The sequence below is a fragment of the Prevotella rectalis genome (assembly GCF_900607215.1).
GTDB classification, from domain to species: domain Bacteria; phylum Bacteroidota; class Bacteroidia; order Bacteroidales; family Bacteroidaceae; genus Prevotella; species Prevotella brunnea.
The window spans coordinates 140620-198290 of sequence record NZ_LR027821.1 but is presented as its reverse complement, the minus strand read 5'-3'; the positions used below and the strand labels follow the sequence as shown (position 1 = coordinate 198290).

At 50.4% G+C, this 57671-nt stretch carries 48 protein-coding genes and 2 tRNA genes (1 of these 50 running past the window's edge); 30 read left to right on the top strand and 20 right to left on the bottom strand.

What is annotated here, in order from left to right; all coding sequences use genetic code 11:
* On the bottom strand, positions 1–2018 hold the 5' portion of the coding sequence (gene pflB / locus E0E16_RS08045) for a formate C-acetyltransferase (protein ID WP_130829892.1). The gene continues 229 nt to the left of window position 1, outside the view; only the first 2018 of its 2247 coding nucleotides appear in the window; its start codon is at positions 2016–2018; its stop codon lies off the left edge, out of view.
* 346 nt (positions 2019–2364) lie between these two features.
* Between pflB and E0E16_RS08040 the strand changes: the two genes are divergently transcribed.
* The 3 genes from E0E16_RS08040 (at position 2365) to E0E16_RS08030 (ending at position 3878) form a co-directional block, all read left to right on the top strand.
* Entirely contained in the window at positions 2365–2652 is a 288-nt protein-coding gene (locus E0E16_RS08040) for a hypothetical protein (protein WP_130829891.1), read from the top strand.
* A 122-nt stretch (positions 2653–2774) separates the two neighbouring features.
* Complete coding sequence (locus E0E16_RS08035; RefSeq protein ID WP_130829890.1) at positions 2775–2972, top strand: hypothetical protein; 198 nt, start codon at positions 2775–2777, stop codon at positions 2970–2972.
* Between the two features lie 93 nt (positions 2973–3065).
* Positions 3066–3878, top strand: a complete 813-nt coding sequence (locus tag E0E16_RS08030; protein ID WP_130829889.1) for an AraC family transcriptional regulator — start codon at positions 3066–3068, stop codon at positions 3876–3878.
* 1260 nt (positions 3879–5138) lie between these two features.
* On the opposite strand, the gene E0E16_RS08025 is transcribed toward E0E16_RS08030, so the two are convergent.
* Positions 5139–5888, bottom strand: a complete 750-nt coding sequence (locus tag E0E16_RS08025; protein ID WP_130829960.1) for a porin family protein — start codon at positions 5886–5888, stop codon at positions 5139–5141.
* A gap of 147 nt (positions 5889–6035) precedes the next feature.
* Positions 6036–7160, bottom strand: a complete 1125-nt coding sequence (locus E0E16_RS08020; protein ID WP_130829888.1) for a PCMD domain-containing protein — start codon at positions 7158–7160, stop codon at positions 6036–6038.
* Between the two features lie 326 nt (positions 7161–7486).
* On the opposite strand from E0E16_RS08020, the gene rplU reads away from it, so the two are divergent.
* From rplU to E0E16_RS13570, 4 genes are all read left to right on the top strand, one after another.
* Positions 7487–7804 (top strand): 50S ribosomal protein L21, encoded by a 318-nt coding sequence (rplU, locus tag E0E16_RS08015; protein ID WP_130829887.1) that lies wholly within the window; start codon positions 7487–7489, stop codon positions 7802–7804.
* Between the two features lie 18 nt (positions 7805–7822).
* Positions 7823–8110 (top strand): 50S ribosomal protein L27, encoded by a 288-nt coding sequence (rpmA, locus tag E0E16_RS08010; protein ID WP_130829886.1) that lies wholly within the window; start codon positions 7823–7825, stop codon positions 8108–8110.
* A 71-nt stretch (positions 8111–8181) separates the two neighbouring features.
* Positions 8182–8355 (top strand): hypothetical protein, encoded by a 174-nt coding sequence (locus E0E16_RS13575; protein WP_223177187.1) that lies wholly within the window; start codon positions 8182–8184, stop codon positions 8353–8355.
* Entirely contained in the window at positions 8355–8513 is a 159-nt protein-coding gene (locus E0E16_RS13570) for a hypothetical protein (protein ID WP_158635992.1), read from the top strand. The genes E0E16_RS13575 and E0E16_RS13570 overlap by 1 nt, the downstream gene beginning before the upstream one ends.
* Before the next feature lie 43 nt (positions 8514–8556).
* Here E0E16_RS13570 and E0E16_RS08005 read toward each other — a convergent pair whose 3' ends face one another.
* The 3 genes from E0E16_RS08005 to E0E16_RS07995 form a co-directional block, all read right to left on the bottom strand.
* Complete coding sequence (locus tag E0E16_RS08005; RefSeq protein WP_130829885.1) at positions 8557–9042, bottom strand: ferritin; 486 nt, start codon at positions 9040–9042, stop codon at positions 8557–8559.
* 259 nt (positions 9043–9301) lie between these two features.
* Positions 9302–11380, bottom strand: coding sequence for a M3 family metallopeptidase (locus E0E16_RS08000; protein WP_130829884.1), 2079 nt, complete (start codon positions 11378–11380; stop codon positions 9302–9304).
* Complete coding sequence (locus E0E16_RS07995; RefSeq protein WP_130829883.1) at positions 11377–11685, bottom strand: hypothetical protein; 309 nt, start codon at positions 11683–11685, stop codon at positions 11377–11379. Before E0E16_RS07995 ends, E0E16_RS08000 begins: the two co-directional genes overlap by 4 nt.
* 845 nt (positions 11686–12530) lie before the next feature.
* Here E0E16_RS07995 and E0E16_RS07990 point away from each other — a divergent pair.
* From E0E16_RS07990 to E0E16_RS13950, 11 genes are all read left to right on the top strand, one after another.
* A complete protein-coding gene (locus E0E16_RS07990) occupies positions 12531–13130 on the top strand; it encodes a nitroreductase family protein (protein ID WP_130829882.1) in 600 nt (199 codons plus the stop codon).
* A gap of 66 nt (positions 13131–13196) precedes the next feature.
* Positions 13197–18341: a translocation/assembly module TamB domain-containing protein gene (locus tag E0E16_RS07985; RefSeq protein ID WP_130829881.1), complete on the top strand. Its 5145-nt coding sequence runs from the start codon at positions 13197–13199 to the stop codon at positions 18339–18341.
* Positions 18304–20751, top strand: coding sequence for a translocation and assembly module lipoprotein TamL (gene tamL / locus E0E16_RS07980; RefSeq protein ID WP_130829880.1), 2448 nt, complete (start codon positions 18304–18306; stop codon positions 20749–20751). Before E0E16_RS07985 ends, tamL begins: the two co-directional genes overlap by 38 nt.
* A 189-nt stretch (positions 20752–20940) precedes the next feature.
* Entirely contained in the window at positions 20941–22407 is a 1467-nt protein-coding gene (locus tag E0E16_RS07975; RefSeq protein ID WP_130829879.1) for an alkaline phosphatase family protein, read from the top strand.
* Positions 22408–22414: 7 nt separating this feature from the next.
* Positions 22415–23029 carry a deoxynucleoside kinase gene (locus E0E16_RS07970; protein ID WP_130829878.1) on the top strand — a complete coding sequence of 205 codons (615 nt, stop codon included), beginning with the start codon at positions 22415–22417 and terminating at the stop codon, positions 23027–23029.
* Between the two features lie 39 nt (positions 23030–23068).
* Complete coding sequence (locus E0E16_RS07965; protein ID WP_130829877.1) at positions 23069–23689, top strand: deoxynucleoside kinase; 621 nt, start codon at positions 23069–23071, stop codon at positions 23687–23689.
* A gap of 12 nt (positions 23690–23701) precedes the next feature.
* Positions 23702–24643: a thioredoxin-disulfide reductase gene (gene trxB / locus E0E16_RS07960; protein ID WP_130829876.1), complete on the top strand. Its 942-nt coding sequence runs from the start codon at positions 23702–23704 to the stop codon at positions 24641–24643.
* 397 nt (positions 24644–25040) lie between these two features.
* Positions 25041–25847 (top strand): N-acetylmuramic acid 6-phosphate etherase, encoded by an 807-nt coding sequence (locus E0E16_RS07955; protein ID WP_130829959.1) that lies wholly within the window; start codon positions 25041–25043, stop codon positions 25845–25847.
* A 343-nt stretch (positions 25848–26190) separates the two neighbouring features.
* Positions 26191–27150, top strand: a complete 960-nt coding sequence (locus E0E16_RS07950; RefSeq protein WP_130829875.1) for a 2-hydroxyacid dehydrogenase — start codon at positions 26191–26193, stop codon at positions 27148–27150.
* A complete protein-coding gene (locus tag E0E16_RS07945) occupies positions 27147–27848 on the top strand; it encodes an HAD family hydrolase (protein WP_255418149.1) in 702 nt (233 codons plus the stop codon). Before E0E16_RS07950 ends, E0E16_RS07945 begins: the two co-directional genes overlap by 4 nt.
* Before the next feature lie 96 nt (positions 27849–27944).
* Entirely contained in the window at positions 27945–28205 is a 261-nt protein-coding gene (locus tag E0E16_RS13950; RefSeq protein WP_130829874.1) for a hypothetical protein, read from the top strand.
* A 336-nt stretch (positions 28206–28541) separates the two neighbouring features.
* Here the strand turns inward: E0E16_RS13950 and buk are convergent, their stop codons facing one another.
* Together buk and E0E16_RS07930 are read right to left on the bottom strand one after the other, a co-directional pair.
* Positions 28542–29612, bottom strand: a complete 1071-nt coding sequence (gene buk, locus E0E16_RS07935) for a butyrate kinase (RefSeq protein WP_130829873.1) — start codon at positions 29610–29612, stop codon at positions 28542–28544.
* Complete coding sequence (locus E0E16_RS07930) at positions 29596–30519, bottom strand: phosphate acyltransferase (protein ID WP_130829872.1); 924 nt, start codon at positions 30517–30519, stop codon at positions 29596–29598. The genes buk and E0E16_RS07930 overlap by 17 nt, the downstream gene beginning before the upstream one ends.
* Before the next feature lie 39 nt (positions 30520–30558).
* On the opposite strand from E0E16_RS07930, the gene E0E16_RS07925 reads away from it, so the two are divergent.
* Positions 30559–30879, top strand: coding sequence for a hypothetical protein (locus tag E0E16_RS07925; RefSeq protein WP_130829871.1), 321 nt, complete (start codon positions 30559–30561; stop codon positions 30877–30879).
* A gap of 387 nt (positions 30880–31266) precedes the next feature.
* On the opposite strand, the gene E0E16_RS07920 is transcribed toward E0E16_RS07925, so the two are convergent.
* Entirely contained in the window at positions 31267–32475 is a 1209-nt protein-coding gene (locus E0E16_RS07920) for an L-serine ammonia-lyase (RefSeq protein WP_130829870.1), read from the bottom strand.
* A gap of 461 nt (positions 32476–32936) precedes the next feature.
* Between E0E16_RS07920 and E0E16_RS07915 the strand changes: the two genes are divergently transcribed.
* From E0E16_RS07915 to E0E16_RS07905, 3 genes are all read left to right on the top strand, one after another.
* On the top strand, positions 32937–33425 hold the full coding sequence (locus E0E16_RS07915) for a hypothetical protein (RefSeq protein WP_181951338.1): 489 nt from the start codon (positions 32937–32939) through the stop codon (positions 33423–33425).
* 273 nt (positions 33426–33698) lie between these two features.
* Positions 33699–33771: transfer RNA gene (locus tag E0E16_RS07910), tRNA-Thr, on the top strand.
* Between the two features lie 74 nt (positions 33772–33845).
* Positions 33846–33916, top strand: a tRNA-Gly gene (locus E0E16_RS07905).
* A gap of 143 nt (positions 33917–34059) precedes the next feature.
* Here the strand turns inward: E0E16_RS07905 and E0E16_RS07900 are convergent.
* Positions 34060–36699, bottom strand: coding sequence for an endonuclease MutS2 (locus E0E16_RS07900; RefSeq protein WP_130829869.1), 2640 nt, complete (start codon positions 36697–36699; stop codon positions 34060–34062).
* 109 nt (positions 36700–36808) lie between these two features.
* On the opposite strand from E0E16_RS07900, the gene crcB reads away from it, so the two are divergent.
* Positions 36809–37348, top strand: coding sequence for a fluoride efflux transporter CrcB (gene crcB, locus E0E16_RS07895; RefSeq protein WP_321166769.1), 540 nt, complete (start codon positions 36809–36811; stop codon positions 37346–37348).
* A gap of 3 nt (positions 37349–37351) precedes the next feature.
* On the opposite strand, the gene E0E16_RS07890 is transcribed toward crcB, so the two are convergent.
* Positions 37352–38872 (bottom strand): DUF4301 family protein, encoded by a 1521-nt coding sequence (locus tag E0E16_RS07890; RefSeq protein WP_130829868.1) that lies wholly within the window; start codon positions 38870–38872, stop codon positions 37352–37354.
* 114 nt (positions 38873–38986) lie between these two features.
* Here E0E16_RS07890 and E0E16_RS07885 point away from each other — a divergent pair, with 114 nt between their 5' ends.
* From E0E16_RS07885 to E0E16_RS07860, 6 genes are all read left to right on the top strand, one after another.
* Positions 38987–41197, top strand: a complete 2211-nt coding sequence (locus E0E16_RS07885; RefSeq protein WP_130829867.1) for a RelA/SpoT family protein — start codon at positions 38987–38989, stop codon at positions 41195–41197.
* A gap of 12 nt (positions 41198–41209) precedes the next feature.
* Complete coding sequence (locus E0E16_RS07880; RefSeq protein WP_130829956.1) at positions 41210–41902, top strand: four helix bundle suffix domain-containing protein; 693 nt, start codon at positions 41210–41212, stop codon at positions 41900–41902.
* Positions 41903–42117: 215 nt separating this feature from the next.
* The gene (locus E0E16_RS07875; RefSeq protein WP_130829866.1) at positions 42118–44217 is read left to right on the top strand and encodes a M3 family metallopeptidase; all 2100 of its coding nucleotides are present in this window, start codon (positions 42118–42120) and stop codon (positions 44215–44217) included.
* Between the two features lie 83 nt (positions 44218–44300).
* On the top strand, positions 44301–44750 hold the full coding sequence (locus E0E16_RS07870) for a deoxycytidylate deaminase (RefSeq protein ID WP_130829865.1): 450 nt from the start codon (positions 44301–44303) through the stop codon (positions 44748–44750).
* Positions 44731–46383 (top strand): S41 family peptidase, encoded by a 1653-nt coding sequence (locus tag E0E16_RS07865; protein WP_130829864.1) that lies wholly within the window; start codon positions 44731–44733, stop codon positions 46381–46383. Before E0E16_RS07870 ends, E0E16_RS07865 begins: the two co-directional genes overlap by 20 nt.
* A complete protein-coding gene (locus tag E0E16_RS07860; RefSeq protein ID WP_130829863.1) occupies positions 46380–46913 on the top strand; it encodes a 5-formyltetrahydrofolate cyclo-ligase in 534 nt (177 codons plus the stop codon). Before E0E16_RS07865 ends, E0E16_RS07860 begins: the two co-directional genes overlap by 4 nt.
* 5 nt (positions 46914–46918) lie before the next feature.
* Here E0E16_RS07860 and E0E16_RS07855 read toward each other — a convergent pair whose 3' ends face one another.
* Both E0E16_RS07855 and yihA read right to left on the bottom strand, forming a co-directional pair.
* Positions 46919–48697: an ABC-F family ATP-binding cassette domain-containing protein gene (locus tag E0E16_RS07855; RefSeq protein ID WP_130829862.1), complete on the bottom strand. Its 1779-nt coding sequence runs from the start codon at positions 48695–48697 to the stop codon at positions 46919–46921.
* A 5-nt stretch (positions 48698–48702) separates the two neighbouring features.
* Positions 48703–49320 carry a ribosome biogenesis GTP-binding protein YihA/YsxC gene (gene yihA / locus E0E16_RS07850; RefSeq protein ID WP_130829861.1) on the bottom strand — a complete coding sequence of 206 codons (618 nt, stop codon included), beginning with the start codon at positions 49318–49320 and terminating at the stop codon, positions 48703–48705.
* A 429-nt stretch (positions 49321–49749) separates the two neighbouring features.
* Between yihA and E0E16_RS07845 the strand changes: the two genes are divergently transcribed.
* Positions 49750–50493, top strand: coding sequence for a hypothetical protein (locus E0E16_RS07845; RefSeq protein WP_130829860.1), 744 nt, complete (start codon positions 49750–49752; stop codon positions 50491–50493).
* A gap of 254 nt (positions 50494–50747) precedes the next feature.
* Here E0E16_RS07845 and eno read toward each other — a convergent pair whose 3' ends face one another.
* From eno to E0E16_RS07815, 7 genes are all read right to left on the bottom strand, one after another.
* Positions 50748–52055, bottom strand: coding sequence for a phosphopyruvate hydratase (eno, locus tag E0E16_RS07840; RefSeq protein ID WP_130829859.1), 1308 nt, complete (start codon positions 52053–52055; stop codon positions 50748–50750).
* Between the two features lie 227 nt (positions 52056–52282).
* Positions 52283–53248: an SPFH domain-containing protein gene (locus tag E0E16_RS07835; RefSeq protein ID WP_130829955.1), complete on the bottom strand. Its 966-nt coding sequence runs from the start codon at positions 53246–53248 to the stop codon at positions 52283–52285.
* 362 nt (positions 53249–53610) lie between these two features.
* On the bottom strand, positions 53611–53862 hold the full coding sequence (locus E0E16_RS07830) for a hypothetical protein (protein ID WP_130829858.1): 252 nt from the start codon (positions 53860–53862) through the stop codon (positions 53611–53613).
* A 71-nt stretch (positions 53863–53933) separates the two neighbouring features.
* The gene (locus E0E16_RS13565) at positions 53934–54026 is read right to left on the bottom strand and encodes a smalltalk protein (protein ID WP_158635985.1); all 93 of its coding nucleotides are present in this window, start codon (positions 54024–54026) and stop codon (positions 53934–53936) included.
* A gap of 163 nt (positions 54027–54189) precedes the next feature.
* Positions 54190–54678, bottom strand: coding sequence for an HU family DNA-binding protein (locus E0E16_RS07825; protein ID WP_130829857.1), 489 nt, complete (start codon positions 54676–54678; stop codon positions 54190–54192).
* Between the two features lie 178 nt (positions 54679–54856).
* Complete coding sequence (locus E0E16_RS07820) at positions 54857–55285, bottom strand: D-Ala-D-Ala carboxypeptidase family metallohydrolase (RefSeq protein WP_130829856.1); 429 nt, start codon at positions 55283–55285, stop codon at positions 54857–54859.
* An 871-nt stretch (positions 55286–56156) separates the two neighbouring features.
* Entirely contained in the window at positions 56157–57554 is a 1398-nt protein-coding gene (locus E0E16_RS07815; protein WP_130829655.1) for an IS5 family transposase, read from the bottom strand.
* Positions 57555–57671: the final 117 nt, after the last annotated feature.

The following is a 57671-nucleotide window of genomic DNA, read 5'->3' as shown; positions in this document are numbered from 1 at the left end:
CGTTCCTCATCGGTGTGTCCGAGTGTTCCGGGCGCGATGGTCTGCGTATTGGAGATGCCGTCGAGCGCATATTCGTAGGGCAGTTTTGCCACCGAGTTGAGCGAAGCCAAGAGTCCGTTCTTCTCAGCTCCATACGATGGGTTTGCGCCCGGTGCGAGTGGTGCTCCTGCCGGTCTGCCATCGGGCATGTTGCCCGTATATTTTCCATACACCACGTTCGATGTGATGGTGAGAATACTTGTTGTTGGTTCGGAGTTGCGATAGGTGTGATGTTTCTTCACCATGCCCACGAAAGTTTTGAGCAGCCACACGGCAATCTTGTCGGCACGGTCGTCGTCGTTACCATAACGTGGGAAGTCGCCTTCGGTCTTGAACTCGATTGGAAATCCCGTTTCGTCGCGCACGATGTTCACTTTGGCATACTTGATGGCGGAGATGGAGTCCACCACATGACTGAAGCCGGCTATTCCGGTAGCGAAGGTGCGTCGCACGTCGGTGTCGATGAGTGCCAGTTCGGCAGCTTCGTAGAAGTATTTATCGTGCATGTAATGGATGAGGTTCAGCGTGTTCACGTAGATGTCCGCGAGCCACTCCATCATGTCCATGAATTTCGGTATGAATTCCTCGTAGGTCAGCACGTCGCCCTCGATGGGTCGCAGTGCCGGTCCGCACTGTTCGCGCGTCTTGTGGTCGATTCCTCCGCTGATGGCGTAAGTCAGGCACTTGGCAAGGTTGGCACGCGCTCCGAAGAACTGCATTTCCTTTCCCGTCTGTGTGGCTGACACGCAGCAGCAGATGGAATAATCATCGCCCCATACGGGTCGCATCACTTCATCGTTCTCATATTGTATGGAGCTTGTCTTGACCGAGATTTTCGCGGCATACTTCTTGAATCCATCGGGGAGTGCGGGCGAATAGAGCACGGTGAGGTTAGGTTCCGGCGATGGTCCCATGTTTTCCAAGGTGTGGAGGAAGCGGAAATCGTTCTTTGTTACCATGGAGCGTCCGTCCATGCCCATGCCTGCCATTTCCAACGTTGCCCAAACGGGGTCGCCCGAGAAGAGTTGGTTATAGGAAGGGATGCGTGCGAACTTCACCATACGGAACTTCATCACCAAGTGGTCGATCAGTTCTTGTGCTTCGCTCTCGTTGAGCGTTCCTTCCTGCAAGTCGCGCGTGATGTAGATATCGAGGAATGTGGAGATTCTGCCCACCGACATCGCTGCGCCGTTTTGTGTTTTGATGGCAGCCAGATAGCCGAAATAGAGCCACTGCACCGCTTCTCGTGCGTTGTTGGCCGGTCGTGCGATGTCGAAGCCATAGATTTTCGCCATTGCCTTCATTTCGTTCAATGCCTTTATCTGCATGGAGAGTTCCTCGCGCTTACGGATGATGTCATCGGTCATCACGCCACAGCCGCAATTCTTAAAGTCTTTCTTCTTCTCTTCCATGAGGAAGTCGATTCCGTAGAGTGCCACGCGTCGATAATCGCCCACGATGCGTCCGCGTCCGTAGGTGTCGGGCAGACCGGTGAGTATGTGGTTGTGGCGTGCTCGCTTCATTTCATCGGTGTAAGCGTCGAAAACGCCGTCGTTATGTGTCTTGCAATATTTCGTGAATATCTCGTGAAGTTTTTCAGAAGGTTGATAGCCGTAGGTGGTGCAGGCTTGTTCTGCCATCTTGATGCCACCGTAGGGCATGAAAGCGCGTTTGAGTGGTTTGTCGGTTTGTAAGCCCACGACTTTCTCGAGGTTCTTCAGGTTCTCGTCGATGTAGGCTGCTCCGTAAGCCGTCATGCTCGAAACCACTTCGGTTTCCATATCGAGCACGCCTCCTTTGGCACGCTCTTCTTTTTGCAGTTCCTTTAGTTTTCCCCAGAGTTTATCTGTGGCCTCGGTCGCATTGGCAAGGAAGCTCTCATCGCCGTCATAGCCCGTATAGTTTTTTTGGATAAACTCTCGCATGTTCACTTCATCCGACCATTTTCCGTCGTTGAAGCCTCTCCATTCGTTTCTCATTGTTGTTTTGGTTTAGTTAAATTCCTGTCGCTCGGTCAGTTTGCGTTGTCCGGCGGATTTGTTTCAAATTTCGATGCAAAAGTAAGTGGTTTGCGGAATTGGTACAATACTTAAAGATTGGTATTTTTATGCTGCACACCTATGGCATGGTGTGCAGAAAAGATGAGTTTTAACACTCCTCATACCTACTTTTAGGTATTCGTTGCACAAAAAGCCCCGATAAATGCAATCTACAGTTTGCAATAATGAGGTATTTTTCTTGCTATATGCCCATTTTTAGGTATTTGTGCAGTATTGATACATAAGCGAAATAAAATGGAGATATGGTTGGAAACGTGCGAAAGTTATGGGTCATGGTGCTTATTCCGTTCCTCCATGGGGCAAACCCGGTGTTTGTCAGCCCATGGGAACGGGAGCGGAAGGCACGCGGATGCCCGGCATTGCCCTACCCCAACATCTTGCTTTGCCTCCAAAAAAGAAAGAAGAGAAATTCAACGGAGGAGAACAAACGGGAAAAACTAAAATGTTTCATATCTGTTTTATTTTTTTATCTGTCGTCATACATGAACTTCGCATCGACCATCGCGACACGTCAAAGCGGAGGGTCGAATGGCGTTGCCTTTTTAACATGTGAGTGTTCGTCATTAAAATGTACATGGCTTTCTTGGTCTTTTGGTTTTTACTTTGCCACTATTAATCTTCAACACCTGTTCTTGTTTACCGGCTTCGGCGGGTCAAGATGCTTTCCGTCTTAACATGGGCAAAGTTATTGAAGGCATGTTTATTACCGGTGAACGAACGATGAACATTCGCCTACAATCTTGTTTCAATTCTGTTGTCGTGGAAATGACACAACGCCACGACGAGCCGCGGCAAACCGGAATTGGAGGAGCGGGGAAGCATGAAATCAAAGCTTGCCGCCCGCGTAAAGAAAAATCAAAATTATTCTGCTGATTGTTTGTCGGAACAAGGAAGATTGTGTATCTTTGCGAATGTGGGCAACGAAAGAAAGGCTTACCCGGCAACGGAATCAAAAATCTATGAACCATGACAGAATACAACGATGATTGGATTATAAAAACCACCCATCTGCAACCTCCTCCACAAATGCGAAATCAGGATATGCTGCTCAATGCCTATTGCGTGGCGGGCAGCTGTGAACTACAACTCAACGGCACTGTCAGGCAACTGCAAGCGGGATGCCTGTTGCTGGCTCTGTCCTGCCAATCGCTAAAACTCATCTGCGCTTCGCCCGACTTCGCCGTGGAAGGATTGTTCATCGACCCGGTGTTCTTCCGCCAAGTCATACATCCCTCCGGTCATACCGTCAGGTATGCCCTGCATCTTCACGACAATCCCATCGTCCCACTACTCTCCGATGAGGGGAAACTTTGGCGGCGCGACTACGAGAACCTCTTTCTCCGCATCAACCGCAGGGAAAGTCCTTTTCGCGGCGAAATGATTATTGCCGCAACTTGGCAGCTGACGCTCAACTGCTTCGACTTCACCGCACGACTCTACGGCAGGGAACGGATGTCGGTGCAGAAGGCATCGCTTGCCACGGGCTTCTTCCGCATGCTCGAGGCAGGCGATTATCGCGCTCACCGCAACATCTCACACTATTCGGATAAGCTCTTCGTAACGCCCAAACACTTGTCGGAGGTGATAAAGAAGGTGAGCGGACACAGCGCAAACTATTGGATTACGCGGTACACCGTTGCCGAGTTGCGACATCTGCTGCTGAACACCAAAAAGACAATGACCGAACTCGCAGCGGATTTTAACTTCTCCTCTGTTTGCTATCTCACCCATTACCTGCGCGCCCATCTCGGTGTAAGTCCGTCGCGATTGAGGGAATGAAAGTTCCGAACAGATTGTGGAAACCTCATTCCTCATCCGGGAAACAGATGGCAGAGGGTGTGGACAACTCATCCCGATGACAGTTGCCCTGCATGATGCGTGGAAACACGGGGGCAGTCCGCCACAGTCATGATGATGGGAATATGTTTTTCCGAAAAAACTTCTTCATAAAAAAATGCAGAACATCACTGCCCCGCATTCCGAATCAAATATCCTGAAAGGATGTATAAGAATTAAAATTATAAGTGGAGATGATTGCCTCACGACAAAATCCCCCACAACATTTTAATTAGTTTACTTACCTTTATCAGTATATTACTTTTTTATGAAAAATTAATACATACCTATATAAGGTATTTGGACAATCTCCATTGCCCACATCAAATTTGTTAATTTAAAATTAACGTTCTTACTATTTACAAATATACAATATTGTTCATGGAAATGCAAGATTTTGAACTATAATTTTATCAACTCATTCAATTTCTTGATTTAAATCAATTAAAGAATGTAAAAAAGAAGCTGCGAACCATGATTATTCGCGGCATTGCAGACCAAAAACAATTGTCATGCGAGGGGGAGAAAAACCTTCAACCCACCATTCTGCCGATACGGTCTTCGCACCCCGTAATGTCCTGTTTTTTTCATTCCATCCATCCAAAGCTAAGCTTTTGCAATTTAAAAGGTAAGCTTTTGCACTGCAAAAGGTCATGAATCGGAGTGCAAAAGCTAAGCTTTTAAATCCCGATTATTATTCCTCTGATTATCAACAGATTACGAAGTGCATCGCGAACACTGTTTTTGTCATGTTATTTCGTGGCGATGGCAAGGTTAAATGCCCAGCAGCAAGCATCTGTTTTCCTGCATCAAGTCTCCCGCGCCTGCTCCTTCAAAGTGGTGCGGGCGGAATGTGTCATAACCTTAAATTCTTGTCCTGCGGTAGATGATAATTACCTTATTGCCAAACCTGTTGTCGTATTCGTAGCAAAAACGCTTCATGGATGTCCATGTTGTCAGTGGGTGTATCCGAAACCTCTGAAAGCACATTCTGCTTCTTGTCGGCGCAGCGTGCGACACGAAACGATATTTTTATACGGATATTACTGCAAATATATAAAAAAATTGGCAGATAAATTTATCTTTTGTTATTAAATTAACACTTTTTAAATATAATTCATTCTCTGCTTTCCCCCCGTCGCACTCTGACAGGAATGCGATGAGGGAAAGCGGATGTGCGGCTGACTCGGTGATTGCGGGCAATCAGAACGTATAGCCGAAGCCGAGATTGAGATAAACCGGATAGAGGTTGAACGTTATCGTCTTGAAGTCTTTCTCAAAGATGTCGGTAAACGCCCATGTGAGGTCGGCATTCACCGTGAAATGGCGGTAAGCGTGCCATGTTCCCCCTATCTGTGTTCCCCAATGGAAGTGGTTGAGATTGGGGCTGAAGTCGTAGGTGGCAGACTTCCCGTCGGTGAACGTCAGTTTCTCGCCCGTGGGATAGGTGTCGCGCAGATAGCCGTCGCTGACGTGTCCGGTGAATTCGCCGTCGAGTCGCAACGAGGCAAAGAACCCGGCGCGCACCTTCCACGCCTTGTTGATGCGATAGTTTGCCATCACGGGCAGTGTGAGCAGCGTGCTGTTGTATTTCGTCTTCACGTAGCCCGTCCAGAAACCTGCCACGCGACTTCCCTCATAGATGATTTCCATTCCGTAGTTTTTCACCGTTGCTCCGGTTATCATGCCTTTCTCCTCAACGCGCAGTCCGCCTGAAACGCCCCATTGGGCTTCTCGCCCGAACCATTTTGTGGCTGTTCCCTCTATCGAGCCGTTGAATTTCGGACTGTAGCTTTCGATGCTTCTTATCTCTTTGGGAATGGGCAGCGGTGTGGCTCCACCGATGTTCACACCGGTTTTCACTTCAAACTCCCATCCGTTGCAATCAGCGAGTTGCGCTCCTCCTGCCGGATTGGTCTGGGCTTGGAGTTGGGCAAGCGTGGCACAGATCATGAGTGCCACTGCACAAAATCTTTTCCCGACAGAGCCTTTGGCACAAAACTGCTGTCGTATGTTGTTGTATCCGTTCATTTTCTTTTTTTCGTGTATGTTTTTTGTTATGCCGTATTCGCGGAGAGATGACCGCGCAGGTTGTGTGTCTTACTCGTAGAACAACTCCATCTCGTCCACGTAGAGCGTACTGCCCACCGCCCCCATGAAGGAAGCTCCGTCTCTGCTCGATGACATGACGATGGCGAGGTTGTATTTTCCCTCCTTGAGTTTGACGGGGTCGATGGTTTTGCCGTTCACCGGTTCAAACTCCATGGTGAAAGGTGTCCACCGGTCGGTTTCCTTTCGTTCCCGAAGCTGCGCCTTGAGTACCAAGTTTTCGTGGGTGAGCACGTTTGTGCCATCGAGATAGGGCACGTCAGGCGTTACTTCGTAGAGCACCGCGTAGATGTCGAAGTCGTCGCGTTTTCCTTTCACCTCGTTGCTGTTTCCGTCGGTATAGATGTCGCCTGCCTTGTATTTGTAATAGCCCTTCACGGCCTTGGGTATCTTGCGGAAAGGCAGTCCGAACCTTGTGGATTTCGCCATTTGCTTGAGGTTGATTTCAAATTTCCCCATGAAGAGGTTGCCTGCCGCGAGTGGTGCGCCGAAAGCTTTTCCGGCTGCTCCCGTACTGACGGTCATGAGTTTGGCGCATTTCCCTTTCACGCCCCCATCTGCCTGACTGGTGGGATATTCCTCGGCAGGATCGGCGGCGTTGGTAAACATGAAGCCCACGTTTCCGCTGCCCCACTCCATTTCCGTTCCATCGAGAGTGGTATCATAGAAGATGTGGAAGAACTTGTGGGGCGGCGTGTCCTTGTCGAAAACCGAACCGTGCTCGTACCATTTCATGTTCTCGAAGTGATAGACCGTTGCCACGTCGTCGGATATGAACGACACCTTGTAGGTCTTCTTCCATTGGCGGTCTTGCGAGGTTACGGTGTAGGTCTGCGGTGTGGTGAAATCGCGCACGGTGCCGCTTTCCGGTTCGATGGTGGCGCCCTCGGTAAGTTGGAAAGTGGGAGCAAGTTTCGTCACATCGTCCCAGCCGTTCACGTAGAGCCGCACTTCGTTGTTGGTAATCACGGGTTGGCGAATGAGCAAGTCGCCCTCCACTTCGCATCCCACGATGTCTGCCTCGGCATTGGGAGCTTCGTCCCTGATGCAGGAACTGAACATCACCACCATAAGCAGTGTGGAAAGAATGATTTTCAAAGAATTTCTACTGTCCATAAATCTATCTTTTTTGTATCGTATATGCCTTGTTCACGAGCGAAGAGCTGCGAGCGACAGATTCGCCTTTTCGGTGTGCAAATGTACGAATAATAGTTGGGATAAAAACCATTTGTCCCATAATCTTCACAATTCGGCACAAGAACAAGGAATGATATTGTTATATATTGTTAATTCTTTCTAATATCATCCGCTTCACAACAGATAACAAATGCAAAGAGAAGAAAATTTCGTAACTTTGCAAAGTTTTTATGCCGCACAGGCTCGTATAAGTACCGGAAAGATGCTCGGTCGCCTGCCGGTAAAACCGTTTATAATATATAATAATGTACGCAATCGTAGAAATTAACGGTCAGCAGTTCAAGGCAGAAGAGGGCAAAAAGCTCTTTGTTAATCGCCTGAAAGATGCCGAGGAAGGCAAGACTGTTGAGTTTGACAAGGTTTTGCTCGTTGATAACGACGGAACGGTCACAGTGGGCGCACCAACTGTAAGTGGCGCGAAAGTAGTAGCTGAGGTCATCAATCCGCTTGTAAAGGGCGAAAAGGTGGTTGTCTTCAAGATGAAACGTCGCAAGGACTATCGCAAAAAGAATGGTCATCGTTCACAGTACACTCAGTTAGAGATTAAAACAATTAACGCTTAAAATTTAGGAGGACAAGAAATGGCTCATAAAAAAGGTGTCGGCAGTTCTAAGAACGGTCGCGAATCACATTCAAAGCGTTTAGGTGTTAAGATTGGTGGTGGTCAGAAGATCATCGCGGGCAACATCATCGTTCGCCAGCGCGGCAACCGCCACTATCCGGGTGAAAACGTAGGTCAAGGCAAGGACGACACGCTCTATGCACTCGCTGACGGCGTGGTTTACTTCCACAAGGGAAAGTTCAACAAGAGCACAGTCTCCGTACTTTCCGAAGAGGCATACGCAACCAAGATAACACCTGAAGCGTAAGCAAATAAAACAAACAAACTTATTCCAAACAAACAGCATAATCCCAAATCTCCACGCGAGATTTGGGATTTATGTTTTCAAACAGCTCGCAATGCCTATCCCGCATGATGGCAGCAAATGGCACAACAATGCGCAACGCACATCTTCATGTCCACAACCATCATACCAACAGCGTGCAAATGCCTATCCCGCATGGTGAAAACAAAGAGCACAACAATGCGCAACGCACATCCAACGATGGGTAATGATGGGCAATGATGAACATGATTTGGCAACGCACATCCAACGATTGGGAAATTATATCCACCTCGGAAACAAATCGAAAGACGAGAAAGCATTGCACCCACGTTCATCGCTTGGCAAAGTGATGGAGAAAAAACATCCCCGAGATTTCGTACTCTGAATCTCGGGGATGATATTTCTACTTCGCGATGATTTCGCGTGGGTTATTTCTGAGTCTCCAATCTCTTTTCGATGAACGAAATGGCATGATCGGGGAGCTGACGGAAGAGGTCGAGTATTTCGGATACGCTGCTTTCCTCCTCTACCTGCTCATCAATGTATTTGGCAATGAAGTTCTGCGATGCACGGTCTTTCTCCTCATCGGCAACATCTGCGAGTTTGTTGATGAGTGAGGTAACTTCCTGTTCGTGCTTAAAGGTTGCCTCGAAGATATCCTCCGGACCTTTCCAGTCGGCCGGCACGTTCTCGATGGCTGTCATTTTCACCTCACCGCCACGACTGAGCACATAGCTTGCCATATCGAGTGCATGACCTCTTTCCTCTTGCGACTGCCTGTACATCCAGTCGGAGAAGCCTCTCCACCCATGTTGGCGCAGCCAAAAGGCCATGCCCATATATAGATTAGAAGACCAAAATTCGGCAATGATTTGCTTATTGAATGCATCTTGCATTTTCTTACTGATATTCATAACTTCTTATTTTTTTAGGTTTATTTCGATGGAATACCGAAATTTCTACCGCAAAAATACCAATTTATTTTTATTCTTGCAAATTTATTGCTCTCTTTTTTTTCTGTCTTTACACTTGTTCTTCGGGTTTCCGCAACATTTATTGTATTTTTTTCATTTCCGATGAAGCTCCTTTTTCCGATTACGAAAAAAGGGAGCTTGTCATCACGACAAGACTCCCTACATAGAATTAATAATATGAATATGATTAAATATGTTCTTACAATCCGCGAGCTTTGAGCAGTCCGGCAGCATCGGGAGCTTTCAGCCCCGTGAAGTCGGAGAAGATTTGCAACAATTCGGTGGTATTGCCTTTGCTGAGCACCTTGTCGCGGAAGTCGTTACCCACTTTGCGTGTAAGTGCGCCATGAGTTGCGAAGTAGTCGGCAATGTTCACTGCCAATACCTCTGACCAAAGGTAGCTGTAATAGCCTGCTGCATAGCCACCACCCCATACGTGGTTGAAATAAGACGTGAAGTAGCGTGGTGGGATTTGTGTATCGAGCAGTCCGATGTCCGTAAGTGCTTTCTTTTCAAACTCGGCAGCTTTGTCGGCTGTCGGTATTTGTTCCGGTGTGAGCATGTGCCAAGCCATGTCTGCACAGGTTGCCGCAAGGTTCTCACCGAGTGCGTAAGCTGCTTGGAAGTTGATGGATTTCAGCATCTTCTCGCGCAGTTCGTCGGGCATGGGCTGATTGGTCTTATCGTGTTTCGCGTAGTGGTTGAACACTTCCGGGATGCTTGCAAACGATTCGTTGAATTGCGATGGCATTTCCACGAAGTCGCGTGCCACGGATGTTCCGCTGAGTGTGTTGTAATAGCAGTTGGAGAGCATTCCGTGAAGGGCGTGTCCGAATTCGTGGAACATGGTGGTTGCCTCGTCCCAAGTAACGAATGTAGGCTGTCCTTCCGGAGCTTTCGCGTAGTTGCACACATTATATATAACGGGTAGTTGTTGGCGTATTCCGCTCTGTTTGATGAATGGACTCATCCACGCTCCGCCTCGTTTTGTCGGGCGGCGGAAATAGTCAACGTAGAAGAGTGCGAGCGGTTTGCCGTTGGCATCGATCACATCGAACACTTTCATGTCGGGATGATAAGTAGGTATGTCCCTGCGTTCTTTGAAGGAGAGTCCGTACACACGGTTTGCAGCGTAGAACACGCCGTTGATGAGTACGCTGTCGATGTTGAAGTAAGGTTTCACTTCGTCGTCGGAGAAGTTGAACATTTCTTTTTTCATCTTCGCCGAGTAGTAGAAGCGGTCGTAGGGTTGCAAGTTGAAGTCGCGTCCCTGTGTTTTGCGTGCGTATTCCTCAATTGCCTTTGTTTCCGCGTCGGCTTTGGGTCGGTATTCCTTGATGAGCTGTTTGAGGAAGGCGTATGCGTTTTCCGGTGTTTTCGCCATTGATTTGTCGAGCGAGTAGGCTGCATAGTTTTTGAATCCCATGAGCTGTGCTTTCTCCGCGCGCAGTTTGGCAATCTGAACAATGATTGGGTAGGTGTTGTAGTTGCCCGTTCCGTCGGTGCGGTGGATGGAGGCGTTATAAACGCGTTCTCTCAACGTGCGGTTGTCGAGCGATGCGAGGATGGGTTGCTGTGTGGTATTGGTGATGACGATGCAGTAAGGAGCTTTTCCGCCACGGCTCTGCGCGTCTTTTTTGCACTGTGCCATGGCAGCCTCGCTAAGTCCTGCGAGTTCCTTCGCGTCATTCACCCATACGGTGGCTTCGGCAGCGGCCTTGGGCAGCATATTGCCAAATTCTTGTTCGAGTTTGGCAAGTTGCTTGTTGATTTCCTGCATGCGCGCCATTTTTTCTTTTGAGAGGAGCGCACCTGAACGTACGAATCCCTTGTAAACCACCTCGAGTAGTTTTTTGTCTTCTCCCTTGAGGTTGTTGTATTCATGGTCGTACACGTATTTCACGCGGTCAAAGAATTTTTTGTTGAAGTTGATCTCGTTGTCAAAGTCGGTAAGCATTGGGATTACTTCTTTCTCGGCTTCTTCTATCTCCGGTGTCTTGTTAGCTTCCGTAACACAGAAGAAGGTGTTGGAGACTCTTTCCAATAGTTGTCCGCTGTTCTCGTATGCCACGATGGTATTCTGGAAGGTCGGAGTTTCCTTGTTATCCACTATTTTCTTTATCTCGGCGCGTTGTTCTTCTATTCCCACTTTGATGGCGGGCAGATAGTCTGCATCTTTTATCTTGGCGAAGTCGGGTGCGCCAAAGGTCAGGTTGCTTTTTTGCAGGAGTGGATTATGGTACATCGATTCCCCTTTCTTGCATTTCTTACAGTTCATTCCTGATTTACAGTTTTTATTTTCTTTCTTGCATCCCTGTTTGCATTTGCAGGCTTTACTGTCTTTTGTGCATTTGCAGGTTTGTCCGCATTTACAGGTTTTCCCATCTTTGCAGACTTGTTTGTTTTTGCAGCATTTTTTTCCTTGCTCGCATTTGCAGGTTTGTCCGCATTTACAGGTTTGTCCGCATTTGCAGGTTTGTCCGCATTTACAGGTTTTCCCATTTTTGCAGACTTGTTTGTTTTTGCAGCATTTGTTTCCTTGCTCGCATTTGCAGTTTTGTCCGCATTTACAGGTTTTCCCATCTTTGCAGACTTGTTTGTTTTTGCAGCATTTGTTTCCTTGCTCGCATTTGCAGGTTTGTCCGCATTTACAATCTTTGCAGGGCTGTCCGGTTGCCGCGCTCATTGTCATGATGGCGCAGGAGAGGGCTGCCATGAGGATTGACCGTTTAAGATTTATTTTCATAACTTTATTATTAATGATTATTTTCTGATTTTGTTTTCTGTTTGGATGTGGCAAATTCACATTCTTCCCAAGTCGGATAACGACTTTGGATTTCATCAGCAAATATAAGCATTATATTCCAAACGCGCGCAAATTTCTTTGTTTTTTTTCATAAAAAAGCAAAAAAGCGGTAGATTGATGCTTACGATAAAAGTGGAACTTTTTCAGGCATATATGTTTGTTTATGATTCCCATTCTTAATTTTAGAATGGGGTTTGCATATATCCCCTTATCTCTTCGCCCACCATTGAGCTGTCTTTCAATTTATGCAAATCTTCGATATAACTTATCAAGTGGTCATGAAAGGTAAGCTTTTGCATCATAAAAGGTAAGCTTTTGCATTACAAAAGGTAAGCTTTTGGACGGCAAAAGGTAAGCTTTTGAAATGTGGATTGTAAACTGCTGATTATCAGAAACTTTCATTGGCATTGATTTTTCTTGCAAAAGCTATGCCTTTCAGCTCGTCGGGACGACTTTCCATGTTGCCGCGCGAGAGGGGGAAGATTTCCGAATGAGAATGGCATGAAAAAAAATATGTGCGGAGAGGGTAAAGTTTTCGGTGAAAAATGGTAAAAATCGTGGAAAAAGTGGTATCTTTGCAATTGTAACGTTATTTTTTTTACAAAGACATCAAAAACAAATCATGACAAATATATTTCAAGAAGCAATCGCAAATCGACGTTCTCACTACGCGCTGAAAAACGAGTCGCCCATCACCGATGAGGAAATCATCAACAGGGTACGATTCGCCGTAAAGCACATACCAGCGGCTTTCAACAGCCAGTCCACGCGTGTGGTCGTGTTGCTGCACGAGAAGCACCAACGGCTTTGGCAAATCACCAAGGACACGCTGCAAGCCATCGTACCGGCAGAGGCTTTTGGCAAGACGAAAGAGAAGATAGAGCGTAGTTTTCAAAGTGGATATGGCACTCTGCTCTTCTATGAAGACCAACGTCCCGTGAGAAAGCTCATGGAGCAGTTCCCCCTCTACGCCGACAACTTCCCCACATGGTCGGAACACACCAATGCCATGCACCAGTTCGCGCTGTGGACGATGCTCGCGGACGCCGGTTTCGGTGCGAGTCTGCAACATTATAATCCGCTCATCGACGAACGGGTGGCAAAGGAATTCAACATCCCCGCCGACTGGAAGATGATTGCGCAGATGCCTTTCGGGGTGGCTGCGGGACAGCCGGACGAGAAAACATTTCTGCCCATCGACGACCGCGTGCTCATCCCCTGACGGAAAGACGAGGCACGCTGCTGCCCCACTCAGACGAAACGACAAACCTCATAGCAAATCCGCCCAATGAAAAAAGCGATAAAATGGCTGCTTGCCATCGTGCTTGCCCCCATTCTGCTCTTTCTTATCCTCACATTCCTGCTTTACCTGCCACCGGTTCAGAATTGGGCAGTAAGACAGGCAACGGCACGCATTGCCGAGAAAACGGGCATGACAATAACGCTGGAACGCGTGAACCTGTCGTTCCCACTCGATTTGCAGCTCGACGGTCTGAAAATGTTGCAACCCAACGACTCCATTCGTGGCAAGACCGACACCGTGGCAGACGTGAAACAGCTCGTGGTGAAGGTGCAACTCATGCCACTCTTTAAGAACCGCGTGGAGGTGGACGAACTGACATTCAGACAACTGAAAGCCAATACCACACATTTCATCGGCGACCTGCGCGTCAGAGCCGATCTGCAACGACTGCATCTCGTCAGTCACGGCATCGACCTCAAAGGCGATTCCGCCAAACTCAATCTTGCCGAACTTCAAGGCGGATGGATTGACATTGCCTTGGGCGACACCGTGCCCCCCGATACCACAAAGGAGAAAACGCTATGGCGCATCAACATCGACCGACTCCGGTTGGCACAAACCGACTTCCGGTTGCACACGCCGGGCGATACGCTCAGTCTGCAAGCGGTTTTCGGAAAGGCGGAGGCAAGACAAACCGAACTCCTCCTGCACGACAATATATATAAGGTGGGATCGCTCGACTGGCACAAGGGGCAATTCTACATGAATCGCAACTTCGAACCACGACAAAAGGGCTTCGACGCGGCACACCTCGCCATGACGGAACTGAACCTCGGGATGGACTCGCTGGTCTATGCCGGAAAAGACATCAGCGCGAACATCAGGGCTGCCAACCTCAGAGAACAAAGCGGACTGACAATCACCAACCTCCGCACATCGCTCCGCATGGACTCGCTGAGCATGAGCCTCCCCAACCTCTTCCTGCAAATGCCCGGAACGGAACTCGCCGGCAACTTCCGCATGGAGATGAATGTCTTTGAGGAAACCAACCCGGGACGATTGTATGCCGACTTCAAGGGATTTCTCTCCGTGGCAGACATGATGCCCTTCCTCACCTCGCTCGACAAACATACCCTTCGCGCCCTGCCCTCCCAACCCATCACGCTGCGAACGCACATGCAGGGCAACCTGAAATACATTACGCTCAACCCACTACAAGTCAGTCTGCCGGACAGTTTCAGCCTCTTGGCAAAGGGATGGATAGCCCAACCCACCGACATGGCACGCCTGCGAGCCGACCTGAGAGTGGACATGAGGGCGGAACATCCCGACTTCATCAACCGACTGCTGCCGAAAAGCATCAGCCAAACGGTGCACATACCAAACGGAATCGCACTGAAAGGCGACATCCACATCAGAAAAAATCAATACAAAGCCGACCTCCGCCTGAGCGGAAAACAAGGTAAAGCACGACTGAAAGGCAGCTACAACACGGCAACGCAAGCCTACAACCTGCTTGCCGACGCGCAAAACCTGCAACTGGGACGCTTCCTGCCCCGACAAAACCTACAACCCTTCTCGGGAAAAATCGCCGCAAAGGGAAAAGGCACCGACCTGCTCGGCGGAAAAGCATCGGCAAACATCGCAGCAAACATCAGGAAATTCAGATATGGCAACTACATCCTCGACAACATCGCCGGGAAAATAAGGTTGGGCAACGGACTCACCGACGTGCACATCAAGAGCAACAACAGCATGCTCGCAGCCAACGTCAGATACACCGGAACAATCAACAAGAAAGGAGTGGCAGGACACATAAAAGGAATGTTCCGCCACATCGACCTGCATCGGCTCGGAGGAATGAAAGAACACTACGCCATTGCCACATGGACGGAAGCCGACGTGAAATCGAATCTCAAAAACCGACATTCGTTCAAAGGAATTTTAAGACACTTCGCCCTCGACAACGAGAACGGAAAAGTCCCCACACCACTGGTAAGGGGCAACTTCAACGTGGCGGCAACCATGCGGGGAACACTGCTCGACACCCATTTGAAAGGCAATCTGAAACACGCCGACTTACAAGGCTTGGGACTCATCGACAAACACTACATCGCAAAAACGGAGGCAGACCTCCACATCAGGTCGAATATGAAGAATTACCATCATTTGGACGGAAACATCGACCAACTGCAACTCGACGAAAGGCGAGGCAACAACCACATCGCACTGCTCAACGGCTCGTTCCGACTGGATGCAGACATGAGAGGAAACGACATAAAAGGCAGTCTGGACGGACAGTTCCCCCACGCCGACCTCTACCAACTGGGCGTCATCGACCAACCCTTCACCACCCACTTCAACACACGGCTCAACTTTGCCATGACCGGAACAGACGACCTCAGAGCCGAAGGAGCTTTCCACAATCTCGACGTGAGCACCAAAAACCGAACCTACAGCCCCGGCGACGTGGCGTTCGACCTGCTCAGCCAACGCGACAGCACACATGCCGAAGTGAAAGGCGGCGACTTCCTGTTGAATACCGACCTCAATGGAAGCTACAAACAACTTGCCAACATCGGCAAGAAATTCGCCAACGACCTGCAACGACAAATCGCCGGGAAATACATCGACCAGCATGCCCTGCGCCAACTGTTGCCCACCGGACACTTCACACTGAAATCGGGCACCGACAACTTCTTCAGCGGGTTGCTCGCCGAACAGGGCTATCGCTTCAAAACGGCAGACATACAACTCACCTCGTCGCCCGAAGAAGGACTCAACGGAAAGATGATGGTGGACGGAATGGAACACGACAGCTTGCGAGTGGACTCCCTTCTGCTGACACTCTACAACCACGACGACGGACTGAACTACCAATTGGAGATAGCCAACGCCCCGGACAACCATTATCCCTATCATGCCTGTCTGCAAGGCGCCTTCTACGAACACGGCATACTATCCACACTGTCCGTACTCGATGCACAACAAAAAACAGCCCTCGCACTCTCCATGCGCGCGGCAATGGCAGACAAAGGAATAAAACTAAACCTCACCTCACCCGATGCCGTGCTGGGCTATAAAGACTACATCGTAAACCCCGACAACTATTTCTACGTGGGACGCGACAAACGCATCTCCACCAACCTCAAACTGCTCGCAGGCGATGGAGCCGGACTACAGCTGATCACGGAAGACAACGACACCACCTCACTGCAAAACCTCACCCTCTCCGTGCATCGGTTCGAAGTAGGAGAACTGCTCGCCGTGCTCCCATTTGCACCAAAAATAACGGGTGTGCTCGATGGCGACTATCATGTGGTGCAAACCGCATCCGACCTCACCGTTTCGAGCAACATGACGGTGCAAAACATGATTTACGAAGACAACAAGATGGGCAACGTGGGCATGGAACTTGTTTACATACCGCTTAATGATGGCACACACTTCGTCAATGCCCTCATCTCGCAAAACAACCGGAGCATAGGCGAACTCTCGGGAAGCTACAAGAGCGAAGGCGAAGGCAGACTCGAAGCCAATCTGAACATGGACCGGTTCCCACTGAACTTCATCAACGGATTCGTCCCCGACCGCATCGTGGGACTGCAAGGTGATGGAGAGGGCGACCTTACAGTAGAAGGACCACTCAATCAACTGAAAGTCAATGGAGAACTATACCTCGATTCAGCACATCTCATCAGCCTCCCCTACGGCGTGGATATGCGATTCGCCGACGATCCCGTCTTGATAAAAGACAGCAGGATAGAGTTCGAAAACTTTGAAATGTTCGCCAACAACAACTCACCGCTCAACATATCGGGACATCTCGACTTCTCCGATTTCAATAACATGAACATGGACGTGCGAATGCGCGCCAACAACTTTGAAATCATCGACGCAAGAGAAAACCCACGCTCGGAAGTTTACGGCAAAGCCTTCGTCGATTTCAACGGAAGGATGCGCGGACCGGTAAACGACCTCGAACTGCTCGGACAACTTGAGGTCTTGAACGGAACCGACATGACCTACGTCATGCGCGATGCCACCCTGACCACCGACACGGAACTCAACGATCTCGTGCAGTTCACGAACCTCAACGACACCATCAGCGATGTGGTGCGCCGACCCGACCTCACCGGTTTCACCATGCGACTGGGACTGAACATCGATGAGCAAGCTCACATCGTATGCGCACTGAACCCCGACAAATCAAACTACATTGACCTCTTTGGCGGCGGCTCACTGCTGCTCAGCTACGACCCGACCAACAGCGTTCAGGTAAGAGGACGCTACACACTCAACGATGGCGTGATGAAATACTCACTGCCCATCATCCCCCTGCGCACATTCCACATACGAGAAGGCAGCTATATAGAATTTTCCGGCGACCCGATGCAACCCTTCCTAAGCATCATTGCCACCGAAGAGGTGAAAACCAACGTAACCGATGCCTCCGGACAGGGACGCGCCGTTGATTTCACCTGTGGCGTAAGGCTCACCAAGAGATTTCCACAACCCGGCGTGGAATTCATCATCGATGCACCCGAAGATCAGGAAATGCAGAACACACTCAACACCAAAAGTGCCGAAGAACGGTCGAAATTGGCAGTTACGATGCTCGCCTCCGGAATGTACTTCGACGGAACAATCAACAAGAACGCCGATGCCGCCATGAACAGTGCCCTCGCCGGATTCCTGCAAAGTCAGGTAAACGCCATCACGGGCAAAGCTCTCAGCTCCATGGGGCTCGACCTCACGGCAAACATGGAGAGCACTGCCGATGCAAACGGCAGCCTACACACCGATTACACCTTCAAATTCTCCAAACGATTGTGGGACAACCGCCTGCGCATCATCATGGGAGGCAGAGTATCTACAGGCTCACAGCTATCCGATCATAACGGCGCATTCTTCGACAACCTGTCGCTGGAATACCGCCTGAACCGCAAAGAAACGAAATATATCAAGCTCTATTACGAACGCGAGGCATACGACTGGCTCGAAGGTGAACAGAGCGAGTTCGGCGTGGGCTTCCTTTGGAGACGAAAGCTCAGCCATTTCAAGGACATCTTCCGCTTCAGGAAAAACAAAGAAGAACGGATTGCGCCCACACCCGACCAACCGAAACGCGACAGTTTAATCAATTTCACGCATGAGAAGAAATCATCCACATCCAACTCCCAACCATAGTGCCCGAAAGCTTGCCTCCCCTCGTCTCACCATCATCCTTGCCATGACGATGGGGCTTGTGGCATCGCTGCTTGCCGCATGCAGCAGCACACGAGCAATCCCCGATGGCGAACAACTCTACACGGGCATGAAACGAACCGAATACACCAACATGCAACCCGATGAGCACACACGAGCCGTTATGGAAGAATTGGACGTGGTACTTGCCACCAAACCCAACGCGGCACTCTTCGGAAGTCCGTCGATGCGCTCTCCGTTTCCCATCGGACTGTGGGTATGGAACGCTTTCTCGCCCGACACCTCAGCCTTCAGCCGTTGGGTGGTGCGCGCTTTCGGCTCAAAACCCGTCCTCATGAGCCATGTCAATCCGGAACTCCATGCCACCGTGGGAAGAAACCTGCTCTACAAACGTGGCTATTTCAACGGAAAAATCAACTACGAACTGTTGCCACAGACGAACCCCAAGACCATGAAGCTGCGCTACATCGTGAACATGGGTCCGCTATGGACCATCGACAGTCTGCGCTACGTGAACTTCCCCCCCGCCGCCGACAGTCTGTTGCGCACCGATAGTGCAAACGCCGTCATACACAACGGCGACCCTTTCGACGTGGCAACGCTCGAAAAGGAACGCCGCCGCGTTACAACGCTCTTCCGCGACAACGGATATTACTATTATCAGAACACCGATGCCAGTTATTTGGCCGACACCACGACCATCGCCGGGAAAGCCATCATGCACTTGCAGATGGCAGATTCCGTCAATGCGCGCAACATTCGCAAATGGCGCGTGAACAACATCACCATCAACCTGCGGAAAACATTCATGGAGGAACTCTCGCAACAACGCAAATCGCGACGTTTCACCGTGAACTACAACGGCAAACGCCCCCCACTGCGTACCCGCGTCATCGCCAACGACCTCTTTCTCAGAAGAGGCGGTCTCTACAGTCTGGAGAAACATCAGGAAAGCCAAGAGAAACTCAATGCCACCGGCATCTTCGCAGCCACCAATTTCAACTTCACCCCTCACGATTCCACCGACACTTGTGAGCTGCTCGACCTGAACATTGATTGTCTGTTTGACAAGCCCTACGATTTCTACGTCGAAACCTACGGCAGAGGCAAGACCAGCGGGAAGTATGGACCTGAAATCATTGTCGGACTGACCAAGCGCAACGCCTTTCGCGGTGCCGAGCTGCTCAACATCCGGTTGCATGGTGCTTACGAATGGCTATCCGTACGCAGCGACCAAACAGAGAAATCGGGCATCAGCGACTATGAATATGGCGCGGAAGCAAGTCTGCAATTCCCACGCGTGCTCAACCCATTCCAAACCCCTCCCCGACTGCGACGCGAGCGACGACGCAAGAAACGCGAAAAAGCCATCGCGCAAGGCGAGACACTCCCCGCACGAAAGCCTCGCCAACAGTATTTTGAAACGCCCATGACCACCATCAGCGCATCGACCAACGTCATCAAACGCTCCAAATATTTCAAACGCCACATCGTCTCCGGCGAACTTGCCTACAGCTGGCGACCCAACGAGCGGCACGCCTTTGTCTTCAAGCCTCTCACACTCTCCTACGAATACATGAAGAGCATGAGCGACCGGTTCTTGGAACTCATCGACAGCATGCCCTATCTTGAAGTGTCGATGGCAGACCAGTTCATTCCCAAGACAAGTTTCCAATACACTTATCAAAGTCCGGCAAACCATCAAAATCCCATCAACTGGACCACCACCGTAAGCGAAGCGTCGAACGTGCTCGCCGGTGGTTACGCTGTCTTCGGCAGGTCATGGAGCGAAAAGGGAAAACAGATGTTCAAAAATCCCTTCGCACAGTTCGTCAAACTGCAAACCGCCTTTACCAAAGTGTGGGCAGTGGGTTCCAAAAGCTCCGTGGCGGCACACATCAACGCCGGCATGATATGGGCTTACGGCAACAGCCGGTTCGCACCCTATTCGGAACAATTCTTCGTGGGAGGGGCAAACAGCATACGGGCATTCAACGCTCGAGAGATAGGTCCGGGCAAATATCGCTCCGGATACCGACTGCGCTCCTTCGTGGAACAAACCGGTGAGATAAAGTTGCAGGCAAACGTGGAATACCGTCCCCACCTCGTGGGCAATCTCTACGGAGCCTTGTTCCTCGACGCGGGCAACGTTTGGACAATGCGTGAGGACGACAGGCGACCCGGTTCACAGTTCCGCTTCAACGACTTCTATCGGCAGATTGCGCTCGGCACGGGAGTGGGCATCCGCTACAACCTCGGATTCTTCATGATACGCGTGGATTGGGGCATCGGGTTGCACGTACCTTACGACACGGAGCGAACCGGATTCTACAACATCGACCGGTTCAAGGACGCACAAACCTTACATTTCGCCATCGGATTGCCGTTCTGACCACTTTCCCTTTCTGCAGCGGACAGCCGCGAGACAAGGATAATGCCGACTTACTCCGCGAAAAGGAAGACAGAAAAAATGAAGAAATAGGAAGCAACGAACCACCGTTTTTTAACAAGAAAATTGTATCTTTGCAGCAATTACCAACCGTTCCTCGCGGACACAACCCCAAAAACAACAACAAACGAAATGAAAAAGCTATCCATCCTCCTGCCACTGCTCATCATCGCGCTCACCCTTGAGGCGCAAGTGGCGAGACCCAAACTCATCGTCGGACTCGTCGTTGATCAAATGCGCTGGGACTATCTCTATCTTTACAACGAAGAATATGCCCCGAACGGCTTGAAACGTCTGCTCAACGACGGATTCTCATTCGAGAACACCCACATCAACTACGCACCCACCGTAACCGCCGTAGGTCATACATCGGCCTTCACCGGCTCGATACCTGCCATCCACGGCATTGCCGGCAACTACTTCGCCGACAACGACAAGTTCGTTTATTGCTGCGACGATGCCGAGGCACAAACCGTAGGCTCAACAAGCAAAGAGGGAAAGATGAGCCCGCGACGAATGCTCACCACCACCATCGGCGACCAACTCAAACTTGCCACCGACTTCCGGTCGAAAGTCATCGGCATTGCACTGAAAGACCGAGCTGCCATACTCCCCGCCGGACATTCCGCCGATGCAGCCTATTGGTGGGACACATCGGCAGGACACTTCATCTCCTCCACCTATTACATGAAGGAACTGCCCCAATGGGTGAAAGACTTTAATCGGATACACCACACCGCACCGAAGTTCAACATCAAAACCTCGAACACGGGCGTTACCATGACCTTCCAAATGGCTGAAGCCGCACTCTTCAACGAAAAACTCGGACAAGGCAACACCACCGACATGCTCACCGTCAGCATCTCCTCCACCGATGCCATCGGACACAAATACGGCACGCGGGGAAAGGAAAACCACGACGTCTTCATGCAGCTCGACAAAGACTTGGCACACTTCCTCAATGCACTCGACCAACAAGTGGGACGCGGCAACTACCTACTCTTCCTCACCGCCGACCACGGAGCTGCACACAACTACAACTATCTCAAAAAGAACAACATACCGGCAGGCGCATTCGACTACGACAAAGCCGTGAAACAGCTCAACGCCCACTTGGAAAAAACCATCGGCATAGCCCCCGTCTTCGGCGAAGACAACTACCAGTTCTTCCTCAACGACTCCATCATAACAAAGAGCGGCATCGCGAAACAAAAGGTCATCGACGAAGCCATCGCCTACCTGAAGCAAGACCCACAATACCTCTACGTCTTCGATGAGGAGAAAATCTCCGAACAAACCATGCCACAATGGTTCAGACAGAGAATGGAAAACGGATACTTCCGCAACCGCTCCGGCGAAATCGGCATCATCACCCGACCACAATTCTTCGAAGCCAAAGACAGCCCCGACTACAAAGGCACATCGCACGGACAACCCTACCCCTACGACACTCATCTGCCGTGGCTCCTCTACGGATGGAACATCCCCCGGGGCGCATCCTCACAAGAAGCCACCATCAACGACATCGCTGCCACCATTTGCGGAATGTTGAAAATTCAGATGCCCAACGGCTGCATAGGACGTAACTTACTGAAATAAAAACATCATGCACATTGCCATAGCCGGAAACATAGGGAGCGGAAAAACCACGCTCACGCGATTGCTCGCCAAACGCTACGGATGGAAACCAAAATACGAGTCGGTGGAGTTCAACCCCTATCTCAACGATTACTACAAGGACATCAAGCGATGGTCGTTCCCCATGGAGGTGTTCTTCCTGAAAGAAAGATTCAAGGACCTGCTCGAAATCAGCACCGGCACCGACGACATCATACAAGACCGCTCCATCTATGAGGGAGTCTATGTCTTCACAGCCAACAACTTCGCCATGGGCAACCTCGACAAACGCGACTACGAAACCTACATGGAACTCTTCGAAGACATGACCGATGTCGTGCGCTATCCCGACCTCATGATTTACCTGCGCGCATCGGTGAGCCACCTCGTGGAAAACATCGAGAAACGCGGACGCGACTACGAGCAGAAAATACCACTCGACTATCTAGAGAACATCAACCAACGCTACGAGGACTTCATCGCCAAGAGATACAAAGGACGCGTGCTCACCATCAACGTAGATCACCTCGACTACGAGAGCCAACCCAAAGACCTCGGAGTCATCACCGACAAAATCGACCGGGAACTCTTCGGACTATTCTGACACCCACTCCAAACAAACAAAACAAAACAAAACAAAATCATGCACATAGCAATTGCCGGAAACATCGGCGCGGGAAAAACCACACTCACCACACTCCTCGCAAAAAGATACGGATGGAAAGCCCACTACGAACCCGTGGACAACAACCCCTATCTCGCCGATTACTACAAGGATATGAACAGATGGGCGTTCAACCTGCAAATCTATTTCCTCAACAAACGATTCCGCGACGTAGTGGAAATATCCCGATCGGACAACACCATCATACAGGACAGAACCATCTTCGAGGACGCACGCATCTTCGCACCCAACCTGCACGACATGGGACTCATGAGCGACCGCGACTTCGATAACTACACCCACCTCTTCAACCTCATGCTCAGTCTCGTCAAACTCCCCGACCTGCTCATCTACATACGCAGCAGCGTCCCCCACCTCATCGAACACATACAAATGAGAGGAAGGGAATACGAACAAACCATGCGCATCGACTACCTCAGAGGACTCAACGAACGCTACGAGGACTGGATTAAAACCTACGACGGACACCTCATGATTGTGGAGGGAGACGAACTGAACTTCGCCGAAAACCCACAAGACTTCCAAAAAGTTACAGACATGATAGACGACCGACTCTTCGGACTCTTCCCAATAAAATAATTATAACAGAATATGGAAAAAACAAAAACACTCATCATCGGCAGCGGACCGGCCGGCTACACAGCCGCAATATACGCAAGCAGGGCAAACCTGCAACCGGTCATCTACAAAGGCATACAACCCGGAGGACAACTCACCACAACAACCATCGTGGAAAACTTCCCCGGATTCAAAAACGGCATCGATGCCAACGAACTCATGGCAGAAATGCAACAACAAGCCCAAAACGTGGGAGCAGACGTGCGCGACGGAGCCATCGTGAAGGCAGACCTCTCGCACCGACCCTTCATCTGCGAGGACGAACGAGGAAACATCATACAGGCGGAAACACTCATCATCGCCACAGGTGCCGGAGCGAAATATCTCGGACTGCCCGATGAAGAAAAATACCGCGGACAGGGCGTCAGCGCATGTGCCACCTGCGACGGATTCTTCTATCGCAAACGCATCGTGGCAGTAGTGGGAGGAGGAGACACCGCATGCGAAGAAGCAATGTATCTCGCAGGACTCGCCAAGAAAGTGTACATGATTGTCAGAAAACCTTACCTGCGCGCGACAGAAATCATGCAGAAACGAGTCAAGGAAAAAGACAACATCGAAATCCTCTTCAACACCAACACCATCGGACTCTTCGGAGAACGGGGAGTGGAGGGCGCACATCTCGTCAGACACAAAGGAGAACCCAACGAAGAAAAATACGACATCGACATAGACGGCTTCTTCCTCGCCATCGGACACCGACCCAACACCGAACTCTTCAAAAACCAATTGGAACTCGACCCACAAGGATTCATCCTCACCAAACCAAAATCAACCGCAACAAACGTCGAAGGAGTCTTCGCGGCAGGCGACGTGGCAGACCCCACCTACCGACAAGGAGTGGTGGCGGCCGGAGCGGGAGCAATGGCTGCCATAGAAGCAGACCGATTCCTGCAAGACAAAGGAGAAAAATAAAATAAAAACAATATATGTTTATATAAAAATATATTCATACACGCACACTTCAAGAAACGAAAGAAACAGGCACAAGTAAAGATTTTTCAGCCACTCCACAGCCATGGCTAAGCTTTCGCACGCCAAAAGCTTAGCTTTTGACAACCAAAAGCTAAGCAAATGCAACGCAAAACGACAGCAATTGCAAGACGAGTGGCAAAGCCCTGTTTCACAGACAGTTGGAAGACGAGAAAGAAACCTGATGGATGTAAAGATATTTCCACCTGCTCACCACTCGCCCCCACTGCCAAAAACCACCCGGACAACACAAAGTGGCACAACAGAACGCTGCCACCGGACGCCCCCACACCAACACCTGCGACAAGGAGCCCCGGTTCGGCATCCACTTCAATACAACATGAGTTACGACAAACTGACGGAACGCGAGTCGCTCTACACGAATTTGGAACACAAGACAACGCGCGAACTACTCACCGAAATCAACCACGAAGACCAAAAAGTGGCAATCGCGGTCGAAGCAATGATTCCACAGATGGAAAAAGTGGTGGAACACATTGCCCGACAAGTACCACACGGGGGCAGAGTGTTCTACATCGGAGCCGGAACAAGCGGCAGGTTAGGTGCACTCGATGCCTCCGAAATACCCCCCACCTACGGCATGCCCGAAAACATCTTCAACGCCATCATCGCCGGAGGCGACAAGGCTTTGCGCCATGCCGTGGAACACGCCGAGGACAACCCAAACATGGGGTGGCACGAACTCCTGGCAGCACACGCCAACCCCACCGACACCATCATCGGCATCACAGCTTCGGGAAGCACACCCTTCGTGGTGGGAGCACTGCACAAGGCACGCGAGAAAGGCATCTTCACCGCCTGCATCACCTCCGTGCCCCACTCCCCCATCGTGAACGAAGCACAGGTGAGCATCGTGCTCGATGTGGGTCCGGAATACGTTACGGGCAGCACGCGCATGAAGTCGGGAACCGCCCAAAAAATGGTGCTCAACATGATTAGCACCACTGCCATGATACGACTCGGACGCGTCGATGGCAACAAGATGGTGCACCTCATGCTCTCCAACGAGAAACTCATCGATCGCGGCACACGCATCGTTGCCCGCTCCCTCCACATCGACTACGACACCGCACGCCAACTGCTGCTCGGAAAAGGCTCCGTGGCAGCCGCCTTGAAACAGAAATAACGCTTCCAAACTGCAATGACATTCAATGCCAACAGACCTCCGCAAATCCAACTCTTACAAAGAAAAGAGATTGAAACAATGAAATCTTTGCTTAACACAAAGGAAGAAAAAAACGACAGAGAAATGATGTGCCCGAGCTTGTGAATGACAAGTCCGGGCATTTTTCGCTCCGTTTCATTCTCGTTCCACCGAACACTTTGAAACGAGAAGAACAAGAAAAAGCACGAAGAATAGGAGATTATCGAGAAAAAAACGTAATTTTGTATCGCCGAGATTTCAAAAATCATCGAGCGAACAATCGATTACGGACAGCAAGAAAGACCGTCCGATAAACAGAAAAAATATGGAAACAAATCAGAAAATCGTTGTGATGAATGCCGGGAAAATGAACTTCGACGGCACCATGGACTTCCAAACGCTTTCTGCCGACACCATTGTCCATGCCGACACGAAACCGGAAGAGTTTATTGAAAAAATCAAAGGCGCACGAGCCATCGTTACGAAGGAACTCCCCGTACCGGCAACACTCATCGAACAGTTCCCCGACAGCGTGGAACTCATCGTGGAAGCAGGCACGGGATATAACAACATCGACATCGAAGCCGCAAGAAAACGCCACATCACCGTATGCAACATACCCGCTTACAGCTCGGAACGCGTGGCACACACCGCCGTAATGATGCTGCTCGCCTTGTCATCGTCAATGCAAAGGCAAATCGGCATGTTGGCAAAAAACGACAGAAGCAACTTCACCGAACATCTGAAAGTACCCCACACGGAAGTGAATGGCAAGACGCTGGGCGTGGTCGGTGCGGGAAACATCGGCAGCGAAGTGGTGAAGATAGGCCTGGCATTAGGCATGAAAGTACTGATTTACAAACGTCATAAAGGAATTGATATCGAGAATGTTAAGTATGTCTCGTTAGAGCAGCTGTTAAAACAATCCGACTACTTGTCGCTGCATTGTCCGCTGACCCCCGAAACACACCACATCATCGACAAGAACGCCATTGCCCTGATGAAACCAACCGCTTTTCTCATCAACACCGCACGCGGCGCACTCATCGACGAACCGGCACTCATCGAGGCACTGAGCACCGGAAAGATAGCCGGAGCCGGACTGGACGTGCAAGAACAAGAACCGCCCGTTGCCGACAATCCGCTCTACAAGCTCGATAATGTCATCCTCACGCCACATATCGGGTGGAAAGGGTATGAGACACGACAAAGGTTGCTCGGCATCATCCGGGACAACATACAAGGCTTCTTCAACGGAAAGCCCATCAACGTGGTATCGGCATGAAGCAACCGCTCACGACAGAAACAACAAATGCCATGCAACCAACAAACAACACGACGGGAATAAAACTCATTATCTTTGATTTCGATGGCACATTAGGCGACTCGCGCAAGCTCATCACCGACACGATGCTCCTCACCCTCAGGCAAATGGGACTGGAGGAACGAACAAGGGAGGAGTGTGCGCGCACCATCGGACTGCCGCTGGAGAAGTGTTTCTCCACCCTCATGCCCATGAGCAACGAACAGGCGCGGCAATGCGCCGAGGTGTATGGAGGGATTTTCCATGAGAAGAACGTCCCCGGAGCAGTGAAACCCTTCCCGGGGGTGGTGGAAACGGTGAGGTTGCTCCAACGAAAAGGAATGGAAATGGCTATTGCCAGCAGCAGGCGACACCGCTCTCTGCAACAGTTTGTTATGGACATGAAGTTGGAGGATTGCTTTAGCTGCCTCATAGGTGCCGACGACGTAACCCGGGCGAAACCCGATGCGGAGCCGGTAACCACCCTTCTTGCGCATTTCGGAAGGTCTGCCAACGAAACATTGGTGGTGGGCGATACGGATTATGACATTCTCATGGGGCGCAACGCCGGTGTGCGAACCTGTGGGGTAACTTATGGCAACGGAACCGCGACAGAACTGACCGAAGCCGGGGCAGACTTCCTCATTCATTCCATGAGCGAATTGCTGCTTCATGTTTAGTGTCAGCCGATTAAAAGATACCGGTTGTATAACCGATTCTACCGAAAAAGCCATCCGAAGGAGACGGATTGTTCCCCTTTTGCTCATGTCCGGGACATGAAAAAGGCGACTTCGCCAAATCTTTTTGCACCTGACGAGGTCGCCTTCATCAAAAAACTCATCCGCAAGTCATCCGGCGGCAGAAGCATTTTCACTTCCATTCATTTCCCGGTGCTTGTCGGCTTTTCCTTAATTCCTCCATTCAATCAACGAAGCAAGCATGGACACGGCTCGCAAGCCGTTGGTTTGTGGCGGGTACTTGGGGAGTTCCCCCTTCCCGTGAGAGAACAATTAGTTGTACCAAATCTCTCCGCCTAAAACATCCTTTCTCGGATCATTCTCGTTAAAATCGTTGTTTTGAGGAGCATAATCCTGATAAATCTGCAAGGTTTCTAAGTTTTTCATTTTGAGCTCCTTTCTTTATAAATTGTGTTCCACTTGCCACCAAATTCTCTTAGTGGCTGACACAAATATAGTCAAAATACTTTGAGCCTGCAAATATTGTTCGGAGAAAATGCTTTCAATTAATATTTTTTATGCAAACGATTGCAGTCTTGCAGCATTTATTCACACATTTAACATTGCCACATGGTTTTCAGCCGGTTATGAGTTGTCCCTCGCGTTCCATCCATTCATGAATGTCGTGTCGTTGCGTCAATAATCTTTCACATCACGCTCACCCTTGAGGGCAGCAAGAGCGTTCTCGGTGAGGGCGAGCATTTCGTCCTGACCGGGATAGACCACCACGGGGGCGAGAAATTCTATGCGTTTACGGAGCCGGCTCACAACATAATCGCTGTAACAAAGTCCGCCCGTGAGCAACACGGCATCCACCTTTCCGTTGAGCACTGCTGCTTCGGCTGCAATGGCTTTTGCCACATGCCACAACATTGCCGACACCACCAATTCTGCATGTTTGTCTCCGGTGGCGATTCGTTCGGTGATGGCGCGCATGTCGTTGGTTCCCAAATGCGCCAACAGTCCGCCACGCGCACTGACTAGTCGAAGCAATTCCTCTTCGGTCATGCCGCTTGTGAAGCAGAGATGGATGATTTCCGACATGGGCAGCGTGCCGGTGCGTTCGGGCGAGAAAGGTCCTGCGCCGTCGAGAGCATTGTTGGCATCCACCGCCCTCCCCTTTTCGTGTGCGGCTATGGAGATGCCCCCTCCCAAATGACAGATGATGAGGTTCAGTTTGTCGTAGGTGGTTCCCCTGTCCTTGGCATATCTCCTCGCGATGGCTTTTTGGTTGAGTGCGTGCCATATACATATACGTTTCACATTAGGAAGTCCGGTAATGTGGGCTTCGGGAACCATCTCGTCAACGACGCCGGGATCTGCCACGAAACTGGGACAGCCGGGAATCAGCTCTGCGATTTCGTAGGCCAGCATGCAGCCGAGGTCGCAGGCGTGCTGATGAAAGGCTTTCTTTTGGTCGGTTATCATCTGCGGATTTACGCGGAACACGCCACTGGGGACGGCCTTCGACAATCCGCCGCGCCCCACTGTGGCATCGAAATCGAGCGGAATGTCGCGTCGTTTCAGTTCGTCGAGCACGTGTTGTTTGCGAAACTCATATTGGTCGGATATCTTCTCGAACCTGCTCAGTTCTTCCCGGCTATGTTTGATGTCTTCCACGAAGAGCAATTCCTCGTTGCGCGACACAGAAATCTTCGTCGATGTGGAGCCGGGATTGATGGCTAATATCTTATAAGTCTTGTTCATTGTCGGTAGTTATCAATGTTGCGAGTGCCAAACTATAAAACTTCGATTGCACGCTGTCGCCCCGGCTGGGGAGCACCACGGGAACTTTCGTTCCTTGCAGCACGGCTGCCGTTTCGGTTTGAGCAAAGAGCGTAATGGTCTTGTAGAACACGTTGCCTGCCTCGATGTCGGGGAAGACCAACGCGTCGGCGTCGCCTTCGATGGGGGATGCTATCTTTTTGGCTTGCAACGCTTCCGGAGAGCAGGATGTCTTCAGGTCGAGTGGTCCGTCCACGATACACGTTCCGAACTTTCCCTCGCGCGCCATGCGTTTGATTTCTTCATATCCGACCGTAAAGGGGAAGTGGCGTTCATCGGGTTTCTCGGTGCAATGGATGAGCGACACCTTCGGGCACGCCACATGAAACTTGTGGCAAATGTTCACGATGTATTCCACTTGTGCCACGCGTTGTTCCTGTGTGGGATAGGGAATGACCGCCGGGTCGGTGAAGAAGAGCAATTTGTGGTAATTGGAAATCATTGCCGCGGAGACGTGGGTGAGAACTTTTCCCTTGGGCAAGATGCCTTTCTCCTTGTTGAGCACGGCACGGAGCAGCACGTCGGTATTCACAAATCCTTTCATGAGCACTTGTGCCTCGCCCTCTCGAACGAGCCTGACGCTCTTTTCCGAAGCGTCTTCCGGACTGTCTGCCGTGAGGGTGTCGAAGCGTCCCTTGTACCGGTCTGTCGTTGCTTCCGAACCTATCATGATGGGATTGAGGAAGCCCGCGTTGGCGGCTTTTTCCACGGCGTCACGTGTATGGTCGTCTTCGGGCCATGCCACGGCTGCAGTTCTTTTTATCTTGTGTTCGCCAAGATAATCCGCCAACCGGCTGAAATCTTCGATGGGGCTTGCTGGTTTCATCATTGCTATTCAAGTTTGAGGTTGTACGATTATAATCATTTCTTGAAAAGCAAAGTTACAAAAAAGATTTTTTTTTCAAAAGAAAATGTTGATTTTCTACATTCTTTTTTTTCATTCCTCGCTGAAAAATCCAAAGAACACCGGAAATTCATCGCCGGTTCTTCCACCATTGCGGATGGGCGTTGGGGCGGAATTGCCTCGTTACATGGCATTTCTCTTTATTTAGCCGGGGCGTTGAAAACGCGAAAAATCTTTCCCGGGGATATGGGAAAAGTTCAACAATGTCCTAAATTTTCTTCATTCCTCCATCCAAAGTTTAGCTTTTGCACGCCGATTCATGACCTTTTGCACTGCAAAAGCTAAGCTTTCGGCGTGCAAAAGCTTACCTTTCAATTGTAATTAATATCACCCTGATTATCAACAGGTTACGAAGCATGTGTCGGATACGTTTTTTGTAATGTAATTTCGTAGTGATGGTCGGGGCGGATATTCGCCATCAAGCGTCTGTTTACCATCATCTGAATATGAATCGGGGTGAGAGGGTTGGCACCATCCGGCATTGGAACAGAATACGTCCCGGGCGCATGATTTGATGCAACCTTGCGTGGGGTTTCCACAAAATCATTCAGGACATCACCGGAAAAAAAATAAAGGATTTCTCTTTGCCGTGCGACATTGGGAAATCCTGATTTGAGATAAGCCGTTGCCCGCCGTGGATATGCGGACGGGGAACGGAGGGTTTGGGGAAGGTCAGAACTCGTAGTGTTTTGCCAGTCCGCCTTCGCTGGTCTCCTTGTAGAGCGATGGCAGGTCGTGTCCGGTCTGCTTCATCACTTCCACCACATGGTCGAACAGAACGCGGTGTCTTCCATCGCTGAAGTTGGCATAGAGCTGGGCATCGAGGGCGCGACAAGCGGCAAAGGCGTTGCGTTCGATGCAAGGTATCTGCACCAGTCCGCACACCGGGTCGCAAGTCATTCCAAGGTGATGTTCCAACCCCATCTCGGCTGCATACTCTATCTGTGCGGGGCTGCCTCCGAAGAGTTGGCAGGAGGCTGCCGATGCCATGGCGCAAGCTACGCCTACCTCGCCCTGACAGCCTACTTCCGCGCCGGAGATGGAGGCGTTGCGCTTGACGATGTTGCCGAAGATGCCTGCCGTGGCAAGTGCGCGCAGCATTTTCCGTTCGGAGAAAGAGTGCACGTTATAGATATGGTAGAGCACTGCGGGCACTACTCCACACGAGCCACAGGTGGGTGCGGTTACGATGGTGCCGCCCGATGCGTTCTCCTCGCTCACTGCCAAGGCATAGGCATACACCAGTCCGCGACTTTGCAGCGATGCTTTGTATCCGCGTGCCTTCACGTAATAGTTGGAGGCTTTTCGGCGCAGTTTCAGCGGTCCGGGCAGTGCGCCTTCGGTATCGAGTCCGTGCTCTATGGCGTGTTGCATGGTTTGCCACACTTCGTGCAGGTAGTCCCATATCTCCGGGCCTTCGCTCAGCTCCACATATTCCCAGAAGCCGCGCCCCGTTTCCTCGCACCAGTCCTTTATTTCTTGCAAGGTCTTGAACTTGTAGATGGGTTTGGTGTAGAAATAGTCGTCTTCGCCCAACCCTTCCGAGAGCGCGCCGCCGCCAACGCTGTACACCGTCCATTCGTCGGTGATGGATCCTGTCTCATCGAACGACTTGAAGAGCATGCCGTTGGTATGATAAGGCAGCACTTCGTTGGCTTTCCACACGATGCTCACCGGAGCTATCTTGCTCAGCACTTCGGTGATGGCAACATCGGTGAGGTGCCCTTTGCCGGTGGCTGCCAAACTGCCGTAGAGCGTTACTTCAAATGCCTTGGCCTTAGGATGTCGCTCCGCGAAAACGAGGGATGCCTTCTGCGGCCCCATGGTGTGGCTGCTGGAAGGTCCTTTTCCTATTCTGTAAATTTCTTTTATTGACTCCATATCTGTATTGCTTATGTCCCGGGAGCCTGTCAGCCTTCTGCCGTTTTCCGTTTCGTTCCTTTCGAAAGCCCGCGGTCATTGGCGAAAATCTGTTTCTGCCGAAGACGTTGCAAATGTACTCAATAATTTAGAGATACACCATAATAATTTGTGAAAAATACTAAGTTTTTCCGGTGCAATCTTTAATAGTTCGCAAAACCGCCGACCATGCTTCGCCCGGTATGGCATAACGGACGGCGAAAGAAAAGAAGGAAAAGGAGAAAGAGGGGATGAAAAGATAACAAAGATTAACACAGCTTTGGCTTGACATTGCACTCATTGTGCACAATTGATGAGTATATTTGCAGACACGATTTGTTGATGTGCCATTCAACGCTTCGGAACTAACACGGACGAACCGACACGGAACCCGGCACGATGTCGCGCAGTCGAGAACCTTTATAATAGTCAATTAATTAAGAATGAAAGCAGAAAACACAAACGAGATGAACGGCAGGAAATGGTCGAAGGAGGAGGTAGGCAGGATTAAGAACATCATCGTGGAGAGCTTCAGGGGTCTGATGGAGTTGGGACCTGAGAGCCGACTGCGCTGGACGGGTACGCAATGCGACTTGGTGGAACTGGCGCATTTGGTTTGGGAAACAGGCAAACTGCGCGATGAACGGGGGATGCCGATGGGATTTCGCGACATCGTGGAGCGAATCTGTGGCACGTTGCATTGCAAGCCGCCGAAGAATCCTTCCACGGTCATCGTCAGAATACGCGAGCGGAAGAACATCAGGGTGTGCTCGGTCGTCGAGCGGTATCTCTACCTGCTTTTCTTTCAGTCCATCCGTTCACCGATGTTGCTCGATATCCGAAGTGGCGAACAAGTAGGGACGCCTGCCGTACTTATGGAAAGGATGACGAAGAGAAACGCAAGACAAAAAGCCTCACTGCCCCACCATTAATAATAAGGTGAGAATAATGGTATCAATAAGATGGGAATGATGGTATCAATAAGGTGGGGATGATGGTATCAATAAGGTGGGAATGATGGGAATTTCCAACCTCCTCCCTCGCCATTGACACCTATCCGGCAATGGGCAAATCAGCGGTTGCCACTTCATTGATGTTTCTTTGGCGAGAAGTGTGGTTTTGAAGAATGAAAGGAGAAAAAATGAAAATATCAAGATGAATATTTGGGTAATTCCAATTTTGTGTGTATCTTTGCATCCGCTTTCGCCGATATGGCTCAGTTGGTAGAGCAACGCATTCGTAATGCGTAGGTCCCCGGTTCGAGTCCGGGTATCGGCTCATGGTAGCGAAGTGTTCGTTTTCCTCAATTCATTTTTTTACGCATATTGAGAGAAAGCACGACTGCCGTTCACGCGGAATTAGCACATCGGTAGTGCACGGGCTTCCCAAGCCTGAGAGGCGGGTTCGATTCCCGTATTCCGCTCTTTTGCGAGCGGTTCGTTTTTCTTATCAGCGAAGTTTTTATATCCCTCATCCTTGATTTGTAAATCTGACGCCACTCTCCCCATGTCGGGACGTGTGGGGCAAGGTCTTGATTTATGGACTTTGCCCCGAGCGGAGCTTTCCTCACAGTTCCACCACCGTGATGCCGGCTCCGCCAAACTGTACGTGTTCATCGCGAAAATCGCGCACATTGGGAACGGTTCGCAGGTATTCCCGGATGAGATTGCGCAAGATGCCGTTGCCCTTTCCATGCAGGATGCGCACTTGCGAAACGCCCACGAGGATGGCATCGTCGATGAAGTATTGCACTTGTCTGACGGCTTCTTCGCCCCGCACGCCCCGCAGGTCGAGCTCTTGCTTAAACTGATTGCGATGACTGTCTATCGTCTCGCGCGTCTGTCGGCTGTAGGAGTAAGCCCGGATGTCCGGTGCAGCATCGCTTTTGCTTGCGGGCTCCGCGTGTTCTATCCTTGCGAGAGGCATTTTTGTTCGCATGGAGCCAAAGATGATGGTGGCTTGTTTTCCTTCCATGCTCTCTATTTTTCCCACGGTGGTCAGACCTTTTACGCGAACGCTGTCGCCGTCCCGGAAGGCTTTGTCATCGTTAAGTTTCTGAATGGCTGCACGCAGCGATTTGGCAGTTGCCTGCTTGCGTTCGTTCTTGTCTTTCTGATGTTGCTCATGTCTCAGTTTTCTGTTTTTCATGGCTTCCATCTTCTTTTCAAACTCCTCATCGGTGAGCAGTCCTCCCTCTCGCATGCTCTGTTTTTTGTTCGGTGTTTGCCGGTCGCTCTTTGGTACATTCTGCCTGGTTTCTCCCGATAGGATGTCGTTTTCGTAGGCGGAAAGTTGTTGCCGCAGTTGTTTGGTAGCTTCTTTCTCCGCCTGTTGTTCCTTGATTTCCCGAATTACATTTTCTATTTTTCGATTGCTCTCCCTGAAGAGTTCTTCCGCCCGTTCCTTTGCCCTGTTGAGGATTTGTTTTCTGCTGTCGTCAATTTCCTCCAATTCCCGTTGATAGCGTGCAATGGCTTTTTCCAATTCCTTTTCCTTTCCGTGAATGGTTTGGCGTTTGCTTTCCCAATAGCGTTTGTCGCGCACAATATCCTGCAGATACTTGTCGCTCCGGATGTATTCAGAGCCTGCGATTTGCGCCGCATCGCTTATCACCTCTTCGGGCAAGCCGGTCTTTCGGGCTATCTCTATTGCGAAAGAGCTGCCGGGTCGTCCGATGGCGAGTTGGAAGAGGGGTTGCATTTTGTGTCGGTCGTAGAGCATTGCGCCGTTTGCCACTCCGGGGTGTTCGTCGGCAAAGTGTTTCAGGTTGCGATAGTGTGTGGTGATGACCGCCCATGCCTTTTGTTGCCAAAACCTTTTGAGCACCGCTTCGGCTATTGCCGCTCCCATCTGTGGTTCTGTTCCCGTTCCGAACTCATCGATGAGGATAAGGGTTCGCCGGTCGGCGTGGCGCATCATGTTCTTCATGTTCAACAGGTGCGAGGAATAGGTACTGAGGTCGTTCTCTATGCTTTGTTCATCGCCGATGTCTATCATAATCTTGTCGAATGTTCCCACCGTTGAGCGTTCGCCTATGGGTATGGCGAGTCCGCATTGCAACATGTATTGCAGCAGTCCCACCGTTTTCAGGCAGACCGATTTTCCGCCGGCGTTGGGGCCGGAGATGATGAGGATGCGTCGGTCGCCGGTGAGTTGTATGTTGAGGGGTACCATTGTTGTGGGTTTCTCCTCCTTGCCGGTGTCGTCGGTGTGCGGTGCAGTTTTCTTTGCCAACGAGCGTTGGAGTAGCGGATGCACGGCGTTTATCCAGTCGATGTGAGGTTGTAGCAGCACTTCCGGTTCAAAAGCCTTGAAGGACAGGGCGAGTTCCGCTTTGGCGCGGATGAAGTCTATCCGGGCAAGGAATTGATAAGAATGGAGCAGTTCGTCGGCATGTGGTCGCACCATGGCGGCAAACTCCACGAGGATGCGCACCATCTCGCGTCGTTCGGCGTTTTCCAGTTCGCGCACCTTGTTGTTGGCTTCCACCACTTCGGTGGGTTCCACATACACCGTTTTGCCCGTTGCGCTCTCATCGTGCACGATGCCGGGGATTTTTCGTTTCAGTCCGGGAACGACCGGTATGACGAGTCTTCCGTCGCGCAGTGTGGGTGCGACGTCTTTTTCCACCACTCCTTCGCTTTGAGCCGATAGGAGGATGCTGTGGAGTGTGCGCGAGATGCTGCCCTTTGCCCTTTTCAGTTCGTGGCGGATGCGCAGTAGTTCGGGTGAGGCGGTGTCGCGCATATTGCCGAACTTATCTATGATTTTGTCTGTCTGCCTCACGATTTGCGGAAAAGTGGCAACCCCTTCCGTGAGTGCGAAGAGGGCGGGAAAGTCTCTTTTCATCTCGCCATTGTCTTGTTGTTCTCCGGCGGCGAGAAAGTTTACGACGAGGATGATGGTTTCGAGCGAACGCTTCAGGTCGAACAACTCCTCCACCTCCATGTGCGTACCTTGCAGTCGGACGCGCATCAGGCTTTCTCTGAGGTCGAACACGTTGGCGAGTGGAAATTCGTCGTTTCCCTCCTCTATGCGTCTGAACTCTCGCAGCTCGTCCATGCGGCGGTTGATGTTATCGGTGTCGGCAGAAAATTCCATTTTGTCCACCTCTTCTTTTCCGAGTGTTGAGAGACAGTGTTGCCGGAGCAGTTGGCGTATTTCGTCAAAACCGGTTTTTTGCTCAAAATTTCGTGGGTATGTCATGAATTGCCGTTGAATGTTTGATGTGTTTCGGGACGGGCCGTCCCCGTTGTTGTCGGTGGCGCAAAGTTACGATAATTCTTTCAATAATGATAACGGCGGATAAATAAATTTGCCTTTCCGGAGCGCAGAACGTGCGTTAATTCTTTGGTGGTTGGATGATTTTTTCGTAAATTTGTCGCCTGATGAACGCATTGATTTTAAGAACCCCCGGCAGTCGGCTCGCGCTCTCTTGCGAAGAGGCGCGAAATGGCGCAACAAGGAGGACGAGCCGATGTTGAAAGAGTTTCTGCTTGTGGGCGCGGGCAGCTTCATGGGTGGCGGCTTGCGCTACCTTGTTTCCAAGCTGATGCGACTGTGGATAACGTCGGACTTTCCGTTGGGCACGTTCACGGTGAACGTCTTGGGCTGTCTGATTATTGGTTTCCTCACCGGTTTGTCCGTGGGAGATCGGCTCTCGCCGAGCGTTAAAATTCTTCTTACCACCGGTTTCTGCGGTGGCTTCACCACGTTTTCCACCTTCATCAACGAGACTTCGCTGCTTGCCAATGACGATCGCAGGTTCATGGCTGTTTTCACGGTTCTTGCCTCTCTGTTGTTTGGTGTTCTTGCGGTTTTTGCCGGTCAGCAGTTGGCGAAATATTGCCGATGACCGCTATGCGCGATGTTGTTCGCGCAGCAGGTCGTTGACGTTCTTCACGGGATTGAACGTGATGGCAGGCACTTCCACGAAGATGGTGTTCCAATCGCTCATTGCTCCGTTCCAAAGTCCGGGCAGTTCCAAGGCTTTCAGTTCTCTGCCGTTCTTCGACTTGCTGCTGATGAAGCCTGTCGAGGGGTCGATGAATCGGGTCAGGGGGAAAGGTTTTCCTTCCTCGTCTCTGATGCCGCAAACGAGATCAACGGGATTGAAATGCGTTCCTTCGCGGAACATCCTGCAATAGTTTTCATTCTGTTTGTCGATTTGTGAGCTTTCCAAAATCTGCAAACTCACTGTTCCGTCGGCGTTGTAGGCATAGAACGGACCGCCGCCCGGCTCGCCGCTGTTCCTGACCATTCCACAGACGCGCATGGGGCGATTGAACTTGCGCAGCAGATAGTCGGTCAGTTGGGTTTCGCTCATCTTTGCCGCCGCGTCGTTGTGGCAGCACAGGTCGTTCTCCAAGAACCTGAGCATGGTGGCAAGGTCGGAAGCGTTGCGATTGCCTGCCTTGAGTTGTCTGACAAAGTTGAAAACTTTTTCTTGCAAATCCACCAACACGCCGGCGATAATCTTCTTCCATCGTGTTGTTTCGGCTTTCAGGCCATCGGGAACGATGTTGTCGATGTTCTTGATGAACACCACGTCGGCCTCTGTCTCGTCGAGATTGCGGATGAGTGCGCCGTGTCCTCCGGGTCGGAAGAGCAACGTGCCGTCTTCGTTTCTGAAGGGGGTGTTGGCGGGGTTGGCGGCAGGGGTGTCGGTGCTTTCCTTCTGTTCGGAGAAGGTGATGTCGTATTTCACGCCGAAACGTGATTCGTAGTCAGGCAGCACTTCGTTCACCTTTGCGCGGAAGAGTTCGCGATGCTCGTTCGAGACGGTGAAATGCACCTTTGCCACTCCGCCGGTCGCGGCATATTGGGCAGCTTCCACCAGATGTTCCTCCATGGGGGTTCGCACGCCGTCGGCATAGCGGTGGAAGCTGAGCAGTCCTTTTGGCAGCTGTCCGTAGTTGAGTCCTTCGGGAAGCAGCAGGTTGCGCACCACTGCCTTGTGGCGTCCGGCGGCAGTCAGTTCTGCGATTGTCATCCCCTCGTTGCGCCGGCACGTTGCGTTCAACTCATCGAAGAAGGCGAAGTGCCCGATGTCGGCAAAGAACCGTTTTTCAAAGTCGGTGGCGGGAGCATCGCAATCGGCATCGAGATAGGCAAAGAGGCTTTTGAACATTCGGCTTGCCGCTCCCGATGCGGGAACGAACTTCACCACCTCTGCCCCTCCGGCAAGATAGTTTTCCCAGCGTTGTTCAAACCGTTGGTTGTCAGCCTCCGACGTTTGCACGATTCCGTTGCCTGGCGTTGCCGCTCCGCGCAGTCGCAGGAAGGGAAATCCTTGTTTGAAACAATCCATCTGACGCTCAAAGTCGGCACTGCTGATGCCTTTCCGGTTCAATAGTTTTTCATCTTCTTTTGTTAGCATAGACCTGAAGTTTTTAGTAAGTAGGTATTTAGGGCAAAATTACTTACTTTTTCTTAAATTACATAACGTTTCATCATTTTTTTGTACCTTTGTCATAAGAAATTATCAAGAGGCATGTACGCGAAGAATATTTTTACAAAGGAGGAAAAAGAAAGTTTCGGAAAGTTGTTCGAGGAACTTAAATCCGCATTGGGTGAACTGCTGCCGGCGGAGGACCAACGGAAGATTGCCGCTCACATCCGCATGACGGAGCAACAGAACGCCGTGGAGCGCAACGTCTTCGGACTGAACACGTTGTTGTGCTCGCTGCAAACGGCGTTGATAGCCGTAAACGACATCGGGCTGAAGCGCGACTCGGTGCTCGCCGTACTCGTTTACAACAGTTACGTGTCGGGCATCTTCTCCCTCGACGACATTGCCCGCGAGTTCGGCAAAGGCGTGGCAACCATCATCGGCGGACTTGCCCGCGTCCGGGAGCTGTATAAGAAAAATCCCGCCATCGAGAGCGAGAATTTCCGCAACCTGCTGCTGTCGTTCGCCGAGGACATGCGCGTCATCCTCATCATGATTGCCGACCGCCTGAATCTCATGCGTCAAATCCGCGACACGCCCAACGAGGACGCCAGACGGGAAGTGGCAGAAGAGGCCATCTATCTCTACGCACCTTTGGCACACAAGTTGGGACTCTACAGGCTCAAGAGCGAATTGGAAGACCTGTCGCTGAAATATCTCGAACATGATGCCTACTACCACATCAAGGAGAAACTGAACCAGACCAAGGCGGCACGCGACGCGTACATCAGGGAGTTCATCACACCGGTGAGCCGCGAACTGCAAAATGCCGGGCTGCGCTTCCATATCAAGGGCAGAACGAAGTCGATACATTCCATTTGGCAGAAGATGAAAAAACAGAAATGTGCCTTCGAGGGCATCTACGACCTCTTCGCCATCCGCATCATTCTCGATGCACCACCCGAAAGGGAGAAAATGCAGTGCTGGCAAGCCTACTCCATCGTTACCGACATGTATCAGCCCAACCCCAAACGACTGCGCGACTGGCTGTCGGTACCGAAATCGAACGGCTACGAATGTCTGCACATCACCGTGCTCGGACCGGGAAAGAAATGGGTGGAAGTGCAGATACGCTCCGAAAGAATGGACGAGGTGGCTGAACACGGACTCGCCGCCCACTGGCGATATAAAGGCGTGAAAGCGGAAGGCGGCATGGACGATTGGCTCGCTTCCATACGCTCGGCACTCGAAGCAGGCAGCAACCTCGAAGTGATGGACCAGTTCAAGCTCGACCTCTACGACAAGGAAATCTACGTCTTCACACCAAAAGGCGACTTGCTGAAGTTTCCGACGGGCTCCACCGTGCTCGACTTTGCTTACCACATCCACACCAAGGTGGGCAACGGATGCGTGGGGGGAAAAGTGAATGGGAAAAACGTCGCCATAAAAAGCGAACTGCACAGTGGCGACACCGTGGAGATAACCACCTCTGCCAACCAAACGCCCAAAAGAGAATGGCTCAACGTGGTGAAATCGGCACGGGCAAAGGCAAAAATACGACAGGCTCTCAAGGAATTGCAGGTGAAACAGGGAGCTTTCGCAAAGGAAATGCTCGAACGAAAGTTCAAAAACAAAAAAATAGAAATAGAGGAACACACCCTGTCGGTGGTCATCAGACAACTCGGATTTAAGGAAACATCAGACTTCTACAGGCAGATAGCAGAAGAGAAAATCGACCTTAACGACGTAGTGGACGAATATCAAAAAAACTACAACCGACTGCACAACCTCGAGGAACGAAAAGAAGCAGAGAGCGCAGAGAATTTCGAGCTGGAAAACGACACGGAGGAACTCATCAAAGACAATGAAGACGTGCTCGTCATCGACCGCAACCTCAAAGGCGTGGAATTCTCTCTCGCCAAATGCTGCCATCCCATCTACGGCGACCCGGTCTTCGGATTCGTAACCATCAGCGGCGGTATCAAAATCCATCGCAAGGACTGCCCCAACGCACCGGAACTCATCCGGCGGTTCGGCTATCGCGTGGTGAAAGCGCGCTGGAGCGGAAAAGGCACATCGAACTACAGCATCACCCTGCGCGTCATCGGAAACGACGACATCGGCATCGTGAGCAACATCACCAACCTGCTCTCCAAGGAAGAGAAAGTGGTGGTGCGCTCCATTAACATCGATTCACACGACGGACTCTTCTCCGGCAATCTCGTCATACTCATAGAAGACACCTCGAAACTGAAAACCATCATCAAGAAACTCACAAACATCCGCGGCGTGAAGCAGGTGGCAAGACTATGACCATCGCGCATGATGCAACGAGAACCTATGGCACAGCACAACGAAAAAATATTGAAAGACGGCATACCGCCAGAAGGATTGTTTTGCTATCAAAAAGCAAATGCGGCGTTTGAACTGACCTTCAGGTTCTGCAAACGATTTCTGCCCCTATACGGCGACCGCACCGTTGACCAAATGAACCAAGCAGCACGGTCGGGCAAGCAGAACATCGTGGAAGGCATGGCAGACGGCATGACCTCGACAAAGACACAACTGAAACTGCTGAATGTGGCACGAGCATCGTTGAAAGAACTGTGCGAAGACTATACCGACTATCTGCACACGCGCCAGCTAACGTTGTGGGACAAGCATCATCCGCGGTATGACAAAATGCTGCGCTATTGTCGCGCGCACAACAAGGCAGAGGATTACATGGGCTTTGCTGACAAATGGACGGCAGAGGAATTTTGCAACACGCTGGTTACGCTGTGCCACTTTACGGACAAGATGTTGTGCAACCTTCTTGATGTGCTGCAAAGGCAGTTTATAGAGCAAGGTGGCATTACCGAGCGGATGTATGCTGCCCGCACGGGCTACCGCAAGCAGCAAGATGAGCTAATGAAGAAACTACAAACTGAAAACACACAGCTAAAGGCTGAAAACCAACAGCTAAAGGCTGAAAACGAAAGGCTGAAAGCAATGGTGAAAAACAACAAGCAACTATAGTCTCCCGGAAAAACCAGAAATCTAGAAAACTAGAAAACTAGAAAATCTAGAAAACTAGAGAGTCTAGAAAATCTAGAAACCCCAGAAAAAAATCTCAACCGAGCCAACAGCACAACAGGCTCACTGTTGGATAAATTGAGTTAAAAATCATGCCCACCCCTTGTTGTTACAGAGAAAATTCTTAACTTTGTGGGAATTTACGAAGAGAACAAAAAATGACAAACCCCGCAGAGAAGAAAGGACAACACGTAAATCCTTTCTTTTTACCATACGACACGCCACACAACACGGTGCCCTTCGACAAGATAACCCTTGCCGACTATGAGGAAGCCATGCTCGAAGGCATACGCAGAGAAAACGAACAGATAGAGAAAACCATCAACGACCCGGAAGAACCCACCTTCGACAATACCCTCATTCGAGAAGACGAGGTAAAGGGACGCAAACACTATTACGACTTGCTGTCAAGAGTCGAAACCGTGTTCTTCAACATGCTCAGCGCAGAAACCAACGACGAAATGGACGCACTGGCACAAAAAATGAGCCCCATACTGACGAAACACGCCAACGACGTGAGCCTGAACCCCAAACTCTTCAAGCGCATCAAGGCAGTACACGAAAAACACCGCGAACTGACACCCGAAGAAAACAAACTGCTCGAAGAGAGCTACGACGGCTTCGTAAGGAGTGGCGCACTGCTCAGCGACACCGACAAAGACAAACTGCGCAAAATCTCGGAAGAAGCCTCCATGCTGGCATTGCAATTCTCGCAAAACCTGCTCAAGGAAAACAAAGCCTTCACGCTGCACATCACCGACGAAAAACAACTCGGCGGACTGCCCGACACCGTGCGCGAGGCAGCAGCAACAACGGCAAAGGAACAAGGCAGGAAAGGATGGGTCATCACGCTCGACCAACCCAGCTACGGTCCATTCATGACCTACAGCAACGAACGCAAACTGCGCGAACAACTCTATATGGCACGCGCCACAATGGGCATCAGAAACAACAACGAAAACAACCTCGCAGTGTGCCAACGACTCATCAACCTGAGAAGAGAAATGGCACAACTACTGGGCTACGACACCTATGCCGACTACGTCATGAAATACAGAATGGCAGCAAACGTAGAAAACGTGTACCGACTGCTCGACAACCTCATCGACGCCTACAAGCCCACCGCAATCAAGGAACGTGCCGAAATTGAAACACTGGCGAGAAAACACGAAGGCAACGACTTCCAACTCATGCCGTGGGACATCGCCTACTACGCCCATAAACTGAAGTTGGAAAAATATAACCTCGACCCCGAAACACTGCGCCCCTACTTTGAACTGAGCAACGTCATCAAAGGCGTCTTCGGACTGGCAACAAGACTCTACGGCATCACATTCAAAGAAAACAACAACATACCCACCTATCACCCCGACGTGAAACCTTACGAAGTGTTCGACAAGGACGGAACATATCTTGCCGTGCTCTACGTGGATTTCTTCCCGAGAAAAGGCAAACGCGACGGCGCATGGATGACCGAATATCAGGGACAACGCATCACCAAGGAAGGAGAAAACATCCGCCCGCACGCATCGCTGGTGATGAACTTCTCGAAACCCACCACAGAAAAACCCGCACTGCTCCGACTCAGCGAAGTGGAAACCTTCCTGCACGAGTTCGGACACTCACTGCACGGCATGTTCGCCAACAGCCGGTTTGAAAGCCAATCAGGAACAAACGTCTGGTGGGACTTCGTGGAACTACCCTCACAATTCATGGAAAACTTCGCCGTGGAAAAAGACTTCCTCCGCACGTTCGCCTTCCACTACCAAACCGGCGAACCCATGCCCGACGAACTCATAGACAAAATCATCGCGGGACGAAACTTCCAAGTCGCAACAGCGTGTCTGCGACAAGTCAGCTTCGGACTGCTGGACATGGCTTACTACACACAAAAAAACGAGTTCAAGGCAGACATCATGCCATTCGAAAAAAAAGCATGGGCAAAAGCCATCATCGGAAAACAACTCGACAATACCTGCATGACCACCCAGTTCTCCCACATCATGGCAGGAGGATACGCAGCAGGCTACTACAGCTATAAATGGGCAGAAGTACTCGACGCAGACGCCTTCAGCCTGTTCAAGAAAAACGGCATCTTCGACAAGGCAACGGCACAAAGCTTCCGAGACAACATCCTCGCAAAGGGAAACACCGAACACCCCATGACGCTCTACAAACGATTCCGCGGACAGGAACCCACCATAGACGCACTGCTGGAACGCAACGGCATAAAAAACAAGCAAGGGGGAAAACAATAAACAAAGGCGAGAAAACAAAACCGAAGCAGGCAGAAAACACACGCCACAAACACAACGGAAAAGAACACCGACAGAAAACCACGATGACAACAAACGACAAGAAAACACTGCTCGACTACCGCTATCTGCGCATGGCGCGGGTATGGGCGGAAAACTCTTACTGCAAAAGACGACAAGTGGGAGCATTGGTGGTGAAGGACAAAATGATCATCAGCGACGGATACAACGGCACACCAAGCGGATTCGAAAACGTTTGCGAGGACGAAAACGGACTGACAAAACCTTACGTGCTGCACGCCGAGGCAAACGCCATCACCAAATTGGCACGAAGCGGCAACAACAGCGAAGGGTCCACACTCTACGTTACGGCATCGCCGTGCATAGAATGTGCAAAACTCATCATTCAGGCAGGAATAAAACGCGTCGTCTATGCGGAGAAATACAGACTCACCGAAGGCATAGAACTACTCAGACGCGCCAACATAGAGGTAGAATACTTAAATCCGGAAGACAATGGGTCAGAACAAAAATAATCGCTTCATGCCCCTGTGGCTCGCGCTCAGCGTCGTCGTCGGAGTGTTCATCGGAACATTCTATACCAGCCACTTCGCAGGCAACCGACTGAACATCATCAACAGCGGAAGCAGCCGACTGAACAACTTGCTGCACATCATCGACGACCAATATGTGGACTCGGTGAACATCGACGAACTCGTGGAGAAAGCACTGCCCGAAATCCTATCAGAACTCGACCCACACTCGGTATATATCAGCGCAAAAGACGTGCAAAAGGCTACCGACGACCTCAAAGGCTCGTTCTCCGGCATCGGCATCGAGTTCACCATCAGAGAAGACACTATACACGTGCAAAACGTAATCAAAAACGGACCGGCGGAAAAGGCGGGAATACTGGCAGGCGACAAGATTGTCAGCATCAACGACAGACCCTTCGTGGGCGACAGCGTTACCAACGAGGAAGCCATGCACCGACTGAAAGGACCAAGAGGGTCGAAAGTGAAAATCGGAATAAGAAGGTTCGGAGAAAAGAAAACAAAAAACTTCATACTGACAAGAAGCGACATCACAACAAAAAGCATTTCAGCCACCTACATGCTCGACGATTCCACCGGATACATACGCATCAAAAACTTCGGAGAACGCACCTATGCAGAAATGCTCGCCTCGCTGCAACAACTCAACCTGCAAGGAGCCGACCACCTCGTAATCGACCTGCGAGACAACGTAGGAGGATATTTGGAAAGCGCAGTACTCATGGCAGAGGAATTTCTGAAGAAAAATCAGCTCATCGTCTATACACAGGGACGCAAAAGCCCACGCAAAGAATATAGAAGCCGCGGAAAGGGCAGCTACCAATACCTGCCACTCGTGGTGCTCATCAACGAAGGAACCGCATCAGCAGCAGAAATCTTCGCCGGAGCCATACAGGACAACGACAGGGGAACTGTAATCGGCAGACGCTCATTCGGAAAAGGACTCGTGCAACAACAAATACAATTCCCCGACGGAAGCATGATACGACTCACCATAGCACGATACTATACGCCTGCCGGACGCTGCATACAAAAACCATTCAAACCCGGCGACAGAGCCGACTACGAACAGGACTTGCTTGCCAGATACCAACACGGAGAATTCTTCTCTCGCGACAGCATCAAACACACCGGACCGGCTTACCACACCGCAAACGGCAGAACAGTATATGGAGGGGGAGGAATCACGCCCGACATATTCGTTCCGGAAGACACCACGGCAGTTACCTCTTATTATAAGGAGGCAGCAGTGAGCGGACTCATCCTGCAATACGCCTTCAAATACACCGATGACAACCGACCCATGCTGAAACAATTCACAGAAATGCAACCACTGTCGGAATATCTCGCCGGACGAAACCTCGTGGACGATTTCGCCAACTATGCAGAAAAGAACGGATTGAGACGACGCAACAACCTCATCAGAAAATCGCACACACTGCTGGAAAACTACATCAACAGCCGAATCATCTACAACATGCTCGATGAACAGGCGTGGAATCAATATGTCAATCGCAATGACAAAATGGTGAGGAAGGCTCTCGAGGTGTTCAGGAAAAACAAGGCTTTCCCGGAAAAACCAAAGGGAAACCAAGCAAATAAAAGACACACATGATGGATAAATCGGAATTGAGAAAAGAAATCAGAAACAGAAAACGACAATACACAAAGGAAGATTTGCAACGGCTCTCACTGCCCGTCATCAACCGACTGCGCAACCATCCGAAGCTGAAAGCCGCCCACACCGTAATGCTCTATCATTCCCTGCCCGATGAAGTCGATACACACAACTTCGTCGATGAAATGGTGGCAGCGGGAAAACGCGTTCTGTTGCCCGTGGTCATCAGCGAGACGGAAATGGAAATACGCCACTACACCGGACCGGAAGACATGGCGGAAAGCTCCTTCCACATTCTCGAACCGGTGGGAGAACTGTTTACCGACTACGAACAGATAGAATTCATCGCAGTGCCCGGCATGAGTTTCGATAGCCATTGCAACCGACTCGGACGTGGCAAGGGATATTACGACCGCTTCTTAAAGAAAGTGCCAGGAGCCTACAAACTCGGCATCTGTTTCGACTTTCAGAAACTCAACGAAATCCCAACGGGAAAATACGATTGGAAAGTGGATGAGGTGCTGTGATTCTTTCATTCCAATTCGGAAAGTTCCAACCAGCGCAATTCCTTTTCATCCAATTCCTCCTTCAGCTTGGGAAGTAGTTTGCTTTTCTCCGTCAGCTCCTCAATCGACAACCTGCCGGAGCATAAAGCGTCTTCCATACTCTTGATTTCCCCTTCCAGCCTGCCAATGTCAGCCGAAAGCTGTTCGTATTCGCGTTTCTCCTTGTAACTCATGCGGCGACGCGTGTCGTTGCGATAATCTTTTCGCTCACCGGTTTTCCGTACCTTCTCCGGATCGGAGGCTTCCTCCCTGCCCTTGAGCGAACAGTATTCCCGATATTGCGTATAGTTGCCGGGAAAATCCTTCACCACGCCGTCGCCTTTAAAAACGAGCAGATGGTCCACCACCTTATCCATGAAATAGCGGTCGTGCGAAACAATGATGACACAGCCGGGGAAGTCCTGCAAATACGCCTCAAGCACCTGCAAAGTCTGAATATCGAGGTCGTTGGTAGGCTCATCGAGAATGAGGAAGTTGGGATTCTTCATCAGCACCGTGCAGAGATAGAGCTTGCGCCGCTCGCCACCCGAGAGTTTCGCCACATAGTTGTGTTGCTGTTCCGGCTCAAAGAGAAAATGGTTCAGAAACTGCGATGCCGACAAGTGGCGACCGCCACCAAGGTCGATGTAATCAGCAATGTCGGTAATAACATCTATCACCTTTCGGTCATCGCGAACCGTCATGCCCTCCTGCGAGAAATAGCCGAAACGCACCGTCTCGCCAATGTCGAAACGTCCACCATCGGGCGCAACAAGTCCGAGCAGCATCTTGACGAACGTGGATTTGCCCGTGCCGTTATTGCCCACAATGCCCATCTTCTCGAACCGGGCGAAGTTGTAATAAAAATCCTTCAGAATGACTTTATCGTCGAATGTCTTCGAGACGTATTGACATTCGAAAATCTTGCTTCCTATATACACGTTCGAGGCTTTCAGCCGAAGCTGTCGCTCCTCTATTCTGCGCTGCGCCTTCGCCTGTAGCTCGAAGAACGCCTCCTCACGATAGCGCGCCTTGTGCCCCCTCGCCTGCGGCATGCGGCGCATCCACTCCAGTTCGGTTCTGTACAAGTTGTTGGCTCGTTGGATTTCCGCCCGCGCGTTATCGATGCGCTCCTGCCGTTTCTCCAAATAATACGAGTAATTACCGCGATAGGTATAGATGGTCTTATCGTCCAGTTCCAAAATCAGGTCGCACACGTTGTCGAGGAAATATCGGTCGTGAGTTACCATGAGCAAAGTCTTATTGCCTCGCGAAAGAAACTCCTCCAACCAAACAATCATTTCCAAGTCGAGGTGGTTGGTAGGCTCATCGAGAATGAGCAAGTCGGGCTCAAGAATAAGCACGTTGGCAAGTGCCACGCGTTTCTGTTGTCCGCCACTGAGTTGTCGCATGGGCTGCGTAAGGTCGGCAATCTTTAGCATGGTGAGAATCTGCTTTGCCTTGAGCACTTTCTCGGGATTGCCTTCATGGTTGAAACAAGCATCGAGCACGGTGTCGTCCGGGTTGAACGCCGGATTTTGTTCCAAGCAGCCCACTCGCAAGTCGTTGCGATAGATAACCATCCCGTCTTCGCAGCCCTCCTTCCCCATGAGGATGGAGAGGAGCGTTGATTTCCCGGTTCCGTTCTTTGCGATGAGTCCCACGCGTTGTCCTGCGGCTATCGAGAACGACAGCTCTTCAAACAGCACCTGCGCCCCAAATCGCTTCGTCAGCCGTTGTACGTCTAAATAAGGTGTTTGCGCCATAAAAATCAGATTTCCCCTGCCGGTGCTTTCAGACTGTGATTGATTTCCTCAATGTAATCGAGTACGGCATCGCGCCCTTCCTTTGATTCTGAGGAGGTAACGAAATATGGAGGCAGCTCCGTCCAGCGGTCCTCCAAATTCTTCATCCAGAGCAGGGCATTGCTCTTGGCACGTCCGCCGGAAATCTTGTCTGCCTTGGTGAAGATGATGGAGAACGGCACCTTGCTCTCGCCAAGCCAATCAATGAACTCGCGGTCGATGAGTTGCTGCTCGTGGCGGATGTCGATGAGCACAAAGACATTGACGAGTTGTTTGCGTTGCAGAATGTATTGGGCAATCATCTGCTCAAGTTTGTTGCGCATCGTCTTGGAGTTCTTCGCGTAACCATAGCCCGGCAAATCGACCAAATACCATTCGTTGTTGATGATGAAATGGTTGATGAGCAGTGTCTTACCGGGTTTCGACGAGGTCTTTGCCAATCCTTTGTGATTGCAAAGCATGTTGATGAGACTCGATTTTCCCACGTTCGACCTGCCAATGAAGGCATATTCCGGTTTGTTGTCGTTCGGACATCGCGAAACGGTGGGCGAGGAAATGGTAAATTCCGATTTTTTTATTATCATCTTCTTGCAAATGTCGGGGTTGATACTTAATTTTGTTACATTCGATGCTTGGAAATCTGACGTTGATGATTCTTTTGTTCGCGCGAAATGAAGCATCGAAGCTATTGAATTGCAAACTTACACAAAATATTCCGTTTTTCCCATCTTTGCCCTCCGTTTTTTGTTTTTCGCCATGGGAATACAACTTTTTCAAATACCTACATTCCTTGTGCTTCCCTCGTTTCGCTGAAAAATATTGCCGGGACAGCTGCCTCTCGCCGGTCATCAACCATGGCTGGTTTGACAATTTGTTGAAAAAAACATCAAGTTGAATAAAAAATCTGTTTTTTTTTCGAAATAAGCTTGCAAATCAATAATTATTTCATACCTTTGCAAATCATAAAGTAATAACCTTGTATTTATTATTAACATTTAAACCATATTTGACTTATGAAAAAACTTTTACTCTTAGCTATCGTAGCTATCTTCAGCCTTGGAGCATCTGCTCAGGACCTCAACCCAATCAAGGAAGCTCCGGCGGGAACCATGAAAATTTACAAACGTGCAGGTTCTGCGTTCTACGTTAGGACGAATCCTGAAACGAAAAAGAATGAACTGACATTAGCCAACCAAGACACCTTGCCGGAGATGAAAGTCGTGTTCACGGCCGACAATCAGGTCTATATTCAGAACCCGGTATCAACATGGCAGCTTGGTTCTTGGGTGAAAGGAACCATCTCCGGCAACACCATCACCATTCCTTGCGGTCAGTGCATCGGTGTAAGCAAGGACAGAACATGGGGTGTAATGATAGGAATAATGAAGCAAACCGATGACAAAAAAAAGATTGTCATCGACGAATCGCTCTCTAACATCACCTACACCATCAATGGCGACTACATCAAATTAGAGAACACGGCTACCAAACCGTTAATCAGCGGTTTGGGTACTTACTACTCTGACGAGAAGAGTTGGACCTATAACCTCGACATATCCTCAATGTACACATTCGATGCAGAAGCAACTGCCGGCATTGAGACTGTTGCCACCGAAGCCAACGAGGGCGAGGTTTCAAACGTTACCTACTATGACCTCACCGGCAAGCGCATTGAAAAGGCTGCCAAGGGCGTGGTTATCAAGAAGATTGAATACAAGGACGGCTCTGTGAAAACAGAAAAGTTCATTGCCAAATAAGCAACGACAAAGACACAAAGGAATTGGTATTCGCCATGGGCAACCAACTGAAGATTTGCCCGAAACCGTACTGAATCCGAATCATAAGAAGAGTGCATCTCGATGAAGATGCACTCTTTTTTTATGCAGGTTCGCCGGCAAGCGATGGATTGGCACAGCGTCGCAAACGGACACACGCCGGAAAGCCAAAAAAAAAGTTGGGCAGTCTCACGACTACCCACTTTCCAATTTGCTTCTTTAATAATATGATATGTTTATTTTATTTTCTCATAACCATAAGTTGCCGTGCAGCACAGTTCTTCCTCGATGCGGATGAGCTGGTTGTACTTCGCCATGCGGTCGGTACGCGACATGGAGCCCGTCTTTATCTGACCGGAGTTGGTTGCCACCGCGATGTCTGCGATGGTGGTGTCTTCAGTCTCGCCCGAGCGGTGCGATGTAACGGTGGTATATCCTGCCCGATGTGCCATTTCTATGGCGTCGAGTGTCTCCGTGAGCGAACCAATCTGGTTCACCTTGATGAGGATGGAGTTAGCTGCGCCCATCTTGATGCCTTTCTCAAGGAATTTCACGTTGGTAACGAACAAGTCGTCGCCCACCAACTGGCAGCGGTCGCCAATCTTCTCGGTGAGTTTCACCCAGTTTTCCCAGTCGTTCTCGTCGAGACCGTCCTCGATGGAGTCGATGGGATATTTCGTGATCAGTTCCTCGAGATATGCAATTTGTTCCTCTGCAGTGAGTTTCTTGCCATTAGGGTCTTTCGGCATACCGTCCTTTAGTTCGCGATAGTTGTAGAACCACTTGCCATTCTCGCAGGTTGCAAATTCTGAAGCGGCGCAGTCCATTGCAATCTTCACGTCCTTTCCGGGTTCGTAGCCGGCGTCCTTGATGGCTTGCATGATAGAGTCGAGTGCATCTTCAATACCGTTGAATTTCGGTGCGAATCCGCCTTCATCCCCCACAGCTGTGGAGAGTCCGCGTTTCTTGAGGTTTTTCTGAAGTGTGTGGAACACTTCCGCGCCCATGCGGAGTGCTTCCTTCATGGATGGTGCACCAACGGGGCGTATCATGAATTCCTGGAATGCGATGGGAGCGTCGGAATGTGCGCCACCATTGATGATGTTCATCATCGGAACGGGCAGTGCGTGAGCGTTCGTGCCACCGATGTAGCGATACAAGGGCATTCCGAGTGCTTTTGCAGCGGTCTGTGCCACGGCGAGCGATACGCCGAGGATTGCGTTTGCGCCGAGCTTGCTCTTCGTGGGTGTTCCGTCGAGAGCCAGCATTTTATGGTCGATGGCGCGTTGTGCTGCTGCACAGCATCCTTTGAGGGCGGGTGCAATGATGTTGTTCACGTTTTCCACTGCCTTCAAAACGCCTTTTCCTCCGAAGCGGGCTTTGTCGCCGTCGCGGAGTTCCAATGCTTCGTTTTCACCGGTGGATGCGCCTGAGGGCACGCTTGCGCGACCCATTACACCATTATCAAGTGTTACTTCTACTTCTACCGTCGGATTGCCACGCGAGTCGATAATCTCGCGAGCATGAATTTTTTCAATCTTCATTTTCTGATTTTTTTTGTTTTTTATGCTAATCTGTCTTTTTTATGTTTCCTGAAAACGAGCGGGGAAGCATGATTCCGTTGCCATCAATTCGGCAGCGGAGTGTCCCTTCCTGCCTAATCGCGCCGAGAGCCATTGCCTACCCGTCTTTGTTTGTGCTTTCAAAGTTAGGCATAAAAATTGAGGTTTGCAAGTATTTCACAGAAAATAACATATTGGTGTGTGGGGGGTCAGGCGTTGGGCGTTCCGGAGTTCACCACCGGTTGTGTGCCGTTTTCGCTGCACAGCACCACCATGAGGTTGCTCACCATGGCGGCTTTCTTGTCTTCGTCGAGTTCCACCACTCCTTTCTCGCCAAGCTGTTTCAGTGCCATGTCCACCATCGACACGGCTCCTTCCACAATTTTTTCTCGCGCCGAGATGATGGCGCTTGCCTGTTGGCGGCGCAACATGACGGCGGCTATCTCGGGTGCGTAAGCCAGATAGTTGATGCGGGCTTCCAAAATCTCTATTCCTGCCATTTCGAGTCGTTCGTCGAGGGTCTGCACCAAGAGGCGGTTGATTTCTTCGCTGTTCTCGCGCAGGGTCTGTGTTTCTTTATCGTCGTCGAGGGTGTCGTAGGCATATTGTCCTGCCACGTGTCGCAGGGCTGCATCGCCCTGAATGCGCACGAATCGTTCGAATGCCATCATGAGGTTGCGCGTCTTCATTTTCTCACTGTCTGCCGAGGGTTGTGCCATCGACTCGGAGTCGATTTCAAAGATGGCTTTATAGGTGTCTTTGAGTCGCCAGACGAGCATCATGCCAATCATGACGGGATTTCCCGATTTGTCGTTCACCTTGATGGGTTCTGCGTCGATGTTGCGGGCGCGGAACGAGAGTCGCTTGGTGTTGATGAAGGGGTTTACCCAGCAGAATCCCACACGGGTGAAGGTGCCTTTGTATTTCCCGAAGAACATCATCACGCGGGCTTCGTTGGGTTCCACGCGGATGAAACCGCACAGCAGAACGATGAACGCCACCAGCAGCAGAACGCCGAGCAGTATCAGCCACGCACCGGAATATTGGTCGGCATCGAGCCGGATGCCGCCTTCGATGACAGCGGCGAGGGAGAAGGGCAACAACAGAAGACTGAGTGTGAGCATGAGAAAACCGTTAAGGGTCATGCCTTTGAATGTAAATTCTTTCGATTCCATAAATGTGTTGTTTAGAAGGTTGGTTTTATCTGATGTCGCAAAGGTAACGGATTTATCATCCATCTTCCAAACTTCCGCCTTGTGTTTTAGGTTTCTTTAACCTCGAAGTCCCATTCCTCCAATCGGGTTGTGCGAGGCGTTGTCATGCCTGTCTGCTTATTTATATAAAAATATAAACGGCGACAAAAAAGTGTAAAGTTTCGTTATTTTCAAAATTCTACCTTTTTGTCGCCGTGGCGGATGAAATGAAGCGGGAGAAAGCTTACTTATTTGTCGGCTCTTTCCCAACTCGCTGATAACAAGGAGGATGAGAACTCGCCAAAAACTGTTCGGCTCTCGTTTCTCATTGCCTTTCCCGGGTTTCAACCGGATGAATTGAAGTGATAAATCCTTGTTTTGTAAAGAAAATCGACAATTTTTCGTTTTTTTCCCGCTTCTCCGCTCTTTTCTTCCCTTTTTGTCGCCCCTGCTGCCCAACAGCCTACTGTTTTGTCGCGTTCATCTTCCGTTTTGGTCGGGGGAATCTTCCCTTTCGGTCGGGAGAAAGTTCCCGAATTGTCGGTCTTTTGCTTCGTAGCGGTCTGATGGTCAGACGGTTGTTGTGTCTTTACCATAATCTTACAATTGATGTGGTAATGACCTCTACGTCATGACGGGTCGTGCGTTCATGAGAAGGGGGTTGAACCTACATGCACGAGGTTACGCCCAATGTGGTTCCGATGGCGGTGAGGATGGTAATCATCACCTGAAGAACGATTTTCCAAGTTTCTTTTTTCATTTTCTTTGTTTTGTTTTTTAGGCGAATCGGAGCAGTGCTTCCCGAGCCGACAGCCGAGGGGAACGCCTTGCGTGGTTCCCCCTTGTGCCGTCCGCCGCGTGCTCTGCTCGTTTCGCGGTTTGGTGATTGTTTTTCCGGTTCACGTGTTGTTTGTGCGCCGGCATTAGGGATTTGCGTTTCCGCCGGTGTTTCCGCCGGTGGTTCCGGGTTCGCCGGGTTTGCCGGTTTCATCGCCCGCGCCCACGTACTTCTTCACCTGTTCCAGCTTCAGGTCGGTGAGAAAGGTTTTCACGCGGTGTTTGCCGGCGTCCACGCGTGTTTCGGGACGGAAGAGGATGTGCGGGTCGTAGATGTTCTTTGCCGCCGTGAAGTCCTTGTTCTTCCCTTCGCCGTGGGAGCGTATGCCCACCTTGAAACTTCCGAAGCCTTCGAGTTTCACGCGTTTGCCGCTTTTCAGCACGTAGCTCATCTCCTTCACCAGGGCGGATATCACCGCAAGGATGTCTGCCTCGGTTACGGTGCAGCGGTCGCTGATGCGCTCGGAGAGTTCCTTCACGCCCACCGTGCCGTCCATAACGGCGCGAGCGAACCAAAGTCCTTTTGTCTTGCTTTTCTTTCGGTTGTCCTGATACATTCTGTACTTTACTGCCATAATGTCAATTTGTGTTTTTTATTCTCCGTGTCGCGGGTCTGTCGTTTGTGGTTTCCGCGCGATGCGGGGAATGGGTTTCAGATTAAAAAAAATTGTTGTTGTTGTTGTCAAAACGGTTCCGACAGCCGAGCCGTCTTGCTTATTAATATATTAAGGTGTCTCGCATTTTGTTTCTGCTTCATCCGTCGTAGCCCACGTGTATCCATCGTTTGCGTGCCGACCGCAACGGTTCTTCCAAAAGTTCCGTGCAAGGGGTGTGAGCACGCAGTATGGCGGCATACTTCCGACACATCGCCGTGTCCGACACGTAGATGTCGGCTGCCCTGCCCGTGAGGTGTCGCGAGTGGCGTGCGCCTCCCACCGCCTTGTTCAGTTCGCCACAGCGGTAGCCACTCGTAACGACGACGCGCCCCACCCTCTTCCGGAGTGGTTCAAGCACGTGTTCGCAGAGCTTTCTCAGGTTCTCCACCACCTCCTCGTTCGTCAGTCCGTCGGAGGGATGCGCCGCCGGCTCATTGTCGATGCCGAGGCGTATCGCCGTTCCCGAGCGGAACATCTCGCCCACGGTGAAATGGGGCGTCAGGTTCTCTTCATAATCTATTTTCATGGTATTCGTCTGTGTGTGTTCATGACCGGTGTTTTCGTTCCCCCCATCCGCCTTTCCGTGTCCTTGCGCAGTGTGGGGTTATCCGTTACGGTTGCAAAGGTACGACATTGCCCGACCCATATCAAGTTTTCATTGTGTAGTAATGTGTGTAGTCTTTCCCATACCCATGTCCGACAGCATGATTATCAGCCATTTCCGAGCATCCAAACCTCAGCCGTCGGAGGGAATCATGCAATTCCGTGAGCGGAGCAACAAGGTTCCATTGGCGGAACAACAAAATTCCATTAGCGGAACAATGAAGTCCCCCGGTTGGAACAATGCGCTCCCATCGGGGAAACAACACGCATCGGAATTGCACGTGCGGTTCGGCAGTGTCACAAATATTTCCATCCCATCCCGCCAAAGCCCAACCTTTGCACGCCGAAAGCTAAGCTTTTGCAGTGCAAAAGGTCATGATTTGCAAGGCAAAAGCTCACCTTTCGAATCACAATAAATATTATCCTGATTATCAACCAATTAAGAAAGTCCTCCGCCGCTCTGTTTTTGTCCTCTTTTTTCATGGCGACGAGCAGAGAAAATTTTATCTTAAAATTTTAAAAAAACTTGTTTGACTGAAAAATTACACCTACCTTTGCAAACAAAATAAAACAAATCATACCGAAAAACAACGGTTGAGAAAATGTATTCATGCTGACACATGCGAAGTGGCTGCCCCGACGATGGGGACAACACGCACACACCTCTCCTTTTTTACAGCCATATGGATTGGTGGAAAAGATTGCATCACGATAATTATCATATTTTAATATCATAAAATTAAAAATCTATGACAGCAAAATCATTTTATCTAGTCGTCCCTCAAGAACTCGACTTACAACCAGCAAAAGGTATTGGATAACACCTTTGTTTCGTTAAAGTTGGAATCCACTCCTTGAATACTCCATTTTATCATAGTTCGAATAAGGCACAAAAGAAGCCGCATGGCTCTTTTGAAGTTGAATGCAGCCGCAGCGAGCATCACGTTGATGGCATCACCCAAGAGACCCTTGTAGAAGTTCCTCCCCAATCGATGATCTGCCTTGCAGTGCCCTATGACAGGCTCTATTCCTGCTCTCTTGCGGAAGAACATTTGTTTTTTCTTTTTCGTGTGTGGCGAGTCGCTTGCCTTGGGAACGCCGGGTATCATGATGTTCGTCTCTCCGCACGTTTCCTGCCCGCGATACCCTCTGTCCCCAGCGAGTCTTTTGATTTTCCTGCCATAGACCCTGCCGACCTGCTCCATTGCCTTGTCTATCGTATGACCGTCGTATTCATTGCGGAAAGATAATGCACCGACAATGAGACCATTCCACAGTCTGACAAGGGAGACTTTATTGCCGAACTCGTATTTCTTGTGGTCCTTCCCCTTGCTGATGCACAACACGTCCGGCTCATGAAGGGAGTAGATCTTGTGACCGTCCATTCTCTCGCCGTTAACAAACTTCATGCAGACCTCAATACGTTCTTGGTAAGAGTTCTCAGGGGGCAAATTCCGAACCAGCTCGCGCAACAGCCTTCCGGCGATGGTGCGCATCCGACGGTCGGCTTTCCTTACCTTGGCTGAACTGTTCTTCCTGCCACGGAAACGCTGCACAAGCTTAAGTCTCTTGATTTCCCCGGCATAGCTTTGGCGCACCTTGAGATGCTCTGCATGAGCCACGTCGCGGCAGAAACCGATGATTTTATTCAGGAGTTTCGAATCCGTGGGGAACGTGACGTTCTTCTCCTGCACGGTTGAGTCGATAAAGGCTGTCTGCTCGGTGTCGGACTTGCGTCCACGACCGTCCTTGCCGTCATTTCTGTTTTCATTCTCTTTCCGCTTGTCGTCAAGCAGCAGGTTGACCCGGATGCTCTCCTTGAGAATCAACTCCATGCCCGCCTCGCCAATGCGATGGCGGAACTCCACGAGTTCCGTCGGTACGCAAGGCTTGGCGATGGTGAAGGATTCCATTCCGCAAAAATACTGGTAGTAGGCGTTCTCCGAGAACTGTTCCACGACGCTCTCGTCCGAGACGTTGCGAATATGCTTCAGCACTATAAGACCGACCATCAGGCGGATAGGCTTGGCCATGCGTCCGTTGTCCTTACAGTACAAGGGGGCAAAGGAACGCTCAAAGGTTTCCCAATTTATCAGATTGGCAAGTTTGTACATTGGATGGGTGGGATTGAGCATGGATGCCAAGTCCCAAAACATTGATACCTGATGGGTGTTGGATGGAGATTTATACATTGTTGATTTGCAAGATTTTACCATGCAAAGATACAAAAACTTGTAGATATATACAAATAATAGAAAGGCTATTTTATTGATAATCAATAGGTTATTTACTTTTCAAGGGACGACTAT

Coding starts and splice junctions, on each gene's coding strand:
- E0E16_RS08040 (WP_130829891.1), top strand. CDS start 2,365: ATGGGTCATGGTGCTTATTCCGTTCCTCCATGGGGCAAACCCGGTGTT.
- rplU (WP_130829887.1), top strand. CDS start 7,487: ATGTACGCAATCGTAGAAATTAACGGTCAGCAGTTCAAGGCAGAAGAG.
- E0E16_RS07880 (WP_130829956.1), top strand. CDS start 41,210: ATGCAACGAGAACCTATGGCACAGCACAACGAAAAAATATTGAAAGAC.
- E0E16_RS07890 (WP_130829868.1), bottom strand. CDS start 38,872: ATGCTAACAAAAGAAGATGAAAAACTATTGAACCGGAAAGGCATCAGC.
- yihA (WP_130829861.1), bottom strand. CDS start 49,320: ATGATAATAAAAAAATCGGAATTTACCATTTCCTCGCCCACCGTTTCG.
- E0E16_RS07995 (WP_130829883.1), bottom strand. CDS start 11,685: ATGGGAAAACCTGTAAATGCGGACAAAACTGCAAATGCGAGCAAGGAA.
- E0E16_RS07990 (WP_130829882.1), top strand. CDS start 12,531: ATGACAAATATATTTCAAGAAGCAATCGCAAATCGACGTTCTCACTAC.
- E0E16_RS07945 (WP_255418149.1), top strand. CDS start 27,147: ATGAAGCAACCGCTCACGACAGAAACAACAAATGCCATGCAACCAACA.
- E0E16_RS07930 (WP_130829872.1), bottom strand. CDS start 30,519: ATGATGAAACCAGCAAGCCCCATCGAAGATTTCAGCCGGTTGGCGGAT.
- E0E16_RS07955 (WP_130829959.1), top strand. CDS start 25,041: ATGAGTTACGACAAACTGACGGAACGCGAGTCGCTCTACACGAATTTG.
- E0E16_RS07950 (WP_130829875.1), top strand. CDS start 26,191: ATGGAAACAAATCAGAAAATCGTTGTGATGAATGCCGGGAAAATGAAC.
- E0E16_RS07865 (WP_130829864.1), top strand. CDS start 44,731: ATGGGTCAGAACAAAAATAATCGCTTCATGCCCCTGTGGCTCGCGCTC.
- E0E16_RS07885 (WP_130829867.1), top strand. CDS start 38,987: ATGTACGCGAAGAATATTTTTACAAAGGAGGAAAAAGAAAGTTTCGGA.
- E0E16_RS07825 (WP_130829857.1), bottom strand. CDS start 54,678: ATGGCAGTAAAGTACAGAATGTATCAGGACAACCGAAAGAAAAGCAAG.
- E0E16_RS07915 (WP_181951338.1), top strand. CDS start 32,937: ATGAAAGCAGAAAACACAAACGAGATGAACGGCAGGAAATGGTCGAAG.
- E0E16_RS07835 (WP_130829955.1), bottom strand. CDS start 53,248: ATGGAATCGAAAGAATTTACATTCAAAGGCATGACCCTTAACGGTTTT.
- E0E16_RS13570 (WP_158635992.1), top strand. CDS start 8,355: ATGATGGGCAATGATGAACATGATTTGGCAACGCACATCCAACGATTG.
- E0E16_RS07830 (WP_130829858.1), bottom strand. CDS start 53,862: ATGGTAAAGACACAACAACCGTCTGACCATCAGACCGCTACGAAGCAA.
- eno (WP_130829859.1), bottom strand. CDS start 52,055: ATGAAGATTGAAAAAATTCATGCTCGCGAGATTATCGACTCGCGTGGC.
- tamL (WP_130829880.1), top strand. CDS start 18,304: ATGAGAAGAAATCATCCACATCCAACTCCCAACCATAGTGCCCGAAAG.
- E0E16_RS08020 (WP_130829888.1), bottom strand. CDS start 7,160: ATGGACAGTAGAAATTCTTTGAAAATCATTCTTTCCACACTGCTTATG.
- buk (WP_130829873.1), bottom strand. CDS start 29,612: ATGAACAAGACTTATAAGATATTAGCCATCAATCCCGGCTCCACATCG.
- E0E16_RS07860 (WP_130829863.1), top strand. CDS start 46,380: ATGATGGATAAATCGGAATTGAGAAAAGAAATCAGAAACAGAAAACGA.
- E0E16_RS13565 (WP_158635985.1), bottom strand. CDS start 54,026: ATGAAAAAAGAAACTTGGAAAATCGTTCTTCAGGTGATGATTACCATC.
- E0E16_RS07870 (WP_130829865.1), top strand. CDS start 44,301: ATGACAACAAACGACAAGAAAACACTGCTCGACTACCGCTATCTGCGC.
- E0E16_RS07900 (WP_130829869.1), bottom strand. CDS start 36,699: ATGACATACCCACGAAATTTTGAGCAAAAAACCGGTTTTGACGAAATA.
- E0E16_RS13950 (WP_130829874.1), top strand. CDS start 27,945: ATGAAAAAGGCGACTTCGCCAAATCTTTTTGCACCTGACGAGGTCGCC.
- E0E16_RS08030 (WP_130829889.1), top strand. CDS start 3,066: ATGACAGAATACAACGATGATTGGATTATAAAAACCACCCATCTGCAA.
- E0E16_RS07815 (WP_130829655.1), bottom strand. CDS start 57,554: ATGTATAAATCTCCATCCAACACCCATCAGGTATCAATGTTTTGGGAC.
- E0E16_RS13575 (WP_223177187.1), top strand. CDS start 8,182: ATGTTTTCAAACAGCTCGCAATGCCTATCCCGCATGATGGCAGCAAAT.
- E0E16_RS07970 (WP_130829878.1), top strand. CDS start 22,415: ATGCACATTGCCATAGCCGGAAACATAGGGAGCGGAAAAACCACGCTC.
- E0E16_RS08005 (WP_130829885.1), bottom strand. CDS start 9,042: ATGAATATCAGTAAGAAAATGCAAGATGCATTCAATAAGCAAATCATT.
- E0E16_RS07975 (WP_130829879.1), top strand. CDS start 20,941: ATGAAAAAGCTATCCATCCTCCTGCCACTGCTCATCATCGCGCTCACC.
- E0E16_RS08035 (WP_130829890.1), top strand. CDS start 2,775: ATGGGCAAAGTTATTGAAGGCATGTTTATTACCGGTGAACGAACGATG.
- rpmA (WP_130829886.1), top strand. CDS start 7,823: ATGGCTCATAAAAAAGGTGTCGGCAGTTCTAAGAACGGTCGCGAATCA.
- trxB (WP_130829876.1), top strand. CDS start 23,702: ATGGAAAAAACAAAAACACTCATCATCGGCAGCGGACCGGCCGGCTAC.
- E0E16_RS07965 (WP_130829877.1), top strand. CDS start 23,069: ATGCACATAGCAATTGCCGGAAACATCGGCGCGGGAAAAACCACACTC.
- E0E16_RS07875 (WP_130829866.1), top strand. CDS start 42,118: ATGACAAACCCCGCAGAGAAGAAAGGACAACACGTAAATCCTTTCTTT.
- E0E16_RS08000 (WP_130829884.1), bottom strand. CDS start 11,380: ATGAACTGTAAGAAATGCAAGAAAGGGGAATCGATGTACCATAATCCA.
- E0E16_RS07845 (WP_130829860.1), top strand. CDS start 49,750: ATGAAAAAACTTTTACTCTTAGCTATCGTAGCTATCTTCAGCCTTGGA.
- E0E16_RS07855 (WP_130829862.1), bottom strand. CDS start 48,697: ATGGCGCAAACACCTTATTTAGACGTACAACGGCTGACGAAGCGATTT.
- E0E16_RS07920 (WP_130829870.1), bottom strand. CDS start 32,475: ATGGAGTCAATAAAAGAAATTTACAGAATAGGAAAAGGACCTTCCAGC.
- E0E16_RS08025 (WP_130829960.1), bottom strand. CDS start 5,888: ATGATCTGTGCCACGCTTGCCCAACTCCAAGCCCAGACCAATCCGGCA.
- E0E16_RS07820 (WP_130829856.1), bottom strand. CDS start 55,285: ATGAAAATAGATTATGAAGAGAACCTGACGCCCCATTTCACCGTGGGC.
- E0E16_RS07985 (WP_130829881.1), top strand. CDS start 13,197: ATGAAAAAAGCGATAAAATGGCTGCTTGCCATCGTGCTTGCCCCCATT.